Source organism: Hyalangium versicolor, from assembly GCF_020103695.1.
Taxonomy (GTDB): Bacteria; Myxococcota; Myxococcia; order Myxococcales; family Myxococcaceae; genus Hyalangium; species Hyalangium versicolor.
Genome location: NZ_JAHXBF010000049.1, coordinates 1 through 55,700, shown reverse-complemented (window position 1 = coordinate 55,700; position 55,700 = coordinate 1). Strand labels below are relative to the sequence as shown.

General features: G+C 66.8%; 39 protein-coding genes. 14 read left to right on the top strand and 25 right to left on the bottom strand.

Features of this window, described 5'->3' with window-relative positions; translation table 11 throughout:
* Window positions 1-96: 96 nt before the first annotated feature.
* The 7 genes from KY501_RS50620 to KY501_RS50590 all read right to left on the bottom strand — a co-directional run bounded on the left by KY501_RS50620 (window position 97) and on the right by KY501_RS50590 (window position 8,977).
* Window positions 97-1,650, bottom strand: coding sequence for a hypothetical protein (locus KY501_RS50620; protein ID WP_224372783.1), 1,554 nt, complete (start codon window positions 1,648-1,650; stop codon window positions 97-99).
* A gap of 731 nt (window positions 1,651-2,381) precedes the next feature.
* Window positions 2,382-2,924, bottom strand: coding sequence for a hypothetical protein (locus KY501_RS50615; protein ID WP_224372782.1), 543 nt, complete (start codon window positions 2,922-2,924; stop codon window positions 2,382-2,384).
* 21 nt (window positions 2,925-2,945) lie between these two features.
* Window positions 2,946-4,304 carry a c-type cytochrome domain-containing protein gene (locus tag KY501_RS50610; protein ID WP_224372781.1) on the bottom strand — a complete coding sequence of 453 codons (1,359 nt, stop codon included), beginning with the start codon at window positions 4,302-4,304 and terminating at the stop codon, window positions 2,946-2,948.
* Window positions 4,305-4,312: 8 nt separating this feature from the next.
* Complete coding sequence (locus KY501_RS50605) at window positions 4,313-5,722, bottom strand: DUF1501 domain-containing protein (protein WP_224372780.1); 1,410 nt, start codon at window positions 5,720-5,722, stop codon at window positions 4,313-4,315.
* 18 nt (window positions 5,723-5,740) lie between these two features.
* A complete protein-coding gene (locus tag KY501_RS50600; RefSeq protein WP_224372779.1) occupies window positions 5,741-7,540 on the bottom strand; it encodes a hypothetical protein in 1,800 nt (599 codons plus the stop codon).
* Window positions 7,541-7,570: 30 nt separating this feature from the next.
* Window positions 7,571-8,269, bottom strand: a complete 699-nt coding sequence (locus KY501_RS50595; protein ID WP_224372778.1) for a hypothetical protein — start codon at window positions 8,267-8,269, stop codon at window positions 7,571-7,573.
* 162 nt (window positions 8,270-8,431) lie between these two features.
* Entirely contained in the window at window positions 8,432-8,977 is a 546-nt protein-coding gene (locus KY501_RS50590; protein WP_224372777.1) for a hypothetical protein, read from the bottom strand.
* A gap of 212 nt (window positions 8,978-9,189) precedes the next feature.
* On the opposite strand from KY501_RS50590, the gene KY501_RS50585 reads away from it, so the two are divergent.
* The 3 genes from KY501_RS50585 to KY501_RS50575 are packed head-to-tail and all read left to right on the top strand — an operon-like array spanning window position 9,190 to window position 15,761.
* Window positions 9,190-13,521 (top strand): pilus assembly protein, encoded by a 4,332-nt coding sequence (locus tag KY501_RS50585; RefSeq protein ID WP_224372776.1) that lies wholly within the window; start codon window positions 9,190-9,192, stop codon window positions 13,519-13,521.
* Between the two features lie 39 nt (window positions 13,522-13,560).
* Window positions 13,561-14,520 carry a hypothetical protein gene (locus KY501_RS50580; protein ID WP_224372775.1) on the top strand — a complete coding sequence of 320 codons (960 nt, stop codon included), beginning with the start codon at window positions 13,561-13,563 and terminating at the stop codon, window positions 14,518-14,520.
* 38 nt (window positions 14,521-14,558) lie between these two features.
* A complete protein-coding gene (locus KY501_RS50575) occupies window positions 14,559-15,761 on the top strand; it encodes an SDR family oxidoreductase (RefSeq protein WP_224372774.1) in 1,203 nt (400 codons plus the stop codon).
* Window positions 15,762-15,774: 13 nt separating this feature from the next.
* Here the strand turns inward: KY501_RS50575 and KY501_RS50570 are convergent, their stop codons facing one another.
* The 6 genes from KY501_RS50570 to KY501_RS50545 all read right to left on the bottom strand — a co-directional run bounded on the left by KY501_RS50570 (window position 15,775) and on the right by KY501_RS50545 (window position 22,910).
* A complete protein-coding gene (locus KY501_RS50570; protein ID WP_224372773.1) occupies window positions 15,775-16,266 on the bottom strand; it encodes a hypothetical protein in 492 nt (163 codons plus the stop codon).
* Window positions 16,267-16,334: 68 nt separating this feature from the next.
* Window positions 16,335-17,675, bottom strand: coding sequence for a DsbA family protein (locus KY501_RS50565; RefSeq protein WP_224372772.1), 1,341 nt, complete (start codon window positions 17,673-17,675; stop codon window positions 16,335-16,337).
* Window positions 17,676-17,854: 179 nt separating this feature from the next.
* Window positions 17,855-19,771, bottom strand: a complete 1,917-nt coding sequence (locus tag KY501_RS50560; RefSeq protein ID WP_224372771.1) for a carboxypeptidase regulatory-like domain-containing protein — start codon at window positions 19,769-19,771, stop codon at window positions 17,855-17,857.
* Window positions 19,772-19,877: 106 nt separating this feature from the next.
* The gene (locus tag KY501_RS50555) at window positions 19,878-20,474 is read right to left on the bottom strand and encodes a pentapeptide repeat-containing protein (RefSeq protein WP_224372770.1); all 597 of its coding nucleotides are present in this window, start codon (window positions 20,472-20,474) and stop codon (window positions 19,878-19,880) included.
* A gap of 22 nt (window positions 20,475-20,496) precedes the next feature.
* Window positions 20,497-21,984: a SitA5 family polymorphic toxin gene (gene sitA5, locus KY501_RS50550; protein ID WP_224372786.1), complete on the bottom strand. Its 1,488-nt coding sequence runs from the start codon at window positions 21,982-21,984 to the stop codon at window positions 20,497-20,499.
* A 209-nt stretch (window positions 21,985-22,193) separates the two neighbouring features.
* Window positions 22,194-22,910, bottom strand: a complete 717-nt coding sequence (locus KY501_RS50545) for an SDR family oxidoreductase (protein ID WP_224372769.1) — start codon at window positions 22,908-22,910, stop codon at window positions 22,194-22,196.
* 120 nt (window positions 22,911-23,030) lie between these two features.
* On the opposite strand from KY501_RS50545, the gene KY501_RS50540 reads away from it, so the two are divergent.
* The 3 genes from KY501_RS50540 (at window position 23,031) to KY501_RS50530 (ending at window position 26,771) form a co-directional block, all read left to right on the top strand.
* Entirely contained in the window at window positions 23,031-23,615 is a 585-nt protein-coding gene (locus KY501_RS50540) for a TetR/AcrR family transcriptional regulator (protein WP_224372768.1), read from the top strand.
* Between the two features lie 134 nt (window positions 23,616-23,749).
* Window positions 23,750-25,159 carry a tetratricopeptide repeat protein gene (locus KY501_RS50535; RefSeq protein ID WP_224372767.1) on the top strand — a complete coding sequence of 470 codons (1,410 nt, stop codon included), beginning with the start codon at window positions 23,750-23,752 and terminating at the stop codon, window positions 25,157-25,159.
* A gap of 325 nt (window positions 25,160-25,484) precedes the next feature.
* Complete coding sequence (locus KY501_RS50530; protein ID WP_224372785.1) at window positions 25,485-26,771, top strand: BamA/TamA family outer membrane protein; 1,287 nt, start codon at window positions 25,485-25,487, stop codon at window positions 26,769-26,771.
* Between the two features lie 10 nt (window positions 26,772-26,781).
* Here the strand turns inward: KY501_RS50530 and epsZ are convergent, their stop codons facing one another.
* From epsZ to KY501_RS50495, 7 genes are all read right to left on the bottom strand, one after another.
* Window positions 26,782-28,287, bottom strand: a complete 1,506-nt coding sequence (gene epsZ / locus KY501_RS50525; RefSeq protein WP_224372766.1) for an exopolysaccharide biosynthesis polyisoprenyl-phosphate hexose-1-phosphate transferase EpsZ — start codon at window positions 28,285-28,287, stop codon at window positions 26,782-26,784.
* Window positions 28,288-28,478: 191 nt separating this feature from the next.
* The gene (locus KY501_RS50520) at window positions 28,479-28,772 is read right to left on the bottom strand and encodes a hypothetical protein (protein ID WP_224372784.1); all 294 of its coding nucleotides are present in this window, start codon (window positions 28,770-28,772) and stop codon (window positions 28,479-28,481) included.
* Window positions 28,773-28,774: 2 nt separating this feature from the next.
* Window positions 28,775-30,880 (bottom strand): FUSC family protein, encoded by a 2,106-nt coding sequence (locus tag KY501_RS50515; protein WP_224372765.1) that lies wholly within the window; start codon window positions 30,878-30,880, stop codon window positions 28,775-28,777.
* A gap of 166 nt (window positions 30,881-31,046) precedes the next feature.
* On the bottom strand, window positions 31,047-32,033 hold the full coding sequence (locus KY501_RS50510) for an MBL fold metallo-hydrolase (RefSeq protein ID WP_224372764.1): 987 nt from the start codon (window positions 32,031-32,033) through the stop codon (window positions 31,047-31,049).
* 203 nt (window positions 32,034-32,236) lie between these two features.
* Window positions 32,237-33,295 (bottom strand): C39 family peptidase, encoded by a 1,059-nt coding sequence (locus KY501_RS50505; RefSeq protein ID WP_224372763.1) that lies wholly within the window; start codon window positions 33,293-33,295, stop codon window positions 32,237-32,239.
* 121 nt (window positions 33,296-33,416) lie between these two features.
* Complete coding sequence (locus KY501_RS50500) at window positions 33,417-34,733, bottom strand: sigma 54-interacting transcriptional regulator (protein ID WP_224372762.1); 1,317 nt, start codon at window positions 34,731-34,733, stop codon at window positions 33,417-33,419.
* 112 nt (window positions 34,734-34,845) lie between these two features.
* Complete coding sequence (locus KY501_RS50495; RefSeq protein WP_224372761.1) at window positions 34,846-37,605, bottom strand: serine/threonine-protein kinase; 2,760 nt, start codon at window positions 37,603-37,605, stop codon at window positions 34,846-34,848.
* Between the two features lie 266 nt (window positions 37,606-37,871).
* On the opposite strand from KY501_RS50495, the gene KY501_RS50490 reads away from it, so the two are divergent.
* From KY501_RS50490 to KY501_RS50465, 5 genes are all read left to right on the top strand, one after another.
* Window positions 37,872-38,906: a lytic transglycosylase domain-containing protein gene (locus KY501_RS50490; RefSeq protein ID WP_224372760.1), complete on the top strand. Its 1,035-nt coding sequence runs from the start codon at window positions 37,872-37,874 to the stop codon at window positions 38,904-38,906.
* Between the two features lie 201 nt (window positions 38,907-39,107).
* Window positions 39,108-39,563 carry an Imm26 family immunity protein gene (locus KY501_RS50485; protein ID WP_224372758.1) on the top strand — a complete coding sequence of 152 codons (456 nt, stop codon included), beginning with the start codon at window positions 39,108-39,110 and terminating at the stop codon, window positions 39,561-39,563.
* Window positions 39,564-40,083: 520 nt separating this feature from the next.
* A complete protein-coding gene (locus KY501_RS50480; RefSeq protein ID WP_373691738.1) occupies window positions 40,084-40,275 on the top strand; it encodes a LuxR C-terminal-related transcriptional regulator in 192 nt (63 codons plus the stop codon).
* Between the two features lie 384 nt (window positions 40,276-40,659).
* Entirely contained in the window at window positions 40,660-44,484 is a 3,825-nt protein-coding gene (locus KY501_RS50475; protein WP_224372754.1) for an NACHT domain-containing protein, read from the top strand.
* A gap of 208 nt (window positions 44,485-44,692) precedes the next feature.
* A complete protein-coding gene (locus KY501_RS50465) occupies window positions 44,693-45,544 on the top strand; it encodes an SH3 domain-containing protein (protein WP_224372752.1) in 852 nt (283 codons plus the stop codon).
* A gap of 20 nt (window positions 45,545-45,564) precedes the next feature.
* On the opposite strand, the gene KY501_RS50460 is transcribed toward KY501_RS50465, so the two are convergent.
* On the bottom strand, window positions 45,565-46,686 hold the full coding sequence (locus tag KY501_RS50460; RefSeq protein WP_224372751.1) for an NHL repeat-containing protein: 1,122 nt from the start codon (window positions 46,684-46,686) through the stop codon (window positions 45,565-45,567).
* A 149-nt stretch (window positions 46,687-46,835) separates the two neighbouring features.
* Here KY501_RS50460 and KY501_RS50455 point away from each other — a divergent pair, with 149 nt between their 5' ends.
* Window positions 46,836-48,029, top strand: coding sequence for a polysaccharide deacetylase family protein (locus tag KY501_RS50455; RefSeq protein ID WP_224372749.1), 1,194 nt, complete (start codon window positions 46,836-46,838; stop codon window positions 48,027-48,029).
* 16 nt (window positions 48,030-48,045) lie between these two features.
* On the opposite strand, the gene KY501_RS50450 is transcribed toward KY501_RS50455, so the two are convergent.
* Together KY501_RS50450 and KY501_RS50445 are read right to left on the bottom strand one after the other, a co-directional pair.
* The gene (locus tag KY501_RS50450) at window positions 48,046-49,020 is read right to left on the bottom strand and encodes an NADP-dependent oxidoreductase (RefSeq protein ID WP_224372747.1); all 975 of its coding nucleotides are present in this window, start codon (window positions 49,018-49,020) and stop codon (window positions 48,046-48,048) included.
* 187 nt (window positions 49,021-49,207) lie between these two features.
* The gene (locus KY501_RS50445; protein ID WP_224372745.1) at window positions 49,208-49,633 is read right to left on the bottom strand and encodes a hypothetical protein; all 426 of its coding nucleotides are present in this window, start codon (window positions 49,631-49,633) and stop codon (window positions 49,208-49,210) included.
* Window positions 49,634-50,195: 562 nt separating this feature from the next.
* On the opposite strand from KY501_RS50445, the gene KY501_RS50440 reads away from it, so the two are divergent.
* Complete coding sequence (locus KY501_RS50440; protein WP_224372743.1) at window positions 50,196-51,293, top strand: ferritin-like domain-containing protein; 1,098 nt, start codon at window positions 50,196-50,198, stop codon at window positions 51,291-51,293.
* A gap of 69 nt (window positions 51,294-51,362) precedes the next feature.
* Here the strand turns inward: KY501_RS50440 and KY501_RS50435 are convergent, their stop codons facing one another.
* Window positions 51,363-52,421 (bottom strand): MBL fold metallo-hydrolase, encoded by a 1,059-nt coding sequence (locus KY501_RS50435; protein ID WP_224372741.1) that lies wholly within the window; start codon window positions 52,419-52,421, stop codon window positions 51,363-51,365.
* A 68-nt stretch (window positions 52,422-52,489) separates the two neighbouring features.
* Entirely contained in the window at window positions 52,490-55,297 is a 2,808-nt protein-coding gene (locus tag KY501_RS50430; RefSeq protein ID WP_224372739.1) for a M4 family metallopeptidase, read from the bottom strand.
* Here KY501_RS50430 and KY501_RS54150 point away from each other — a divergent pair.
* A complete protein-coding gene (locus KY501_RS54150; RefSeq protein WP_309243063.1) occupies window positions 55,178-55,552 on the top strand; it encodes a transposase in 375 nt (124 codons plus the stop codon). The two genes, KY501_RS50430 and KY501_RS54150, sit on opposite strands and share 120 nt — an antisense overlap.
* The last annotated feature ends 148 nt before the right edge of the window (window positions 55,553-55,700 follow it).

The following is a 55,700-nucleotide window of genomic DNA, read 5'->3' as shown; positions in this document are numbered from 1 at the left end:
TCTCAACTCCTTCGTTCCTTCAATCGTCCGTCCCATGCATCCTCCCGCCAGCCATTCGACTGGGCAGGGCACGGTACGGACCTTCTCCAGGTCAGATCACGCACGCTTGCCGAAGGGACACCCTTCATACGTCCCCACGGACAGGCGCAAGCTGTACAGTTTGCGGTGCGCTGCCACTTCGAGGAGGGTGCGCAGACTTCCTCCCGCGAACGACAAGGGGCTATCAGCTGCCTCAGCGAGCCCGTCTTCCAGGGAGTTCTCCCCAGCAACATCCGCAGTTGGCTCGAAAGTCTCTCCGTCCGAGGGCAGGCGTTCCTCCTGGGTCTCGCCTTCCTCAAACGGGTACTCCTCTTCCGCGCGATCCTCAGTTACCCGTGCCAAGAAGACCGACTCTGCGCCCCCTACTAAAAGTCCCTCCGAAAGCACCCGGGGTACCCACTTTAGCCAGACACCATCAATTAGAAGACGGCCCGCCGCATCCACCTCCGGTACGGCTGCAGCGACGGACAACGGCAGAACTGAGCCATCCTCGCAAACGAGTTCGAGGACCAACGTCAAATGCCTCACCCAGCTAGTACCCTGCTCAAAGGCAACGCGAGGACAGTTCGCATCTCCAAGGGTATATCCTCGGTAGCGGAGAAGCCCCTGCTTACACGCCATGCCGAAAGGGAAGGACTCGCGTAACGCCCGCTCCAGGCCCCATGCGAACCGTCTATGCCCCGGCTGGATCTCCTCCTGGAGGAAGGCGCGCCGCTCATGAGCAGGAAGCTCATTCCACGTCACCCCAGGTGGAGCCTCCATCGGATTCAGGGGCAGTGAGGCCCACTGGCGCGATAATTCCACTGGGGACGTCGCGAGCGCCTCCTCGGACCGTCTCAACATCGCTGCGCCGTCCTCTCCTCCGGTGGGCCGCAACAACTCCAGGCGCCGTACCCACAGTGCGAGGTTGTCCTGTCCCTCGTCCCCCCAAAGGAACCCTAATAACGAGCGCGTACGCTGCACGAGGTTGCTGGCGTCCTTCGTAGCACGGTAGACAAATCGGCAGGAATTCCATCCCGGAGCAATAGCCACGACAAGCCCATAGGGATGCCGCCGAAAGATGGGCTGGAAAATATTGGGCCAATGATAGGGAAAGGGAAGTTCGACCAGGGAGATCACGAAATCGCCATGACGCGCAAGGGTCCGAAGGCGCCGTAGGGTCGCGGTGGAATCCAGCCGCAGCGTCTCGTCCACCGCGTAGGCCTCATAACGCAGATGCTCGACGAACAGCTGGGTCAGGATCGCAGCCGCCGAGTTCCCATCGCCACACTGCGAGAGTTCTTCTAAGAGCGCCAGCATCTGCCGCCCCCGAGGAACAGCGTCCACCCAGGCCGCAAGATTCTCAAGAGGACTCCATGAGCGAACCTCCACGGGTTCAATCTGCCTCGGAGCTGTGACAGGCACTGAAGGGGCGGGAGCGCTTGGGATCCGGTTCACCAAGGCCGCAACCTGCGCAACGTCTGTGGGCCCCAAACCCTTCCAGTTCCGCGCCTCGAACCGCAGCCTGAGGGCACGAGCATCCTCGCGCAGGGATGACTCTTCCAGAATCGCGAGCAACTGCTGCACGAGGACCACATTGGGGTCGCTCAACTCGATCATCTTCGAGAGCATAGATGGGGTGACGCGCCTGAGCACTACCCGTATGGCCATGCCCACCCTTTTTCAGTTCCCTCTTGCCTTCACTCCCATTGAGCTAGATTTTGACTGGACATCGCAAAGCTGAACACCCGTCCTTTGAATGGCTCTAATCTCGCAGAGACTCATCTCGGATGTCGCCGAAGACGCTGAAGCCATCCGCATCTACGAGCACCAGTACACCGAACAGCTCGCCTCGCTGTTCTATACAGAGTGCTCTCCGTCATGAATTCCACACCCCAATCTGTACCAGCGTTAGATTGGTTCCTGTGATCGCAGGGCTGAAGGCCCAGGATTTTGATGCCGAAAGGGAGATGCTCACCTCCTCCTTTGGCACGTGACTGGCCGCAGTCATGATGCGCAAAACGGACGGCAACTGGGTGCCTCGACTCAACCCCGACGCGCTCTGCCATCATCGGCAAGAGATAGGGAGTGGCTGCCCTTCCGCAGTCCCCACACACTCTCAGCAGGCCGCTCTCGATTTCTGTTCTTCTTATAGGCTGCGCACCGCAATCTCAGTGGCTAAGCGCGCGGACACCCCTTTCGTCATCTCAAGGGGCTGATGTTCCGTGGATTGTGTTGGACAGGCCTCCGTTCCGGTTGCCCTCGGCGTCAACTGGTATTCTGGTCATACCAGTTCGGTCCGAACCCGCCGACGGCGGGCCACTGCTTCAAGTTGCGTTGCGCCTTGAACGCGGCCTGCTCACTCAAGTGGGCTCCGCTTCGGGCCCGGAGCGGAGTGAGAAGCGGGATGAGCTCCCCATGACGTCGAGGTGGACGAGCCCCTCCTTCACATGGAACGACCAGGGAGGCTCCACGAAGGTGTCCCAGAGCTTCCGTCCCGTGGTGTCCCAGGCCGCCAGGGAAAGCTCCGCGGACATGAGCACGACGTCGCCGTGCCTGCTCCACCCCCAGAAGCCGACGTCCACGCGCTCCTCCCACAGCTTCATGGGCGGACTCACCGTGTAGGCCCCAGCCCAGTCCCCCGCGCCAACAAAGAGGACGCCCGTCTCTTCAACGAATGCCACTCCCGGCTGGAATCCAGACTCTGGCCCCGGGCTGTAGGAGCGTCCCACCTCGAGAACGCGTCGGCCATCATCCGCGCGCTCCACAACGAGGCGCATCCGAGAGGCATCGATGTGCTCCTCTCCTCCCGAGTCGAGCAACAGCGCCCCCGCATTGACTCGATGAGCAGCCGCTCTGGCGGGATCCCAGTGAAGGACATACCCGCTGACCGCGAACGAGAACATGCATCTCTCCCGCGCGCGCCCTCAGTCGTTGAGCGCGCCCGCGAGGATCCACGTCTGGATGCTGTCGAGCTGATCCTGCGGCAGCGAGCGGCTCCCGCTGCCCAGCGGATCCAACGGCATCCGGCTGCCCGAGATGCTCCCGTCTCCCGCCAGCTTCAGCCACAGGTAGCTCTTCTCCGGACGACCCGGATCGATGAGCTTCAACTGCGGGTTCCCAAACGCGAAGCCCTGCAGCCGTGTCCACGCCCCGTCCGAGAGCAGATCCAACCCCGCCTGCGGACTGGAGCCTCCATGGCACCCTCCGCAGCTCGACTGGAGGATCGGCCACACGCGGTCCGCCCAGTGCACTCCCGCTCCCACCAGGCTCAGCGCCTCCGGGTTCGCGATGTACGAGCACCCCGCGTAGTTGATCGACGAGGAGAGGTTCCACTCCTTCGCGTTCGGATCCAAACCCTCGATGAAGCACATCAGCGCCAGCATGTCCGTTACCGACGGCGGCTGGTTCGCCAACGGCATGCGCGTGCCCGGAATCGGGTCGCCCTGCATGTGCCCTCGCAGCCGAGCCACCAGGTAGCTCTCCTCCGGCTTGCCCGGGTTGAGCAGCGGCACCGACTTGCCATCCCGCGCCCCAAAGTTGCCGTTGCGGTTCTGGTCGCCCTGCACGATGCCGACCTTCTGCAGCGCCTCCATGTCCTCGGCCTGGTAGTCGTGCACCTCGCCGTAGAGGTGACGCCCGTCGTCCAGCACCCACCAGCGCGTGTTGTACGTGAAGATGGAGAGCTGCTCCACCGCGCCCTGCGCGTTGATGAAGTTGCGCAGGAACGTCCCCGTCCCCCAGTACGCACGGCCGTGCTCCAGCGGCACTACGTCCCTCACGTGCAGGTGGAAGCCCGCCGCGTCCGACGGCGGCGTCTCGTTGTCCCCGTACTCCACGTACGCGCCAACGACCACCTCGTACCAGCCGATCTCGATCTCCTTGAACTTCTGCTCGGTCATCATGAAGCGATCGCCCAGCCGCTCGCACCGGTCGAACACCGAGCCGAACGTCCCGGGCTGCAGGTTGCACGGCGCGTTGATGGCGCTCGCGAACGTGCCCGTCGTATGCAGGTCCGGGTATTCCTTCTGGTTGTGGCACACCCCGTTCGTCGGGCCACACGTGCGCAGGATGACCTTGCGCTGCAGGTCCACGCCCGTGGGCATGCGCATCTGCGCATCCAGCACGAACGGATCCGAGCCCGTGTAAGTCGTCGACGGGTTCGGCGTACCCACGTCGGGCCGCTCGGGCTCGAAGGGGATGCTGCCCGAGGGCGGCTTGTACGTCTCGGCATCGCCACAGCCCAGCACGAGCGCGGCGAGCACCATGGCTATCGTCGATCGCATCGAGCGCCTCACGAGAAGATGTCCTGAATGGGGTTGTCCGCCGGGAAGACGGTGGTGTGGTCCGCGCCCAGCACGTCCATCATCGTCTTGAGCACCGAGCGGTAGGTGTACACGGCGCCCATCGCCTTCAGGTCCGACGCGCGCGTCTCACCCAGCCGCTTCCCGCCCTTGCCCGCCTGGTCGATGATTCCACCCATCATCGGCATGGACATCCACCGCGTGGCCAGATCGCTCGAGTGGTCGCTGCCACCGGCCGAGTTGAACTTGCCGCCGTTCGTCGTCCGGCCGAACTCGCTGCCCATCACCACCAGCGTCTTGCTCCAGTAGTCCCCGCCCTTGGGGTGCTGCATGCGCTTGAGCGCCGTGCGCAGGCCGCTGATCAGCCGGTTGGCCTTCTCGATTTCATCCGGGAGGCTGTCGTCCTCGTTGGAGTGGTAGTCGTAGAAGCCCTGGTTGAGGAACACCGCCGGGCAGCCGAAGTGGAACAGCCGCAGCCCCAGCACCACCTGACGGCCGGTGGTGTCATCCCCCAGCATCGTCACCAGGTCCTTGTTGCTGATGCCGTCCACCGCATCCGTGGAGTTCGCGTTCACCCGGAGGATGGGGTCCCGGAAGATGCGGCCGTAGGCCCGCGTGGCCTCGCGAGTACCCTGGTACGCCTCCACACCCGAGCGCACGCCCTGGTGCAGCCGCGCCCGGAAGCGCGTGTCCAGGTTGCCGGCGATCTTCGCCGCCCAGTCCGGCACGCTCGAGTCCGGATCGAACGCGAACCGCTCGAAGCCACTGCCGTCCAGCACCGGAGGCCGGTAGCCCGCGTAGACGTCCGCGCCCAGCGCCATGCCCGCCTCGCCCAGGCTGAAGGCCGGCAGCAGCGTCTGCCCCTGCGCCGCCGCCTGCGCCACCTTCTCGCGCAACCCGTAGTTCAGGTACGTGAGGAAGCTGGTGGTGCCTCCCACGTAGCCCGTGAGGAAGCGCTCCAGCCCCGTGCCGTGGTTGCCGTCCGCGCGCGCGGAGAACGGCTCGTGGTCCACGCACGGCAGCACGCAGATCTCATTGGAGAAGGCGGACACCTTCTGCATCCCCAGGTCCACCAGGGGCTCGCCCGCCGTGCCCTCCAGCCAGCTGGCGCGGTCCATCAGCGCGCTCACGCCCCAGTCGGTGCCCGGGGCCCTCGAGCTGGAGCGGCCAAAGGGGTTGAACTCGTCCGCCACATCCGCGTTGAAGGCGGTGGTGAAGCGGAAGCCGCCGCCGAGGCGGATATAGATGAGGTGCTCCACCGTGCCGAACGCGGTCGTCGCGGCGTGAGCCGTGCGCGGCAACCACAGGGTCGGCAAGGCCGAGGCCGAGGCAGCTGCCCCCAGGCCCTTGAGCAGCCCGCGGCGGCCGAACGTGAATGGCTTCTTCGTGTCGTCGGACATGGGCAATGGCTCCGTGACTCAGTAGAAGAGACGCTCCGCGCTGGACAGCAGCGCGAAGCACAGCGGACGGGCGAACTGCTCCACGTTGCACCCCGTCGAAGCGCACTGCGTACCCGCCTCGCGCGCCTCCGCGATTTCCTCGCTCGTGGGAGAGCGGCCCAGCAGCGTGCGGTACTGCTGCGTGGCGATCTGCTCGGCCAGGTCCCCCGTCAGCGCGCGGCCTCCCTCCATCCCCCCCGGCACCAGCTTGCTCAGGGGCGCGCCGTTGAGCTTCGCGTCCATCGACGGGTTGCACAGGTCTCCCACGAAGGCCAGCTGCGTTCCCGTGGTGAGGATGCTCACCACGTGGAAGCGCCCGCCAACGATGTTCTCCGGGCACCCGCCCAGCGTGCGCGCCAGGTTCGCGTAGGTCTCGTTGATCTGACCCTTGTCGTCGATCTGCCACCGCGAGGTCTGCAGCACCCGGTACGAGGCGATGTTGCCGTTGCGCAGCAGGTTCTCCGGCTGGCTGATGCGGTGATCACACGCGCTGGTGGCATAGCCCGTGTTGCGCGCCATGGAGTCGATCCACACCTCCGCGTCCATCTGCTTGAGCGGCCCGTACGTCCACCGGTACGAGGTGGGCGTGGGACCGACCGAGGACTGGAGGTACGCGGCCGACGTCAGCACCGCGTAGTGCACGGAGCGGATGTCACCCTGGTGGTCCAGCAGGTAGCGCACCAGCTCGGCGCGGACCTCCGGAACCTTGGGAGACAGCTCGTAGCCCAGGTACTGCTGGAGCACCTCGTCCACCGCGTGCTCCCAGAAGGGAATCTCCTGCGACAGCACCCGCCCCGGCGTCTCCAGCTGCGCCCACTCGTCCACGCTGAGCAGGCCGTTCCACATCGTCAGCTGGTTGATGGTGCGATCCATCGCGGCGCGCACATCCGGGATGAAGACCAGCTCGTGGTAGCCCCACAGCACGCTGGTGCACTCGCCCTTCTTCACCGGATCCACTTCCTTGTTGTCCTTCGTCAGGCAGCGGAAGCGCAGGTACGCGTCCGGCATGCGGCCCAACTGAGGGTGGTCGTAGTAGCCCGAGTGCCACAGCCCATAGAGCCGGGACATGTCCGCCCGCTCGTACTCGAAGGGCGGCCGGCCCAGGAAGAGCTCGAACAGCGCATCCACCTTGTCTCCCGCGTCCGCGTGGCGGCGCGTGAGCACCGGGTGCGCGCTCACCACCGCGGCGAACTGGTCGTACGCCACCTTGCCTCGGTAGAGCTTCTCCACCAGCCGATCCATGTCGTAGATGGCCTGGATGTTCACCACTTCGTTGCTGTAGAGGAACTTGTCGGCCGCGCGGCGCTGCTGGATGAGGATGAACTCCGGCGAGTCCATCAGCCGCTTCACCGTGTCGCCCCAGTCCGTGCTGCACGTGGACTCGGCCTCCTCCGCGGTGGGCACCCGGCCAATCAAATCCACGAAGAGCCGGCGGCACGCCTCGGCGAACTCGATGGGCTTGTGGTTGAGCCCCACGCCCCACAGGCTGCGGCACAGCCCGCGGTTGACGGGGTTCTGCAGGTTCGCCGCGTTGCAGTAGGCCACACACTCGCCATCGCAGTCCGGCGGGCGCGTGTCGTCCGGCGGCGTGGAGACCTGGCGCGCCGCAGGCAGCGTGTCACGTCCGCCCTCGAAGTCTCCCGAGGTGAGCGGATCGCCGTTGCCCACCAGGCCACCCGGGCCCACGGCGAGGTTCTCGGGATCAAAGGCGGGCTCGCCAGTGCAGGCGGCGCCCAGCACGAGCAAGCTGCTGAAAACCAGGGTGAGGAGACGGTTCATCCGCGACTCCCGTGGGGGGTGAGGCCCTCGTCAGAGGGCGAATTCAATACCGAGCGTCAGGCCGATGCGCAGCCCCAACGTGTTCCACGTCTTGTTGAAGGCGTTGCCCTTGATGTCCTGGTTCGTGGCGAAGAGGAACAGCCGCTCCAACTGGCCGGACACATCTCCGCGCAGCAGGATGTGGTCGCTCATCTTCCGCCGCGCGCCCACCGAGATGGCGGCCAGCCAGCCCACGCGCGGCACGCTCCACGCGGACACGCCTTGATCCTGGAGCCGGTCGATCTCCGCCTGGAACTCCTTGCCCGGCAGCAGCAGCGCCAGGCCGCCCCGCGCGCCGAACATGGCCTCCATCCTGTTCGCGATGGGCAGGCCGTACTCGCCGCTCACGAAGCCCTCGCTCAGCGTGCCGAAGCTGAAGACCCGATCTCCGCCCACACCGTAGTTGCCGTAGACGCGGATGCCGGCGCCCATGCGCGCGTGCTCGGAGACGGGCGCGGGGATCGTCAGGTACAGCGTGCCCGTCAACAGGTCGTGACTCTTGTAGTCGAAGGACTCGTCCTGGCGCGCACCGTTGATGGTCTGGTGGCCCGCCATCCGCGAGCTCTCGGTGGACAGATCCAACCCCAGACCGATACGGACGTCCGCCGCCCGAGCGGGCATGGCCAGCAGCACCAACAGGCCAACGAGGGACGCCTTCCAGGTTTCGTGAAGAGCGAGCAGGGAGCGCATGCGATTCAGGCCCGCAGCCTAAACCAGAACGCCCACGGCTCGGTGCCTGCTCGCCAGCATGTGCGAGCAGGCTAGAAAACTGCCGCCACGCCGCACCCGCATCATTAGAGAGCCCTCTCGCGGCTCAGCGAGTGGGCGCAGGTGGGCGAAGTGCGCCGCGGACTAGAAGTAGCCGCCGACGACGGTGGTGACGCTGAGGGTGGCGATGGTGTCATCGCCCAGCTGGGTGACGAGCCCCGGCCCACCGCCCACGAAGAAGTGGGGCGCCAGGTGCACGAGGAAGGGCGCGGTGAGGGAGATCTCCAGATAGGTGCGGTCCCCGAAGTAGTCGGTGTGCGCCACCGCCAGGCCCAGCTTGGGCCACACGGAGACATTGCTGTTCAGGGGGATGTTGTAGCCACCGCGCACGCCCAGGCCGACGGTGAGCGGATCGTCCCCGTCCTGGAATTGAGTGGCCAGCGTCACGAAGCCGCCCAGCGACAGGTTCTCCTTGAGGAAGTAGTCCGCCGCGGGGTTCAGGGTGATGAAGAAGTAGTCTCCCGCGCCGCTGGTGTAGCCGATGCTCCCGTACATGTCGTCGGAGATGACGACCTGGCCGGTCGAGCCGAAGCTCCCCGAATTCACGTTCACCTCTTGCGCGAGCGCCTCCACCGAGAGGAGGAGCCCAGCTGCCAGGGCGAGGACCTGCCACTTCATGTTGCGCTTCATCTCAGGCACTTCCTTTCGAATCAGATGTCCGGACTTCCCAGGACGCGGTGCGTTGTAGCGGAAGTCCCCCGGCAGAGGCACTCGCTACGTGCCTCTGTTCACCTGCGGTCAACTGGCTCCACGCACAGCCCGAACAACAAACGCTAATAGCAAATCGAGAATTCCATGTTAGAGGGCGGGGGCCTTCGAGCATCCGCATGGGGAGGGAGCGCATGATGAAGCGTCTATGTATGGGTTTGTTGCTGCTCGCCGGGGCGGGAACCGCCTTCGCGCAACTGGGAAGCAGCAGCAACAGTGCTGCATGTTGCCAGTTGACGACGTCCCTGGTGCAGGACGTGGTGAATGGCCAGGACGCTTCCGCCGAGGAGCGGATGCTGACGCCGCAGGGCATGCCCGCCAACGTCCACTTCCTCATCGACACGTCGAGCTCGATGCGGGAGCTGCCGCAGATCAGCAACGGCGGGCACATCGAGTTCTTCAACCTCACCACCAACGGCTGCACCAACCCGCGCCTGGATGCCATGCAGGCCAGCCGCGGCTGGGACGCGAACTTCCAGTACCCTCCCGCGGATCTCGGCACCGGCCTGGGCGGGGACGTGGGCTTCCCCAACCTGTTCCGGGACAACAAGTTCTACGCGTACATGTACTGGAACGACCTGACGGATCCTCCGTACCAATGGGATACGAAGGAGCAGGCCTGCCAGTCCCAGGTGCCCAACTGGAACACCACGAGAACCGCGGACTACAACCTGTGCCTCACGTGCCTGAGCACCAAGGGCTACTGGAAGCTGCCCGAGGCCTCCGCGCGTGACAACGCGCCGCTGACCAACCTGAACTTCATCCTCTGGGGCCGCTTCCTCAACTTCAACCCGCCCAAGTACGTGAGCGTCCGGGCCGCGCTCAAGCAGGTCCTCAAGAACGTGCACGGCATGCGCGTGGGAATGAGCGAGTTCGCGCCCAACTCCAACCCCTACCTCAGCACGATGCTCGCGCCGCAGAGCCCTTCGTGCGCGCAGATCCTCGCGGACCCGAACTCCTTCGACAACAACCGCGCCAGCTACATCAACACGATCAACGGCCTCACCTTCACCACGGGCACGCCGTTGGCGAAGTCGCTGCTCAACATCGGCTATTACTTCACCTCGGACGACAGCATCTACCGCACCGTCTTCAACTTCGGCACGTACTACAACTATCCCAACGAGTACCGGAACACGTCGCTCAACTCCCAGGGCCGCAGCGTGTGCTGGGGCTGCCAGAGCTCCGCGGTCATCATCCTGACAGACGGAGATCCCACCGGGGACACCATCAGCAGCACCATGGCCACCCGGCTGCGCACGATGAATGGCGGCCCCGTGTACTGCCCGGACTCCATGCCGTGCAACTCGGGGACTTCGCTCAGCACCCGCGACAAGGGTACCAACCCCACCAACGTCTCGGACGACAACCCCAACTACTACCTGGATGACGTGGCGAAGCTGCTCTACGAGCAGGACCTTCAGCACTCCACGCCGCCCGTCGTTGGAGACTTCAACACCGCCGGCAAGCAGAGTCTGGCCACCTACACCATTGGCTTCGGCATCAACAGCAACCTGCTTCGGAACACGGCGGAGGTGGGCGGCGGCCTCTACTTCACCGCCTATGACACGGAGAGCCTCCAGCAGGCGCTGCAGCAGATCCTCAGCACGTCGTCCGCCCCGCGACCGCGTGCCAGATCCATGGCCGCGGCCTCGGTGGAGAACCAGCCCCGCAATGGGAATCCCGCCTCGGTGCTCATTCCTCGCCTGAAGGCGGCCACGAACGGCACGGCGCCGTGGCAGGGCTTCCTCTACCGCTTCCAGCTCGTGCAGGAGCGGCTCGCCGGGTGCGATCCGCTCGCGCCCTACGTGGGCGACTACAACGGGGATGGGGACTGCGATGACACCGTGCTCCTGGATGCCTTGGGGGATCCGGTCACCGAGGACGCCGATGGGCAGTTCGTGAAGGCCTACTCGCCCACCACGCCCGCTGTGCCCTTCTGGGAGGCGAGCAGCGTGCTCAAGCCTTCTTCGGCCCCGACGACCCGGTGGATGTCTCGACGCATCTTCACCCTCGTCGACACGAACGGGGATGGGAGGATGGACCGCCGGGACACGCCCGTGGAGTTCACGGAGGCCAATGCCTCCCTCCTCCGCGAGTACCTGGGCATCAGCCAGAACCCCAACGGCTGCGCGGACCTGGCGGCGCGGCTGGGCCTCGTCTCGTTGAGCCCGGACGATTGCGCGAAGCTCGTCATCCGCTGGTACCGCGGCGCGGACGCCCTCAACGTGGATCCCACCCAGCGAGGGTATGACCGGCCCTTCCTGCTCCAGGACATCCTCCACTCCACGCCCATCAGCGTGGAACCTCCGGAGCCCAAGACCTCGTGCGCTGGCTCGCCGCAGTGCCTGCCGGGGCTCTTCAGCGGAGCCACGCAGTTGCAGAGCGACTACTCGGTGCCGAACCTGCCGGGGCCCGCGGATGCCTATGACAAGTACGTCCGCGAGGCCGGGGACCGGGACAAGCTCGTCCTGGTGGGCTCCAACGGTGGCATGCTCCACGCCTTCCACAACGGCCGCAGCGTGGGCACGGATGCCTCCGGGCGGCCCTATCATGACGCCGGCTCGGGCCAGGAGGTGTGGGCCTTCATCCCGCCGGACCTGCTGCCCAAGCTGCGCCCCAACCTGGACAAGCACGCCTACTTCGTGGACGGCACGCCCATGGTGCGCGACGTGTGGCTCGACGGCGCGGGCGGCCAGCCGCTGGACGGCGTGAAGCAGTGGCAGGAGTACCGCACGGTGGCGGTGGTGGGCACCGGCCGGGGCGGCGTGCACCGCTTCGCCCTGGACCTGACGCGCCTGCTGGGCACGGTACCGGGAGATACAGCCAACCTGGCGCCCAGCGCCTCGGGAGACTTCCTGTGGATGTGGCCACAGCCGTGCGATCCGCTGGCGCTCCAGGTGGGCGAGAGCTTCAGCAACTTCGCACCCCAGCCTCCACCCATCGGCCCGGTGGCCCTCACCCCGGATGCCGACGACTCCCTGCGGGCGATGTACGACTCCTATGGAGGAAGCCCCAGCACTCCGTGGATGATCAACAACACCCCCGCACGCGAGCGATGGGTGGTGGCGCTCAACGGCGGGTATGATCAGTACCAGGCGCGCGGCCGGGGCCTGGCGATGGTGGACGTCGCGAGTGGCCACACGGTGTGGAGCTTCTTCCACCAGGACGGCAAGAGCCGCTCGCAGAACCTGCGCTACTCGTTCTCCGCGGGCGTGGCGCTGGCGGACGTGGGCAGCTCATACACCTCGGGGGCGGACACGGATCAGCTCTTCGACACCGCCACGGTGGGAGACTTTGGCGGACAGCTCTGGACCGTGCGCTTCTGGCAGCCCGGCGAGTGGGACTTCGTCACCCAGCAGGTGAGCAACTGGCACGCGGCCCGCTCGTTCCGCGTGGAGAACCTGGCGGGCCGGACGGCCCACCCCGAGGCGCTGCGTGGGCCGTTCAGCACCACCGCCGCCAACGTGCTGCAGCCGGACACGGGCTTCCTGCGCACCTTCATCGGCACGGGAGATACCCAGAACCTGACGGACAAGGGCAGCACCTGCCGGCTGGGCAACCTGCGCGCCTGCGCGGAGCAGGGGTGTTCCTCGCAAGCCACCCTGGAGGTCCGTCGCGGAGGGAACCTGGTCGCGGCCTCGTCCACCGCGTACTCGAACTTCGCCCTGAGCAATGCCAGCACCTACCAGAGCTGGCCAGGCCCGTCGTGCGCCAGCGCGAACGTGCGGCTCACGTGGAACGCCTCCCCCCAGAATGGCTGCGCGATGAGCCACACGGGCGCCATCGAGTACACGTGTGACGGCAACTCGACGACGTGGAGCTGCCGCACGGTGATGAACACCTGGCAGCAGTTCAACTACACGGCACCGGGGAGCCCGGCTCCCGAGCGCTTCTATGGCCTGTGGAGCTATGGCGGCACCCCCTCGCGCTCGTTCAACACCGACGCCGAGGCGAACGCGTTCGATGCGTCGATGCTCACGGACTTCAGCCTGGTGGAAGTGGGGAACTTCCTCTCCGACGGAACGGTGGCCCAGCCCGAGCCGACCGCTTCTCCCACCGACCCGGGCTGGTACCTCACCTACGCCACCGCCAGCGAGCTGACGAGCACGGCTCCCACGGTCGTGGACGGGTGCGTGCTCTGGAACTCGTTCGAGGTGACGAACGCCGCCATCCCGTGCGCCAGCGCGGGGCCCAACACCTCGCGGCTCTACCAGGCGGACTCGGTGAGCGGGAAGGCGAGCTGCGCGCTCGGGCTCTACACACCCTCCAGTGACATGTGGTCGCGCTATCGCGCGTTCGGCACCACCCTGAACCTGCCCGCGCCCACTCCGCAGCGGCTGCAGTACGGCGGGGCGGTGCACAAGCACGCCACGCTGAGCACACTGGATGGCGCGGCACCGTTCACGGGCAGCGCCAGCGGCGGCGCCTTCGTGTCCCTGCCCGTGACGGAGGGCCCCCCGTAGGCGACGGGGTTCGAGCGGGGACGGTGTAGACTGTCGAGGATGGAGCGCACCTTCTCCTCGAGCTGTCCCCGCTGCGGGGCTCCGCGCGCACCGGCGCCGGAGTGCCCCCAGTGCGGCGTCTACTACAGCAGGGCGGAGGCTCGGGCCGCGCGGGCGGCGCAGGCAACGCTCGCGGCGGAGCCTCCCGTCGACTTCGCCGCTCCCAATCCCGAGCGCCCTCCCCACCTGCCTGCCGAGACGCTGCGGTGGGATGGCAACGCGGAGGACGCGCGGATGGAGCTGAAGATCCGCCTGTTCGCCGTGCCCGCGGCGCTGCTGCTCATGTGGATGCTCCACTCCACGGGCATGGGCCACAGGCTGCTGCGCACCTTCCTCTCCATGTGGATCCACGAGTCGGGGCACGCCGTCACCGCCTGGCTCTGTGGCTTTCTGTCCTTCCCGGGCCCCTGGGCCACGCCCGTGGCGGAGATGCGCTCCCCGTTCTTCTCGCTGTTGCTCGCCGGGGGGCTCGGGTACCTCACGTGGCGCGGGTGGAAGCGGCGCGAGCGGCTCCTCCTCATCTCGGGCCCCGTGCTGCTGGCACTCCAGTTCGTGGGCACCGTGCTCATCGGGCGCGCCAAGGCCCAGTCGTTCGTCACCTTCGGGGGCGACGGCGGCTGCATGGTGCTGGGCACGCTCCTGATGACCACCCTCTACGCGAGCCCGGAGAGCCAACTGCGCAAGGGCTGGCTGAGGTGGGGCTTCCTCGTCATCGGCGCGGCGGCCTTCACGGATGCGTTCAAGGTCTGGTGGAATTCGCGGAGCGACCTGGGCGCCATCCCCTTCGGCATCAGCGAGAGCGCCGGCCTCAGCGACCCGTCCCGGCTCACGGACTGGTACGGCTGGAGCGTCAACACGTTGATCTCCCGCTACGTGACGCTGGGCGTGCTCTGCCTCGTGGTGCTTGGAATGGTCTACGGGGTCGGCGTGTTCCGCGCCCGCGCGGCCGTCCGCGCATGAACTCGGGTCCACCAGGACCCACCTACCGTGAGCGCCCCATGAGCACTTCCCGCAGGCAGTTCCTGCAGTACTCGATGACCGCGGCCTCGATGCTGGCGGTGAGCTCCGAGGCCCTGGGCGGCCCGGACAAGAAGCCGCAGGCGTCGGCGAAGAAGAAGCTGAAGATCCTCGTGCTGGGAGGCACCGGCTTCCTCGGCCCGGCCTTTGTCAATGCGGCGCAGGCGCGAGGCCACACCTTGACGCTCTTCAACCGTGGCAAGACACGTCCGCAGTTGTTCCCGGGCGTGGAGAAACTGCACGGAGACCGGGACCCCAACAAGGGCGAGGGCCTCAAGGCGCTCCAGGGCCGCAAGTGGGACGCCGTGCTGGATACGTCGGGCTACTACCCGCGCATCGTGGAAGCATCCGCGGCGCTGCTGGCCCCCAACGTCCAGCACTACGTGTACATCTCGAGCATCTCGGCCTACGCGAACAACGACGTGCCCAACGAGGACGAGAGCGGCCCCACGGCGGTGCTGGCGGACCCCACGGTGGAGACCATGGGGAAGAACTTCGAGAACTTCGGCGGGCTGAAGCGGCTGTGCGAGGAGGCCGCGGAGAAGGCCCTGCCAGGCCGCGTGGCCAACGTGCGCCCCGGGTACATCGTCGGTCCGGAGGACGGGTCGGATCGCTTCACCTGGTGGCCGGTGCGCTTCGATCGAGGCGGCGAGATGCTGGCGCCTGGGAGCCCGGAGGATCCGATCCAGATCATCGACGTGAGGGACCTGGCCGAGTGGCTCGTGGTGGTGATGGAGAACAAGCTCACGGGCATCTACAACGCCACGGGCCCGGAGAAGCCGTGGACGATGGGCGGGGTGCTCGCGGCGTGCAAGGAGGCCACGGGCAAGGACACGAAGCTGACGTGGGTGCCCTCGGAGTTCCTGGTGAAGAACAAGGAGGACGGTGAGGGAGACATCCCCATCTGGGCGCCGCCCATCGGGAAGACGAAGGGCTTCCACCTGCGCTCCATCGACAAGGCGGTGAAGGCCGGGCTCAAGTTCCGGCCGGGCTCCGTCACGGTGAAGGACACGCTGGCGTACTTCCAGGGGCTGCCCGAGGAGCGCCGCAACAAGATGCGCGCCGGGCTGAGTCCGGAGCGGGAGAAGGAATTGCTCTCGCTCTGGGCAAAGGAGCAACAGGGCGCGGAGAGCCAGCCCGCGGCACCGGGCAAGCCAGCGACACCAGAGAAGAAAGCTCCGTAAGGCGCGGAGAGTTTTACGCCGCGGGCGACGTGCGCTTGCGGGACGGACGAGCCAAAGCCACCTCGGAGGACGGCTGCGCCGGACGCACCGGCTCGGCCTCCACCACCACCGCCGCGTCCGGCGTCACCGGCGGCCCCAACGTCACCAGCAGGTGCCGGTACGCCTCCTCCAGCCTCCGGTGCAGCGCAGTGAACGTCTGCTGCACCGTGCTCGGCATGTCCTCGGTGTACGTGAAGTACCAGCGCATCTCGTCCAGCCGCTCGTAGAACCCGTGCACCACCGCCTGCTCCTTCTCCGGCAGGTGCACCAGGTCATGGAACGTCGCGCTCGTGAATCGCGTGGCGATCGTCGTCAGCATGGGCTCGCGGCTGCGCAACCGCGAGAACAACGTGAACATCTCGTCCCGCCGCGCCTCCAGACGCCGCATGATCAACGCGGCGTCCAGGGCTATCAGATTCGTCACTCGAGCGGGCGTCTCATCCTGCTGCTTCTTGCGGCGAGCCATGCCCCTCGAAGCCTACTACAAACCCGAGGGCCGATCGGCTCGGCCCCCAGGTTCCCGTCTCACTCCGGCTACTGCGCGGCAGCCACGCTCGACTTCTTCAGCTCCTCGTCGATCACCCGGCGGAACACCTCGATGGGCTTGGCGCCCACGATCTGCCGGCCGTTGATGAAGAACGTCGGCGTGCCGCTGGCACCCACCTTCGTGCCCTGCTCCGCGTCCTTGGAGATGTAGTCCTCGAACTTGTTCGCGTCGAGCGACGCCTTGAACTTCGCCACGTCCAGGCCCAGCTCCTGCGCGTACTTCTCCAGCGACGCCCGGTCCAGCGACGTCTGGTTCGCGAACAGCTTGTCGTGCATCTCCCAGAACTTGCCCTGCTCGTTGGCCGCCATGGACGCCGCGGCCGCCAGCTTCGCGTTCGGGTGACGCGGCAGCGGCTGGTGCTTGAACGCCACCTTCAGCTTGCCCTGGTACTCGTCCTCCAGCTGCTTCACCGTGTTGGCCGCGCGCGAGCAGAACGGGCACTCGAAGTCCGAGAACGCCACCAGCGTCACCGGCGCATCCGCCGCGCCCTTCACCGGCGCGCTGCCCAGGTCCACCTTCTGCACCGGCGGCTCGGGCGGAGCCGGAGGCGCCGTCACGCCGTGCGACAGCACCGAGGCGTACACCTCCGACGGCTTCATCCCCTCATTCACCATCATCTGCGCCTTGCCCAGCTCCTCCTCGATGGCCGCCCGGAACACCTCGATGGGCTGCGCGCCCGAGAAGAACCGGCCGTTCACGAAGAAGGCCGGCGTGCCACCGGCGCCCAGCGACTTGGCCAGCGCCTCGTCCCGGTCCACGATGGCCGCGATCTTCGGATCAGCCATGTCCTTCTTCCAGCGCTTCACATCCAGCCCCACCTCCTTGGCGAAGGTCTCGAGGCTGGCGTCATCCAGCGACTTCTGATTGGCGAACAGCTTGTCGTGGTACTCGAAGAACTTGCCCTGCTGCTGGGCCGCCACGGCCGCCAGCGCCGCGGGACGAGCGCGCGGGTGGATGGGCAGCGGGTGCTGCTTGACGATCAGGCGCAGCCTGTCGCCGTAGTCCTCCTGCACCTGCTTGATGGTGGCGTTGGCCCGGCCGCAGAACGGGCACTGGAAGTCGGTGAACTCCACCATCGTCACCAGCGCGTCCGCCTTGCCCACCGTCGGCGAGTCCTCCAGCGGAACCTTGAAGACGGTGGGCGAGAGGATGGGCCGCTGCTGCGGCGGAGGCGGAGCCTCGGGGGCCGGAGCCGCCGCGGGAGCCGCCGCCACCTGGGCGCCCGCCTTCGCCGGCTCCGTCGTTCCGGAGCTGGTCGTCCAGATCATCCGTCCGACGCCCACTCCCAACATCAGGCCCAGAACGAGGCCCAACACACCTGTCTTCATCTCTTCACTCCGTCGATATCGATTGAAAGGCCCGGGCGTACCGAGGCCACGAGCCCCGGAACTCTACGCGAGAGTGACGCGAACCGCTCCCGGGTTTCAGGTATTTCCTTGAAAGGTCCCCGGCCAGGGGGGCGAGGGCTACCCAGGTAGGAGCCCGGCCTTCACCCCCTCACTGGGCTTCAGACGCCGATCTTCTTTCGAGGGACGGAGATGTCCTTCACAGGGTCCTTGCCGGCCTTGCGCACCCCGACCACCACCTGGGTGCCCTCGGGGCCACGGATCCGCTGAATTGAACCCGCGAAGCCGAGCTCCGTCACAGGGGTTCCGTCGATGCGGACCAATTCATCCCCGGGGGTGAGCCCTACGGCATGGGCGCCTCCGCCGGGCACGACTTCGCCGATCACGAGGGCATCGCCTCGAGGCTTCAGCACGGCGCCGATGCCGACGAGTTCCACCTTGGAGCCGGCATCAGGGGCCGTGGCCGTCAGTTCGACCTCCAACGGAGCAGAGGGCCGCACGCCCGAAAGGAGCCGGCCGTTGTACCCCGGAGCCGAGATGATCAGCGACACACCCGTGCCGGGGACTCCTTCCAGCACAAAGACTCCGTCGGCGCCGCTGACCGCGTCGAACAGCGGTGCGAGCGCATCCCCCGCCATCCCGCTCTCCATGGCCACGCGGGCTCCAGAAATGGGGAGCCGCGAGCCCGCGGCCAGCACCCGGCCCTCGAGCCGGACTCCCCGCGCCAGCATCACATCCGCGCGCACCTCGCGAGCGCCCTCCGTGACTTCGACCTCGCGCTCTGAGGGCATGAAGCCCGCGGCCGTCACCTGGACCACGTAGCGCCCCGGCGTCAGCCCGTGGAATTCGAACTGGCCCCCGGCGTCGATGAACCGGCCCTGGGCGAAGGAGAGCCGCTCGAGCGGCCCGTACCGCAAGAGCACGTTCACGACGAAGGCCGGCACGGGATTGCCCCCGTCCTCCATCACGAGCCCCGCCAGCGTCACGCCCCCGGCCAGCCTGAGCTCGACGCCACTCGCCGGCACGCGCACATCGAAGGCCCGAGCCGGCGCGAAGCCCGGCGCCATCCCCGACACGTCATACACACCCGGCTCGAGTCCCTCGACCGCAAAGCTCCCATCTGCCTCGGCGACGGTCTGGTAGCCATCTCGCGAGCCGTACTCCTTGGGATAGACACTGGCGGCGGACATGACGGAGATCAGCGCTCCCGAGGCCGGAGTTCCATCGGGAGTGAGGACCCGCCCCTCGACTCGGGCGTCGGCGCGAGTTCCCTCCTGCGCCGCCGCATACATGCGCAGTTCGACGCGGCGGTTCGCGATGTCCTCTTCATAGATGCGGACACGCGCCACGCCATGCGCCGGGTGCCGAGCCTCCACCCGTGCGCCCTCGGGAGCAGTGAAGTGGAACTCGCCGCGCTCATCCGTGGTGAAGCGATCCTTCACCGGGAACAGCACGCTCTCACCCGCGCGGTACGTAAGCACTCGCACCGCGGCGCCCGCGACAGGCGCTCCCTCCGCGCTCAGCACCCGCCCCACGAGCTCCGGGGCCGGAGTCAGCGCGATGACGACCTCACGCACCTGGACGCCCGGCACGGCGGACAGAGAGATGGGGCTGCGTCCCCACTCGGGCCCGAACGGTTGGAACCCCTCGGCGCGGATGGCGGCCACCTGGTACACGCCCGGCGCCGAGGGCCGCAGTTCGAAGCGCCCCTCCGCCTCCGTCACCAGCGAGCTTGCGCCACCGGGGCCTGCGACCGTCACCTCGGCGCCACGAATGCCCTCACCCGTCGTCGCGGAGACGACGCGCCCCGAGAACGCCCCCGCCGAAGCAGCGGTGCTTCGCTCGATCGTGACGCGCGGCAACTGGCGCACCGGCTCGGTGGGCGCGGGAGAGGCCACGTACGGCATTGCAGCCCCCACCACGGCCACTTCGGGACTGGAGTCCGACGAGTCCGCGGCAGGTCGGACTTCCCCCAACCGCGGCCGGGAGGGCTCGGCGCGAAGAAAGAACCAGGCGAGCACTCCGCCCACGATGACGAGCGCTCCCACCCCAAGCAGCATGCGACGGCGTCCGGACATGCCATGACTCTACGCCGTGCCCACTCCTCGGGGAATACGTTACAGGTCGGACGGGAGTCCCCCTCCTCGTGAAGTAGGCTGGTGACGCCTCGGGAGGGAGACAGCGTCAGTAGTACACGCCGTCGAGTTGCTCGAGCACGGCCTTGATGGCTTCCGGCGTGGTGCCGTTGCGCTTGGCAAGGTCCGGCACGAAATACGTCACAGCGGCTGTGGAAGCAGGGCGTTCCTCCCCATACCACTGGAAGAAATCGCGGAGCTCACCGGGCCAGGGCAGAGCGACCAGCTCGGCGGCTCGGCCCACTGGGTCCAGAATGGTCAATCCGGGCCACGGAGGGAAACTCATCGTCCGGGCATCGCAATTGAGGAAGCGGGTCTCATCCAGGAGGGCGTCGGTGAAGTCACAATCCACAATGCTTCCTTCGGCCGTCCCTTCCAAATTCCCGAAGCCGTTGCCGAGGTAGCGCCCCTTGAAACGACACCCTGAAAAATGGGCGCGGTCCCAACTGAAATTCTTCAGCACCCGGGCCACCTCAATGGAGCAGTCGATCAAGCGCGTCCGGCTCACAACCAACGCTTTCGCAGGGACCTTCACAATGAGGGTGCAGTTCCTCAGCGTCAGCGTGGGCCCCAGGTAATGGAGCTCGGTTCGACTATCCAGGACGAGTTGCTCGTTCGCTATCTCACGGTCGCGGAACTGAATCATGAGGGCTCTGGGTATTGCGTGCTCAGAACGTGATCATCCGGAAGAACTCCTCGACCATCCTCCGCCCATGCAGTTCCATGTTCCAGTTCGTTCCTGTGAGGATCTCGTATTTGAGCCCTGTCGCTGGGTCCACTGCGTCGACACCTTTCGGGTTCCACTTCAATTCCGGGAACTCAAGGCGCAGTTGCTGCTCGACCCATTTCCCCCGAAACATGCGTTCCATCAGGCGAGCCCTGATGTAATCGCCCTGACGGATGGCCTCACGGATCGCGCGAACCTCGCGGTCCTCTAGTTTGCCACGGTCCCAAGCGTCCCTGACGCGCAAGGCCGCTGCCTGGAGCACATCCCCCACTGGGTCCTTGGCCGGGATGTCCCGGATGGACCTATTCGCTGGCACATGCCAGCGCTGGTTGTGGATGCGCACCTGCCGATTGCCGCCTCGGTGACGGATGATGAGGGTGGCTCCCGCCCTCCCCTCCGCAGCCTCTTCCGCCACCGCCGCCGCACGACTCCCAGGTCGGCGCACCATGAACGTGACGGTCTGCTCCTCGGCAATGGCGGCCGCCTCCACCTCCCTTGCTTCCGCCAGGCTCATACCCTGAGCCCCAGCCCGGGCCTCCGCCAGCGCGAAGCCCGGCAGCTTCGGCAACTGCGCGCTGAACCTCGCCGCGCCTCCCGTGATTGCCGCCGTCACCACCAGCACCAATACGTGCGCCGTGTTCTCCCCCATCAGCTTGCTGAACTTCGCGCTGGCTTCCTCCACCTGCTCAAAGGAGGTGGCCCGATCCACCTCGTGCACCAGCCGACCCCACCCTTCCATCAGGCTCCACAGCGTGCTCACCGGCAGCCACGCCAGCAGTGCCACCGTCAAGCTCGCGGCCAGCACCTTGCTCACCGGCTCGGGTAGCAGCCAGAGCGTCAAGTACACGCAGCACGTCCACACCAGCATTCCCACCAGCGCCTGCGGGGACACCATCCCCTTGAGCGCCACGCCCGTCTCCTTGAGTACCTCCTTCAACGCCAGCGCCAGCCCCAGGGTGCGCAGGTCCTCTCGCGTGAGGACAGGTCCATCCGCCAGCAGCCCCAGGCAGTCACCTCCGCCATGGTCCCGCTGGCACAGGCCCAGGTATTTGCGCCTCGCCTCCGCCGCCGAGGCCACGTCCAGCGGGCTGTCGTCCTCCAGCGGCATCAGCCGCACCACTCGCTCGCGCTCCACCTCCGCCAGCAGGGTGCCTTGCAGCGCGCCCTCCATCAGCCAGTGCGCCGACTCCGCCGGCTGCGCTCCTGGGCGGTACCCCCGCGCCAACACCCTCATCGCTCGCTGGAAGTCCTCGCGAGCCACCTCCACCGGCTCGGAGGGCCCACTTCCCGCAGTAAGCACATGCAGCTCGTAGCGCGCTGCTGCCAACTCCGCTTCCGCCGGGTCGCTCTCCGCGTACAGTGCGCGGGGTGTGCCCGCGCACGCCGTCAGGTACGTCATCAGCACCGCTCCGACTTGCCTCAGCCCCATGGCTCACCTCCCGTGCACGGTGGCGCCCAGGCTACGCAAGCCTCCTCCTCTCAGCGACGACGCCTCAGGTTCTCCTCTCCTCCTCCACTCGCACGGTTCGTTCCTTCCCCCTCAAGGACTCTGCACAGGGACTCCTTGCAACTGCACGCCACGCACCTCCAACTCATGGCGACGACTCACTGGAGGCCATTTCCCAAGTGGCGCTGCTCTCAGACCAGCCGGGCTCCGCCATCGCACTCCACCACGGAGCCCGTCATGAAGCCGTTACCCACGACGAAGCCAATGGCGTCCGCGATGTCCTCCGGCGCTCCCACGCGCCGCACCGGCAACGTCGAGGCGAACTGCGCGAAGAGGGCCTTGCGCTGCTCCTCCGGCATGTTCTCCCACCACGGCGTATCCACCACCCCCGGAGACACGGCATTCACCCGCACCGGCGCCAACTCCAACGCGAGGATGGGGACCATGATCTCCAACGAGCCGTTGATGGCCGCCAGCCCCGACGTGCCCGCCAGCACGGCCCGCGCCGAGGCCGCCGTCACGAAGGTGATGGACCCGTTGGCCTTGAGCGTGGGCAGCGCGGCCTGAGCCACCGTGAGCTGCGCCCAGAACTTGGCCTCGAACGCACCCCGAAGCTTCGTGAGATCCAACTCGCGGAACGGGCCCATGCCCTCGCCACCGCTGAGGCTCAGCACCAGGTGATCAAACGCCCCCAACTTGCCGAAGAACCCTCGCACCGCCGCGGCGTCCGTTCCATCCACCACCGCCGTGCCCACCCTGCCGATCTCCGCCTTCGCCCCCTCCAGCTTCTTCGCGTCCCGGCCGGTGATGAGCACCTCGGCCCCCCGCTGCACGAACAGCCGGGCCGCCGCTGCTCCGATTCCCGAACTGCCTCCCATGACCACGATGCGCGCCTGCTTCCAGTCCATGGCTGCCTCCCACGCGCCGGCTCCTGCCGAGCGCCCGTGAATTTCGAGACGATACGTCTCACAATTAATTCAAGACGCACCGTCTCGTCAAGCTCATGGGGCGGTGTTAGAGGTCAGGGCATGGACGAGGGAGACAGGCCGAGGGCGGGCCGCAAGCGGAGCGAGCACTCGAGGACGGCGGTGCTGGAGGCTGCGCTGCGGCTGCTGCGCGAGCAGGGCTACGCGGCGCTCTCCATCGAGGCCATCGCCCGCGAGGCAGGGGTGGGCAAGCAGACCATCTACCGGTGGTGGACCACCAAGGGCTCGGTGGTCCTGGAGGCGCTCGCCGAGCAAGCCGAGGAGGACATCCCCATCGAGGACCACGGCTCGCTGCAGCGGGACGTGGAGTCCTTCATGGCGGTGACGTTCGAGCGCGCCACGCCCGAGACGTCCGCCGTGCTCAAGGCGCTGATGGCGGAGGCGCAGCTCGACCCGGACTTCGGCATGGAGCTGCGTACGAGCCTCATCGATCGGCGGCGGGCATCGTTCCGCAGCGTGCTGCTCCGGGCACGAGAGCGGGGAGATCTCCCGGCCGACGCCAACGTCGATCTGCTCACCGACGTGGTCTACGGAGTGATGTGGTACCGCCTTCTGATTGGTCACGCCCCGCTCGACCGAAAGCTCGCGAGCGAGCTGGCCGGCCTGATCAAAGCGGCCTCGAGCTGAGGCGACTGCGCGGGCGCCGCAACTCCTGGGACGGACGGCCAGACAACTCGTATCGCACGAGCGCTCGGTCCGCTCTATGCTCCCTGCGGCCAGGGGGAAGCAGGTCCAGCGGAGTCGAATCGGATGAGGAGCCCATGGCGGTCGAGAACGCAGAGAGCCCACGTTCAGGCGGAGTGAGCGGAACCGAGCCGCCCGAGCAGGCAGCCAGGGCCCTCGCCGACCAAGCCCATGGGCTGCTGGATCAAGGGAAGTTCGCGGAGCTGGTGGCCCTGGCCGACGACGTCCTCCACCGGTTTGGCGGAGCCAGCGAGCCGGCAGTGCAGGTGCAGGTAGCGCGGGTGTTCGTGGGCAAGGCGCTCGCCCTGGGGCAGCAGGAGCGCTTCACGGAGTCCCTGGCCGTCTGCGAGGAGGGGCTCCGGCGCCATGAGGGTGCCAGCCACGCGAAGCTGCGGGAGCTCGTGGCGAAGCTGCTCATCCACAAGACGCACGCGCTGATGGGGCTGGGGCGGCCCGAGGCGGCCCTGTCCATCAGCAACGAACTGCTCCAGCGGCACTGCGGGGCCACCGAGGAGGGGCTGCAGGTGGTGACGGCCGCGGCCCTGCTCAACAAGGCCGATGCCCTGGGAGAGCTGGGCCGCATGGACGAGGCCCTGCCCGTTCAAGACGAGGTATTCCAGCGGTATGGCGGCTCGGGCGCCGCGGTGCTGCGGCACACCGCGGGACTTGCGTTCCTGGCCAAGGCCCTCTTGCTGAGGCTCTCGAACCGGCCTCGGGAGGCGATCGCCACGTACGACGTTCTGTTCGAGCGCTTCGGCCGGGAGGAGGAACCCCAGCTGCGCGATCTCGCGACCACGGCGCAGGAGGGCAAGGCGCGGACCCAGGAGATGCTGGAGCGCGCGGAGGAGGCACTGCGCACCCAGGACACGGTGGTCCAGCGCCACGGCGCCGCGACCGAGTCTCCGCAGCGGGAGCAGGTAGCGAAGGCCCTTCTGATGAAGGCCGAACTCCTGCGGCAGCAGCACCGCTCCGAGGAGATGCTGTCCACCTTCGACGAGGTGCTCCGCCGGTTCGACGGAGCCAGCGAGCCACCGCTGCGCGAGGCGGCGGCCGAAGCCCTCCTCTACAAGGGAGCCGTCCTGGGGAACCTGAAACGGATTCCGGAGGCAGTGTCCATCTACGACGCGATGCTCTCGCGGTACGGCGGCGGCAGTGAGCCGTTGGCGGTGCGCCTCCGGTGCGCCAAGGCGCTCTCGTACAAGGCTATCTTCCTGGGGCGACTGGAGCGGCGCGAGGAGCAGGTGGCGGCCTTCGACGAGCTGGATCACCGCTACGGCACGGAGAGAGAGGAAGAAGTGCGGGCGGAGGTAGTGCGAGGGCTGCTGTGCAAGGCCGAACTCCTGTGGAAGCTGAAGCGGACCGATGAGGCCGAGGCAGCCTACTCCGCGCTGGCGCACCGGTTCGGCACGGCGCCGGAGGCCTCGGTGCGAGAGCGAATCACCCAGGCGCTCGACAAGGAGATCCGGGCCCGGGTCCTCGCGCTGTGAGGAGTGTGTCTTGCCCCGTGCGGTACGCCCCAAGAGGGGCCACCCGCGCGAGCGCTTTGCGCTATGACTCAGAGAGAACAGCGGGCCGGCGATTCTCGAGAGAACAGTGCGCGTACAACGAGTGATGAGCAGACGCTGGGCAGCGTGGTACCTGGCATGGGCCCTGGGGCCTCTGGCCTCCGTGGCCGGAGCCCAGGAAGCGACACCCTCCCCTCCCCCGGAGACACCTCCGCCCGAGCAGACCGCACCGCCCCCGGAGCCCGCCCCGGAAGTTCCCGCCTCCCCTCCCGAGCCCCAGGCGACCGCTGCCGAGCTGCAACGCCGCATGGAAGTGACGGAAGTCGTGGTGCTGGGCACGGAGAAGACGCGGCCCGAAACGGTGCAGGCGTACTCGCGGCTGGACGCGGGAGACACCATCACCGTGGACGAGCTCACCCGGGCTGAGCGGCGGCTCATCGCCACGGGGCTCTTCCAGGACGTGAAGGTGAGCACCCAATCCACCGGCGAGGATCAGGTCCGGGTGGTGCTCCAGGTGCAGGACAAGGCCTCGTGGGTGGTGGCGCCCACCTTCTCGGTGTCCAACTCGAACATCGGCGGCGGCGTGCTGTACGCCGAGAGCAACCTGTGGGGCCGCAGCAAGAAGTTCGCGACGGCGCTGCAGATCAGCACGGCCGAGAGCGGCCTGTTCGTGGGCTTCCTGGATCCGAACCTGTTCGGCTTCCCTCCGCTGCGACTGAGCTTCGAGGGCCAGCTTCGCAGCGACCGGGTGGAGGAGTACCAGCCCGGCGCGAGCCAGAAGAAGCCCGAGGTGGCTCGCCGCACGCGGCTCAACTCCGGCTCCATCGCCAGCGAACTGTCGGTGATGATCGCCGAGCGGGTGCGGGTGGGCGCCAAGTACCGGCTGATGCTCATCGACGCGCTGGACCCGAGCGATGACACGCCGGTGACGACGCCCGCCTTCGAGCCGGGCCCCATCCAGCGAGACGCCTCGCTGCGGCTGATGGTGGGAGTCGACACGCGGCAGAACCTGCACGCCATCATGGAGGGGCTGAACATCGAGGGCTCGATGGAGATATCGAACCCGGGGGTGTGGAGCGACTTCCGCTACAAGCGCTTCGGGCTGCTGTACCGGCACGGCCTGCGCTTCTTCGAGGAGCACAACCTGGTGCTGCGCGGCGAAGCGGTGGCGGGGACGGATCTCCCATTCCACCAGGAGTTGGTGGCGGGCGCCGGCTCGCTGCGAGGCTTCATCTACCGGCAGTTCCGAGGCGACACCCGGCTGTCCTTCACCGCCGAGTACCACTTCCCGCTCTTCACCGTCCGCTCGCTGTCCTTCCGGGGTGTGGCCTTCTCGGACACGGGGCTGATGATGTGGCGCAGCCTGCCGGAGGACCTGCTGCTGCGGGACGTGAACGGGCGGGTGGTGCGTGGCTACCTGCCCGACTCCAAGTCCGGCCTGTCCAACGCCACGGTCGCGCAAGGCGTCGGCGCGGGCCTGCGGCTGTTCCTGCGCAGCGTGGTGCTGCCCCTGGTGGGCGTGGACGTGGCGTACGGCGTGAACTCGGGCGAGCTGCGCTTCTACCTGGTGGCGGGCGTGAACCCCTCCTCCTGAGGCTCCGAGCTCAGCTCGCGCCGCTGCCGGTGATGACGACTGGGACCGTCTTCAGGATGAGTCCCAGGTCCGTCAGCAGGGTCCAGTTATCGATGTACTGCATGTCCAGGTACATCCACTCCTCGAAGGAGATCTGGTTGCGGCCGGAGACCTGCCAGATGCAGGTGAGGCCCGGACGTACCGAGAGCCGGCGGCGCTGCCAGGCCGCGTACTTCTCCACTTCCTTCGGCAGCGGCGGGCGCGGGCCCACCACGCTCATCTCGCCGCGCAGCACGTTGAGCAGCTGCGGCAACTCGTCGATGGAGTACTTGCGGATGAAGCGGCCAATCCCGGTGATGCGCGGGTCGTTCTTGATCTTGAACACCGGGCCGGTCTGCTCGTTCTGGGCCTCCAGCTTGGTGCGCAGCTCCTCGGCGTTGACCACCATGGAGCGGAACTTGAGCATGCTGAACGGCTTGCCGTGCAGCCCCACCCGCTTCTGCTGGAAGAAGACGGGGCCGCGCGAGGAGAGCTTGATGAGGAACGCCACCGTCAGCAGCAGCGGCGAGAGCACCAGCAGCGCCCCCGCGGACGCGATGATGTCGAACAGGCGCTTGACGGCCATCTGGTGAGGCCGAGGCGCGTGCGTGACGAAGTGCAGGTAGCCATCCGCCACCGCATGGCCGTCCTGGGCGCGCGCCCGGTCCATGCGGAACGGGTGCGCGGGGAGCGCGAACGGAATGCCGAAGCGCTCGCACAGCTTGATGGCCGCCTGCATCTCCTGGGCGTGCTTCTGCGCGTTCCCCGAGATGTAAACGATGTCCACCGGCACCTGGCACAGCACCTCTTCCAAACGATCCAACTTGCCCAGCACCGGCCCGGGCACGGCGGACAGGAGCTGCTCGTTGCTGAAGGCCAGATAGCCGAGCACGTGTCGGCGCCCCCGAGCGATGAGGTCCTCACCGGTGAGCCGGCCCATCGCGCCCACGCCGAGGATGAGCGCCTCGTCGAGAGGCTCCTCGCGCACCGCCAGCCGACGGAACACCAGCTGCCTCAGGCCCACCACGCCCAGCCACAAGAGCAGCGGGAAGAAGCTCAGCGCCACCACGGGCATGCCACCGGCGATCAGCAGGCGCTCCAGGTAGAGCATCCCGGTGACGGACACCACGTTGATGGACACGAGCGCCAGCTCATCCAGCGGCGCCCGGTCCGAGAAGCGCGAGTCATAGAGGCACAGCGCGGTGCCCAGCAGCAGCCAGCCCAGCCCCGCCACGCCCAGCAGCAGCCACAGATCCAGGTTGCCCAACTGCAGCGAGTGCCCCATCAGCACCGTGGAGCCCAGCAACGAGCCCATCACCCACATCAGATCCACCAGCAGGTTCAGCTTCGCCGCGAAGCCCGCCGCCAGCCGCCCGCGCGTCACCCGGGGCGCCGGAGCCGGCAGAAGCAGCTCTCGGCCTTCCGCGATACCACCCGAGGAGGATGCAGCCACCGATGAGGAGCTGGTGGCCGGCTCAGCGAGTTGAGGGGACTGCATGGTGACCTCCCGGTGCCCGACGAACGAGCCTGGGAGCTCGGATCCACTTCAATACCCCCAGCCACACCGGACTATACTGGGTTTGAAGTTTATTACCCGCAACAAAACTGTATTTTGGCGGTATTGCTGCATACCTAGGTAGGACTGTTCACTACCTGTCTGCAGAGATGAGGCCAGGAGTGGCCTGGAGATCAGTTGTCGATCTTCCGGTTGGCCCGCTCTGGGCTCTGGAGCGACTTCTGGGCCTGCTCCTTCTCCTGCTTGATCTGGCGCCGCGTGCGGCAGATGCGCCGAGGGATGTGACTACCCGTCACGGGGACTTCCTCACACACCAGGGCGTTGTCGGAGTCCTTGCTGGCATCGGCGACCGCAGCCTGGTCCTTCTGGGCACCCTGGGTGGTGGCCGCGGGAGTCTGAGTGGGCGGAGCAGCGGTCGCGCATCCCACGAGCAGTCCGAGCATCGCCAGTCCGCCCCATGTCGTCATCTTCACGTTGGAGTCTCCTGTTTTCGGGAGATCTTCGCCCAGGTCTCCCTGCGCCGCGAGCGGAACCCGCCGAGACTCTCGTAGACTTCCAGGAGCGCGTCGTCGATGCGCTCCAGCCAGTGCAGCGCCCGAGGGGGGTGGGACGTGGCCCCGTCCTGTTCGCGGGACAGGGCCTCGCGTGCGGACTGGATCGCACCACCGGAAGCCTGGGGCTGCTCGATGCCCTCCTGGCCTTCGAGGGACGACGCGATGGCGCGGGTCTTCTTCGCGAGCTGGGCCTCCAGCGCGCGGACGGTCTCCGAATTTCCGGGCAACCGCACACACGCGGACGCGAGCTGCCTCACGAAGAAGATGAGCCCGGAGAGCGCATGCACGAGCCGGAGCGTGTTGCGATCCGCGAGGAACTTCCGAGCCGTGCGTGGCCGGGCCGCATCGCGAAGCTCCTTCAGCTTCGCGTCGATCTCCCGCACCCGCTCGACGGCGAGGCTACCCGGAAGCACGGCGGAGGCTTCGAGGAAGGAGGCGACGCTGTGGAGCGTCTCGACGGCGGCGCGCTGGACCCGAGGGCCCGTGCGCGACGGAAGGAGTACGACGGCAACCACCACGCCGATGCTGGCGCCGATGAGGGTCTCCTCCACCCGGAGGAAGAGCAGCCCCGGGGAGTAGCGCCCGAGCAGGCTGTAGAGCACGGACAGCAGCGCGGTGAACCAGAAGACCATCCACGCGTAGGAGACGCGGATCAAATAGAAGCCCAGGAAGACGCAGACGAAGATGAGTGCGAATTCCAGGTCCCGGAGGCCGCTCACCGTGGTGGCGAGGAGGATCCCGGCCACCACGCCGATCACCGTGCCGAGGATGCGGTGCCAGGCGCGCAGCAGGATGTCGCCCTGAGTGGAGGCGCGGTTGAAGATCACGAACGAGGTGATCACCGCCCAGTACCAACGGGTGCTCGAGACGCGGTGACCCGCGAAGAGCGCGAGCCCACATGCCACCGTGGCCTGGATGGCCTGCCGCGTCGTGGGGTGCAGCCGCAAGGGCGCGGGCTCGGAGCCAGGGGTCGCCAGATCCTGCGCCGGAATCTCCTCCTGAACGAACAGCTCTTCTGAGCGCGGCTGGGGAGCGTGGGAGAACAGCTCGCGAAGCTGGCTCAGCGCGGTGTCAATCGCGGTGGCATGGGCTGAGGAGGCAACAGCGCTGTCGAGAGACTTCCCACCGTCTCGAAGCTCACGCCGGAGCGCCACCAGCCTTTCCCCGAGGGCCCTGCGCTCCTCCGGGCTGAGGGCTTCCAGATCGAGGCACCGATGGATCTCGAACGCGAGCCGCTCTGCGGTGAGCTCCAGGTCGAGCATGTACTCGCGAAGTTCGGCCGGCCGGAGCCCATGAGCGCGGAGTTCCGAGCTGGCGTTCTCGAGCTGCTGCTCCACCGCCAGAGCATTCTCGTTCACGCGCCAGACGGCGCGCCGGAACAGCTTGTCCCGCCGGCGCTCACTCGACAGGGCGAGTCCGTCCGAAAAGTCCGCCAGCAGCAGGGTGATGGACCTGCGAAACGCCGAGAACGTCCGGCGGACGGAGGTATCGAACCGGTCCGGCACCAGCCAGAGCCGGACTCCATAAGAGGTGACACTCGCCACGACGACGCTGGCCACGACCCAGGGGAGCTGCGCCACGGGAGCGTGGAAGAACAGCGAGAGGAACAGCGTCATGAAGGCGATCATTCCCAGCGCCAGCCCCCGAGGCCCGAAGCGCCGAGCGGACACCGCCAGGAAGGCCACCAGCAGGAACACGATGGTGCTGACGGTCAGGCTCGCTGCGGCCAGGGTGCCGAGGCACACCGCGGCCACGGCGACCGGGAGCGCGCTAAGCAGGGTGATCCGCTGCTCACGGTGCAGCACATCCTGGACATTGATGGGCACGGTCATCCCGGTCATCACGCCCGCCATCGCGAGGGCCACGGGCTGGTGGAAAATCCCTCCCAGCACCACGATGGCCACGAGGCTGAGGCCCATCCCGAGCAGCGCGCGCAGCCCCATCTTCAGCCGTGCGAGGTCCGGGTCCGAAGTGATGAGCCGGTCCCACAGATAGGAAGGCTGAAAGGCGTGTGCCCGCATCCGCTCCGCTCCCGCGCCGGAGCGAAGCCTGCATGGCCTGTCCGGGGCGCTCCTCCCGGACAATGTGAGGATGCTTCCCGAGCAGTGCGCGTCTTCCCCGCAGGCCGGAGGGCGGTGCGACAGCTCGGCGCCCGTCGCTCCGCCTGCTGTCCGGGCGATCAGGACTTCAGCGAGCGAGTTCCAGCGGATCCAAGCCCTTGCCCAGCTCGAAGGAAGCGCCGACGGCCCCCACGACGCAGGTGCTGCGCTGCAGCCCGGCCAGCTCGCGCAGGCGGAACACGGCCTCGATGCCCGTGCAGTGGGCGCCCATGAGCTGTCCCACCTTCATCTCGCGCATCTTCCGTCCCGTCCACGCGAGCGTCTGCTCATCCGCGCGGAACAGGTGGAGTCCTCCGATGATGGCGTGGACGGGAGCGGTCCGCACCTGCTTCCGAGCATCCTCAAGGATGTTGATGATGCCCGCGTGCCCACAGCCCGTCACGATCACCAGCCCCTGATCCGTGTCGATGACGAGCGATTGATCCTCGGGGATGGTGTCCTCGACCAGCCCCTGAGGCGCCTTCACCTGGCCCTTGCCGCTCCAGTTGCGCTCCGGGTGGATGCGGGGAACAGGGCCCGTGAGCCACACCCCGGGCGCCAGCTCCACCGGCCCGGTGTGCTCAATGAAGGTGCCACCCGTGGCCTCATATTCGGGGCGGAAGGCCACCATGGGGTTGCCCTCGACGCCGGCCTTTCCGACACGGCTCCAGAAGATGCCCTGGCCGACGTGGGCGCGGGAGAGCGCGGCCGGGTTCTGGCGGGAGAACTCTCGACGCAGGGTGACGAGCCCACCCGTGTGGTCATCATGGTTGTGGCTGAGGATCACGTCGGTGACGTTGGAGAGATCGACCCCCAGCGCCTTGGCGTTCTGCAGCACCGTGTTCGGGAAGTAGCCCGTGTCGAAGAGGATCCGGCGCCCATCCGCCTCCACGAGCGCGGCGAAGCCCCACTCGCCCAGGACCTTGTCGTCCGCGAGCATGGTGGAGAGCACGGTGATCTTCAGGTTCTTCACGCGCGCACGAGGAGCCGCCGGAGCGGGCTTGGGCGACTCGGCGCGAGCGGAAGGGACGATCAGCAGCGTCAGGACGGCGCACAGCAGACGGAGCGTCTTCATGCGCGCAGGATGCGCGATACCCGGAATGCGCTCCAGCCCCATCCCCTGGGGATCACACCCAACCCCAGGTCAGCGTCCCATGCAGGGAGCCCCCGCCGGGCGCGACCAGGACGAACCTGTCTGCTTGTTGGACAGGTTCGCGCCACGCGCCGCCGACAGGGCGGGCACACCCAACCACTGGGGTGCGCCCGGGTACGGCTTTCTCAGGTGGACTCGCGGCCGTAGCTGTTCTTCGCGTTGGAGCCGCCGCCCGGGTTGTTGCCCAGCATCAGGCCCAACTGCGCGTTGGCCTCGGCCACGGTGCCCTCGTTGGCGCCCTCCTGGGCCTTCTCGACGACCATCATGCCGCCGCTGTTGTGCGCACCCCAACCGGAGTTCACGGCGTCCGTGAGCTTGTCGAGCGACACCGAGTACTTGGTGCCCGTGCCCGGATCCTTCACCGAGAAATTCCCCTGAGCATCCTTGCCATCCAGGATCACCCAGTGGGCCTGACCCGTCCCCTCACCGGCCGTCTGGCCCGGGGGGAGGATCTTGTTGGAGTCCACCATGGCCACCACCTTCTTGCCCTGGTCCAGCGCCTCATTCAGCGTGTACGGATCCACGATGGAGGAGCCCTTGGTCACCGTCATGCCCTCGTGCGCGAGCATGTCCGTGAGCTGCCGGGGCGTGGTGCCATCGGCGGTGGCGAAGCGCTGATCGAGCTCCTTGATGGTCTCCTCGGACGAGCCCGTCGAGGGCTTGCCCGTGGTCTCCGAGAGCATGGCCGCGGTCGTCGCGCCGCAGTCCTTGTCGTTCGTCTGCTTGATGACGCCATCGCCCTCGGGATCAACGGCCTTGGCGGTGGCGGGGTCAGTCGAGGCGGTCTGGGTCGCCGGAGTCTGCGTCGCCAGGGTCTCGGCGCCAGCGGCCGGGAGGGCGGCCTCGTCGACGAAGTCATCCACCTGTCCCGGCAGCACGTCGGTGGCCGCCGCGAGGTTCACGTCCGGGAGGTTCACGTCCGACAGCCCCGCCTCGGCGAGGTCCGGGACTTCAGGAGCCGTGGCGGTCTCGGCCGGACCGTTGGCCGCGTACTTCGAGGCCCACTGCTGCTGCAGCGCGGACACCTGCTCGAAGGCATCGACCAACGTGCTGAGCGCAGCGGCCTTCTCAGGCAGGGGTGCAGCCGGAGTGGTTGCCGCGTTCGTTCCCTGAACACCCTGTGCCGCAGGGGTCGGGGAGGAGGTGGGGATTCGGGAGAGGCTGGGAGGGAGGGTGACAGCCATGGAATTTTCTCCTGACGGGAAAGGAGACCGACAGACCACTTACATTGTCTGGCGATCGCTTACAGAAGTTTCCTGGAAATCTTCCGCTACCCGCAGATTATGGAGAAAACCAAAAATTCCTTCAATCCTCGGGATTCAAGTCGTCCCCGGAACCACCAGACCCACCTGCACGGGTGTCCAGGCCGTGCTTGCGCAGCAGCTTCCGGAGGTAGACGCGATCGATGTCGGCCTCGCGGGAGGCGCGGGAGATGTTGCCCTCGCAGCGCTCGAGCAGGTTCTTGAGGTAGTCGCGCTCGAAGCCTTCGATGAGCTGCTCCTTGGCTTCCTTGAAGGGCAGATCGAGCGTCTTCTCCGCCGCGGACATCCCCTCGGGAGCGGGCTCGAGGTCCGGGAGCGAGTCCTCGCCCAGGTTGACGACCTGATCCACCACGTTGCGCAATTCGCGGATGTTGCCCGGCCAGGGGTACTGGGACAGCAGGGCGCGCGTCTGGTCCGACAGGGCGCTGGGCGGCCGGCCCATGCGCTCCAGGAGCGTGTCGATCAGAAGAGGGATGTCCTCGGGGCGCTCGCGCAGGGGCGGCAGGGTGACGCGCAGCACCGCGAGCCGGTGGAACAAGTCCCTGCGGAACTTGCCCGCGTTCACCGCGTCCTCCAGGTTGACGTGCGTGGCCGCGATCACCCGCACGTTCACGGTGCGGTAGTCGTTGGCGCCCACCCGCTTCACCTGGCGGCGCTCCAGCACGCGCAGCAGGCGGGGCTGGAGCTCCAGCGAGAGCTCGCCCACCTCGTCCAGGAAGACGGTGCCGCCGTTGGCCCGCTCGAAGGCTCCGGCGCGATCAGCCTGGGCACCGGTGAAGGCGCCCTTCACGTGGCCGAACAGCTCGGACTCCACGAGCGAGGGGGCGATACCGGCCAGGTCCACGATGATGAAGGGCTCGTTCTTGCGCGGGCTCTCCTGGTGGATGGCCTCGGAGCACAGGTCCTTGCCGGTGCCCGTCTCGCCCTGGATCAGGATGTCCGAGGAACCGACGGACATGCGCTCCAGCAGGGTGAAGGCCTCGCGCATCTTGCGGCTCGTGCCCACCAGGCCGCCGAAGTGATCGCGCTCCGAGAGTATCACCGAGCGCTGCCGGGTGTCCGCGGGCACCAGTTTGATCTGCGTGGAGCCCAGGGTGATGACGCTGCCCAGCCGGACTTCCAGCTCGGAGAAGCGCAGCCCCTCGCAGAACGAGCCGTTGCGCGAGCCCAGGTCCGTGGCACGCACCAGGCCCTCGCGCACCTCCAGCTTCAGGTGCTGCCGCGAAACGGCCTTGTCGTTCACGATGATGTCGCAGGGCGGAGCCTTGCCCAGCGTGTACTCGGGATTGGTGAGCGGATAGCTGCGTCCGGCATCCGGACCCGAGATCACCAGCAGCTTCAACTGGACCTGGCCTGGCATGGCCCGGCTCAAGGTCGCAGTGGGATCCTCAAACACCTCATCTTGATCAGGTGCCGACACAGCCCCACCCTATCACGCCCCGGGCTTTCGGGTATTTGCTGGAAGCAATACCTCAACGGTGGGTGGCGGAGGCTGTAGCACGCGCGGAGGGAGTCCTCTCCTTCGGGAGGGAGGCGAGCCAGGTGTCCACGTCGGCCGAGCGAGCGGGCAGCTCCGCCTGGGTGAAGCGCTCGCGTGCTTGTGCAGCTTCCTGCCGGGCCTCCTCCTGGTGGCCCGAGAGCCAGAGCGCCTTGGCCAGGGCGAAGCCGGACTCGGCCAGCACGTCCGGAGAAACCGTGGTGAAGGTGAGCGCCTGACGCAGCGGCTCGACGGCCTCCTGGGGCCGCCCCAGCGCCAGCAGCGCTTGTCCTACTCCGTCATACGAGAACTGCAGTTCCTGATGGTCGGCCGGGAGGACCTGCTTCTTGACGGCCAGCGCCTCCTGATAGGTCTGCAGCGCCTCGTCGTAGCGCTTCAGGTCCAACAGACACATGCCGATCTCGTCCAGGGAGATGCCGTACTCCTTGCTCACGCCGAAAGTGGCCTTGCGGATGGCGGCGGCCTCGCGGGCATGCTCCAGCGCCCGTTCCGGCTGCTTCAGCTCGCGCAGGGCCACGCCCAGCAACCCGTGGCGCTGCGCCATGTCCGGGTGCATCGGGCCCACGGAGGCCTCCGTCTGCTTGAGCGCCTCCTCCATCAGCTCGATGGCACGGTCCTTCTCGCCGAGATCCATCAGCACGCGGCTCAGCAGGAAGGTGGTGCGCGCGCGCTTCGGGTGCCCGGCGGGCAGCGCCTGATCCTGGAGCGCCCGGGCCTGCTCGAGCAGCGTGCGCGCCTGGGGCAACTGTCCCTGGGAGATGGCCATGTTGGCCTGGTTCCCCCTCACGTCGGCCTCCAGTACTGGAGAGCCACCGATGCGCCGGATCGACGCCTCCGCCATTCCGCCCCAGCCCTCGGCCTGCCCGAAGTGCTTCTGCCCGTCCTCCACGAAGAGCAGCTTGTTGAGGATGGCGATCTTCAACCGGTCCGCCCGGCTCGACTCCGCGTCATACGCGGCCTGGGAGAGCAACCGCGCCGCCTCGGGAGACTCGCCGACCTGCTCCTCGAGCCAGCCCATGTGGAAGCGCAGCTCCGCTGTGAGCGGCAGGTAGCCCGTGGCGAGCACCGGCTCCTCCAATTGCTTCGCCGCCTCCAGCGCCGGCTTGTAGCGCCCGGCATCCACCATGGCGCGCACCAGCGTCAGCCGCCCCTCCAGCTTCTCGATCTCCGCGCGCTTCGACGGATCCGACGGCAGCCCCTGCTGCTCGGTGAGCGTCTCCACGTCCGCGCACTCCTGCAGCGTGGGCAGCGCGTACGCCACGTCCAGCGCCTTGGTCACCATCGCCGCGTCCGCCTGCCCGAGCAGATCCACGGTGGCCCGCAGGTCCTTGCGCCGGCGCTCCAGACACACCACGCGCCGCGCCAGCAGCTCCTCGGGCTGCACGCCCTGGACGCGGGTGGCCTCGCACGCCTGGGTGCTCTGGTGCTTCCAGTCCGTCGCGTAGCCCTCCAGCACCGCGCCCACGCGCGAGGCCAGCTCCTGGGCAAAGGGTTTGCCCGTGGCCCCGAAAGCCGCCTCCAGCTTCTGCCGCGACGCAGCGTTCCACACCTCGTCCACGGGATCGCCCGCCCCCGCGCACAGCTGCGAGTGCCGGTACACGCCGCCGCCCACCGCCAGCGACACCACGCCCGCCGCCGCCGCCGCCATGCCCCAGCGCTGCCGCCGGACGCGCCGCTCCTCTTGCGAGAGCGCCCGCAGCAGCTCCTGCATGGAGGGGAAGCGCGCGGAGGGTTCGAGCGACAACCCGCGCATCACCGCCTGCTTCACCCACGCGGGCACCTTCGCGTCTCTCGGCGGCTCCTGGATCAGGGCGCTCGGCCCCGAGTTGGCCTTGCCCGTCCGAGAGCGCTTCGGCGTCATCGGCTGGGTGTGCTGTCCCCCCTTCGAGTTCTCGGCCAGCGGCATCGAGGAGGAGGCGAACGACTCCATCTTGCCCGGCTCGAAGGGCCGCTGGCGGTAGAGCCCCAGGTACAGCGCCGCGCAGAAGCTGAACTGATCCGAGCGCTCATCCAGCTCGTCATTCCGGAACTGCTCCGGAGACATATAGGTGGGCGTGCCCATGACCATGCCGGCCTGGGTGAGCGGGGTATCCAGCATGCGGTGATCGGCCGCGAGCTGCTGGGCCTGCACGGGCAACGGCTCCGTTGGCCCGCTCTTGCCCATCTGCCGGGCCAGACCGAAGTCCGTGACGTAGACGCGGCGGCCGGAGCGGTTCACCAGCACGTTGGCCGGCTTGAAGTCGCGGTGCACCAGCCCCGCCTCGTGCGCGGCCATCAGCCCCCGGCCGGCGGCCAGGAAGCGCTCCAGCACCTCGCGCCAGGGACGGGGGCCCTCCTTCAGCCACGAGGCCAGGGTGCCTCCCTCCACCAGCTCCATGGCGAGAAACACCTGATCGCCAAACATGCCCACGTCGAAGATGGGAATGACGTTGGGGTGGGAGACGCGCGCCATGGCCTGCGCCTCGCGCAGCAGCCGGGCCCGCGCATCCTCCGAGTCCGTCACGCCGTCCGGCCGCAGCAGCTTGAGCGCCACCTTGCGATCCAGATCCGGATCATAGGCCGCGTACACCACGCCCATGCCGCCCTCGCCCAACCGCTTCAGCAGCAGGTAGCGCCCGACCTGGGTCGGAGGCGGCGCCGGATGGATCCGGTCGCCCGAATCGTTGCGCGCGGTGTTCTGGTGGACCGGGGTAACGGTGACCCCGGGTCCGCTCTGGGTGACTTCATCACTCATGACGATGCCTCGGGTGAATGCAATCCGCTCGCCGGATGGGCACGCACTCTACCGGATGGTGACATGGAGCATCACCGCAGGACAGTTGTCACCAGTCTGGAGACCTCTCCCGGTGGGCTCAAGAAAGGGCCTGTGCCTCTGCCTCCTTGGTATGGAGAGGGCCGCGCGAAGGCTTTCGGGTCTCGGCACAACTCCTGCTTTGGGTAGGCACGTCATCTACAGGTGGCAGCCCCGCTCACCTGCCCGAAACCTTGGGAGACCCCGTCATGTCCGTCTCGTCCGTGCGCCCCAACGCCGCCTCCGCCTTCGCCCCCGTCCAGCCGCTCGCCCCCCCTCCTCCCAAGGAGGCCACCGAGGCGGTGCGCCAGAAGCTGGGCCAGTCCGAGGGCCTGAGCCAGTTCCAGGACGGCTTCGACGCGGGTCCGAACCGCGCCGCACAGATGGATCAACTGCTACAGAGCACCGTGTCGGCGCTGGTGCAGACGGTCCAGTCGCTGACGCAGCTGCTGTCGGCGCAGATCGCCGATCTGGGCGGCGCGGGCGCGGACGCGAGTGCGGGAGCGGGCGGGCTCGACGGGTTCGACGGCGCGGCCTCCGGCGAGCCGGTCCGGTGCGGCGCCGAAGCCCCGGCCTCCGACGAGCCGGTCCGGTGCGGCACCGAGGCCCCGGCCTCTGGCGCGGAGGGTGAGGGCGCGCTATGTGACAAGCCGGCCCAGGCGCCCACGGAGTCGGCCTCCGGCGACACGGCCACGGCGGCCCCGACCGAGGCTCCCGCGGGTGAGTCGACGGCGGGCGTCAGCTCTGGCGCGACGCCTTCGGGTGACGCGAAGCTGGGCGCCGGGTTCCCCTCGGCCCTGGGCCAGTTCAAGGGCGCCATCGAGTCCGCGGCGGCCACGGCGGGCGTGCCGGCCTCCATGCTGGCCGGGCAGATCTGGCAGGAGTCGCGCGGCAACATCGCCGCCGTCACCACCAACGGTGGCAACGGCCTGACGGACACCGGCCTGATGCAGGTCAACCCCAACACCTTCGGTGAGCTGCAGGCCAAGCACCCGGAGCTCCAGGGCAAGAACCTGGCGGATCCGGAGACCAACATCCTGGCCGGCGCCTTCTACATGAAGGACATGAAGGAGCAGTTCGGCAGCTGGGATCTGGCCCTGCGCGCCTACAACTCCGGCCCGAACGGCGTGGACAAGAGCAACCCGAACGCCATCCCCGCGGGCACCGGTGACGCCACCTACGTGACCAAGGTGAAGGCGTTCTGGGACACCATCTCCACCGGCAACGGCACGCTGCCCGCGTAGTCCCCCCTCACAACCTTCTCCCCGTCCTCAGGGCGCGTGGGGCTCGACCAACGAATCGAGCCGCACGCGCCCTGCGACGTTTCCGGGCCCTGGAGCCCGCAGGCCTCGGGGGGGTGACTGCTGCCATCACCGTGGTGACTCCAGTCCTCGGGGGACAGTGGAGTTGTGGGGCCAACTTCACCCTGACAAGGGATACTGGGGATGCCGCGAAGCTACAAACCCGGCTCGTTCTTGAGAATCCCCCTTGCCGACGGCTCTTTCGGTTACGGCAGGGTCCTCAAGCTACCGCATGATGCCTATTACGATTACAGGACCGACACTCCAGATTCTGCTCTGGATAGGATTGCCTCCAAACCCATCCTTTTCAAGATCATGGTTCGCCATATGGAGGAGAGGCCATGGGAACTCATTGGATGGAGAGCACTGGAGGAGCAGTTTTCTCAACCCATCGTCCAGTTCATGCAGGACATTGGGAACTTCCGCGACTGCACGATCTTCGACACCGTTGGCGCTTCAAGGCGTGCGGATCCCCAGGAGTGTGTCGGGCTTGAGCGCTCGGCTGTCTGGGAAGAGGTGGGAGTCGAGGAACGCCTGCTCGACGCCTTCATGGGGCGGCCTAACGATGACGTGGAGCGTTTGAAGGTGCGCCTGAAATAGGCATACCCAATGGCGCAAATCTACAGGCCGGGCTCATTGTTGAGAATCCCTCCCGCTTAAAGCGGCGCGTCGTTCTGGGTGGAGGCAGCGGGAATCGAACCCGTCACAAGGCGGAAGCAAAACCCTAAGCAGGTCGCGCTGTTACCGGCTAACGCCTTGATCTCACACCGAATCATTCCCCCACTCCGTCTCGTCCCGTCTCGTCCCGTTCCCCGCTGGAGGGTCACACTGGGGGTAGAGTCGACGGGAGGCGCGGTGCTGCGTGCTCCGGACCATGTCGATCACCCGTTCCGGGCCAAGCCGATCACTGATTCCGAAGCAAGCCGATCACCTGTTCCGGACCAAGCCGATCACCGATTCCGGGCAAGCCGGTCACCCCTGAATGGGGGTGAAACCGGCAGGGACCGGGCTGTAACAGGGCCGGGATGAAGGTCGAGCCGAAGCGTTGACGACGCTGGACAGAGAGCCGAGCACGCCGCCTCCCAAACAAGGAGGGGCTGTGGCGGCAGAGAGGCTGTCCATGCGGATGCAGAGAGAGATACTGAGGCTGCACCTGGAACCAGGGATGAGCGCGCGTGCTATTGCTCGCAGTTGTTCGCTGTCGCCGAGCACGGTGAGCGGATACCTGGGCCGGGTGAAGGTAGCGAAGCTGAGCACGGCGAGCGCGCACCTGGCCCCCGCGCGAGGGCCGCCCCAGAGCGCGGGGTATTGAAGCTCAATCCGCCCCAGCCAGCCAAGAGAACCAAGCACCTGCCGCGCCCAGCCTGGGAAGGCGGCGGGCGGGGCTGGCGTATGTCTGCTGGAGATGAATGGCTTCTGCGACGGCCCGGAGTGCGGCTCATCGGCTACCCGTCAGCCTCCCTCACCTCCCCTCTGCTCCCGCCCTCTACGCCCAATAAGGCTCCTGCCCTTCCTATGCTCACTGGAGCGTTCCGCAGGAATTCCCTGGGCCACCCTCCACGGAATCGGGGTAACTCCACTGGCCAGGTTGCGCTGACGCAGTGTTGCGTTAGGAGGAGAACACGCGTTCCTCCACTCGAACGGCTTGCCGGCACAGACGGTCGCCACCACCATTCTCCGATATGGCGGAGTCCACATGGTTCGGAGGGATGCAAGGACCACAGGCTACAAGCCGTCGCTCGGGGCTCGGGTCACTCTGGCAATCACGTGCTGTCTCATCGCGTGTAGCCAACGGCCAGAACTGAAGCCAGAGGTGAGCGGCAGCGCCTTCTGGCCAGCTCTCGTGGCAGGCAGCAAAGCGTTCATCACCCCCTTTGGCGATGGCCTACATGCCTGGGTTGTTGACCATGACGCGGTCTCCATTGTCGATGCCAAAGGCCAGAGGCTTTTCCGAGGCAGCACCCGACCCTCCCTAGGGAGCTACGTCTCGCCGGTGCTCCAGACGAACTTCCCCGGCCGAGCGTGGGCCGTCGGAATCAAGCCCGCGCAGAACGGAGCGCCGCCCACGAGCAGGGTATTCCTACTCGACGGTCGCGGAGAGTCCCTGAGTCTGCGGACCGTGCTCGAAGCCGAGCAACTCACGTTCGTACACGAGCCCTCCGAATCTTTTCCCTACTTCGGCGTGAACCCATTTTCGACTGCTACTCCTCCCGATGATTTGAGGCCTCGTTCACACATCTGGATCGTCTTCAGCAGGGAGGGCCAGGAATGGCTCGTGGCAATCGATGCGTACGGCAACCTGTCATCCCCGATTCCGCGCAGCACCTTGGGGCATCCAGGCAACTTCTCCCTGCGTGAGTGGCGGATCATCCCAGTGAAGGCCGGCTCTGCGGCTTGGCTCAACACAGGGGGACAGCTCTTCTTCATCGATGATACCCGGGCCGCCGTCCTCACTCGGAAGCCGCTACTGCAAGCGGAAAGCATTCGCTGGGTGGTTCCTAGCCTCGATGGCATGAGCGCATGGGTGGTAGCAGACAATCGTCGCCAGGACGGTGGTGGCGTTTTCAGGCAACTCTATTCTGTCCAGGCGAGGCCTTCCCCTCGTGCTCCCTCTTCCTTGCTATTGCAGGGGAAGGAGGTCCGACAGGCCATCCGCAGCGTGGATGGAACACATGTATGGGTCGCCGAAGCGATGCACTCCGGGCCAGGAGTCCCAGGGGGAGTCCACCTCGTGGACATCGAAGGGCATTCACCAGTCACGCACGGGCCTCTGCTCCGAGGAGAAGAAGTGATGGTGGTCGTCACACCGTCGGGCCACGTCTGGCTCCTGACCCGATCGGGCAGCGCTGTTCTGGTAGACGAGAACGGAAGGACTCTCGCCAGCAAGCCACAGGCGCTTCCCTGGGCTGGCGGGGCCCGGCCAGACGCTTTTGACAAGTTCTCGCCGATCCTCTCTGGCCCGGAGGATATCGTCCTCTGGACGTGGGACACCATGGAGGCGGCTCATGTGAGGCTGACTCACGGCTCCATCCAGGTGAACCAGGTCCTTGAGGGCAGGCAGGTGACTGCTCTGGATGTAGATCCTGCGGGGGAAGGGCTCTGGGCCCAGTCCAACGAGGACGGCAATCTCTACTTCGTCTCTTTGGGAGCGGAACGTTACCTGGAGCAGCGCTTCGTGATGAAGGCATCCAGTGAAACCTACGTCTACCCAGCAGGGGACGGGTTGCATGGCTGGATCGAGGCCCCACCTGCCAGTTTTGCCTATGTCTCCCTCTCTGATGCGAGGGCTGCTCTGAAGCTCAAGAGCGGCTCCCTCGAGATCAATAATGGGCGGGATATCACCATCCAGGGGAGGCTCGAGCTCCAAGCGTCGCTTCGAGCGAATGAGGCCTCCAGCATCGAGTTGCAATGGTCGGGCAGTAGCCCAGCCACCGGGGTCCTGGAGTTCTCTCTGTGGGACGAGGGACATCCCAGCAGGCTCGTCGCATCGGGCACTCGGCAATATGGCCCTGGGGCGCCGCCGCCCCATCTTCAATGGCACCTGGACGAATTGTTCACCCGGGGAGGCTACTACAGGGTCGTTTTCAGCTATCACGACCAGACAGGGATCGATACGAGCCTAGTGGTTCGTCATCTCCACTTCAGCGCCCCACTTTGGGAGCAGGTCTGGTTTCGGACGAGCATCGCCTGCCTAGTGGCTACGCTGCTCTTCGGTCTTCCTTTGGTACTGATGCCTCGCTCCCGGTCTGCCCGGAGCTGGCTTCCCTTCATTGGCTGGAGTCTCCAGCTCCTTGCCGGCAGTGGACTGTCGCTCACCCACATGGCCCGTAGCCTGAAGATCGACTTTCCTGTTTTCGCAGGAGTGCTCCTCGCGGAGGCGATCCTGGCCCTGCTCCTGGGGGTACTCTCACCTCCAGTCTTCCGCCTACTGGCAGAGATCAAGCCTTTCCAATGGATCAGCCCACTGGCACTGGCGCTGCCGAGAATGCGGCGGCGGCTCTTCGCCGACTACGTCACGCTCACCTGGCGCAAGGTGGAGTCCCAGCGTCTCCAGGCGAATCATGAGCGGTATGTCTCGCTCCCCGCAGACTTGCAGGAAGGGGGGGCTTGCCTTGGTCCCTCGAAACCCTTTGCGCTGCTCTCTTCCTCCAATCCCGTCGCGCTCCCCGAAACACACCTCTGTCACACTCTCTCCATCTCCGATCCAGATCTGCGAGGGAACGTCCTCATCGAATCTCCCGGTGGAAGGGGCAAGAGCGCCCTGCTGCGGGAGACTGTCCAGAGGATGATCCTTCTCTTCGAGAAGGATCCCTTGGGACCGCTCCCCGTGCTGTGTGACACCAGCAATGGCACCCTGCTCGAAGCAGCCCGCCGTGCCCTGGAGGTTGATCCTCTCATGGAGGCGCTCCGGGAGGCCATGCTGCTACGGGGGGACTATGTCCTCGTCGTAGATGGGCTCACCGAGTCCTCGCTGAGCCCCGATGAAGTCCGCGGCTTCATCGAGGGGAAGCATGGACGGGCCGTGAAGCTGCTATGCACCAGCCGACCGCATGATGGATTTCGCCAAGCCATCGAGGGCTCCTCGTGCTGGTTGCACGTCCAGCCCAGGCGCCTCGATGAACAAACGCTGGATTGGTTCGTAAGCGCGTACTGTGCCGAAGGAGAATCTGGACTGGGCGACGATCTCCGCGAGGCATGCAGGGGACCGGATGGAACCTATCTGCCCATTCTCGTCCGGCTAGCGATCCTGTTCGGCAACTTCTCCGAGCACGGTCGCGCACGCAGTATCTCCGCACTCTATGATGCAGCCTTCCGGAGCTTGCTCCGGAAGCAGGGGACGAGCACTAGCGAAGCCGAGGATCGGGAGATACTCGCCTGGACCAGCGCGTTCTGCTGCCGGACGTATTGGGCCGACGGGGTCCGGGCCCTCCGATACCGCAATTCTCCAGAGAGGGAACAGCTCGAGAGGCTTCTGCGCGCTGGGGTGCTGATTCCGGATGAGCCGCACATGGAGCAGACTCATGCTCCTCGGCAGGTGCGATTCTTCCATGACTCGATGCAGAGTTATCTCACGGCCTGCGGCCTCTTCGCCCAGGCGCATGGACAACCCACGTGGGAGGTTCTCTGGCGAGCCGCCGGAGACCCCCTCTTTACGAGCGCTCAGTCCGAGCTTGCCTCGGGGGGCGGGTCCGAGCTGTTCCAGATGTGCCTTCAGGTCTTCGGCCCCGAAGAGCGCTTGCGCAAGGAACTCCAGCGGCAGATCCTGGAGTGGGCTCGTGTCTATGACGACACGCTCACAAAGCGGGACATCATCGATCAAGTCCCAAGCGAGTTGCGGAGCCGACTCCATCAAGCCCTGCAAGACAGCTCGGTACGCTCACCTGGGGAGGTCTTGAGCATTGCGGCCAGGGTCTGTGTCGAGGCGGAGGCTCCCCTGCTCGGCGCCTTCTACATGCGTATCGCCAGTCGGGTCTGGCCGCTGGCCCATCCAGACCTCGCGAGGCAGAAGCTCTACCGCTGACAGCCCGGTGGATCTGGTGCGCACGAGCAGCTATGTGGGCCGGGCGCAGCTCACCTTTGCGGCCGTGGGCGAGCGGGTGAAGCTGGGCTTCGGCAGCGAGGACGCCAAGATCGCCGGGCTTTGAACGGGTCAACATCCCCATCATTCCACTAACGTCTCGCGTGGAATCCAGTGTAAGCCCGAATCACCTGGCTTGATGGAGACACGCATGAGCACCCCCCTGAGAAGCTCATCCCTGAAGTGGCTGTTCCTCGTGACGTTGGCGGTGGGCTGTGGCGGCTCGGAGTCCGTGGAGAGCGTCGAGCTCCAGGGGGTGGATGAGCAGCTCGCCAGCAGCAGCAGCGCGCTCACCGGCTGTCTCACCTACAAGTCCACGCTCAGCACCACCGCCAGCAGCCTGAACCTGCGCACCGGCCCCAGCACCAGCTACAGCATCATCGCCGTCATGCCCCAGGGCTCCACCGTCACCACCTGGGACAACCCCAGCTGCGATAGTGGCGGCTGGTACAAGGTGTACTGGGGCGGCGTCGTGGGCTGGGCCTCGGGCACCTACCTCAGCGTCGTCACCCAGACGGCCTCCGTCCGCAACGAGGCCATCACCCGCGCCGAGGGAGGCACCCTGGGCGCCTCCGGCGGCGGCGTGGGGTTCTCCTACTGGTGGGGCCACGGCGCCTGGAACCCCAACGGCGCTCCCGGCTCGTGCTCCGGCAACTGCGGCGACTGCACCCATAGCGGCAGCTACGGCGCCGACTGCTCGGGCTTCCTCGCCAAGGTGTGGCAGGTGCCCAGCAGCAACACCAACGTCGCCTCCGACTCGCACCCCTACGGCACCATCCACTTCAACGTGGACTCCAGCCAGTGGCACACCGTCGACCGGGGCACCCTGCTGAAGGGAGACGCGCTCGTCTACAACATCGACGGCGCCGGCCACACCTTCGTCTACGAGTCCGGCGATGGCTGGGGCAACATGGTCGCCCACGAGTGCAAGGGCTGCGCGTATGGCTGCGTGAAGAACAGCCGCACGGCGACCACCTCCTTCCACGGCATCCGTCACTACTGAGCCCACCCCGCGCCGCGGCTTCAGCGGCAGCGGGCCCGCATCAGCGTGACACCCGACTCGGTGATGTGCCGGTAGAGCACGCCGCCCTCATCGAGCACCGCGAAGTCACGAAACGTCTCCTCGGGCAGGGTGTTGAGGGGCAGGTCCGTCTGCCCCAGCACCTTGCCCTCGAGGGAGTCGATGCAAAAGACGCGCACCCCCAGCTGCGCCGTGGCCGAGGCGGAGCGCGCGGTCAGCTCGCCCGCCACTCCCAGGTAGAGCGTTCCGGACAGATCCGAGTCCAACAGGGTGATGGACATCACCGGGAACTCGAGCCGGTACTCGCGGGTGTAGCGGTGCTGGCCCGTGGAGCGATCCACCGCGTTCACGAGCACCCTGCCGCTCTTGCGATCCGTGATGCTGGCCAGCACATAGGAGCGCCCATCGCGCGTGGGACGGCCGGGGATCTCCGGACGCTCGGGGTCCGCAGTGCCAGAGGTGTCGCCAATGCGGACCAGGGCGCCGTGCTCGCGCTCGACGTAGACCGAGTCCCCATCCACGAAGGTGCCGGTGACGAGCCCTCCTTCCGGAATGCCCTTTCCCTCCACGGGCAGCTCTCCGCGCAGCGCTCCGGTGTCCGGATTGAGGATGGCCACGGTCTTGTCCCGCAGCCGGTCGAGCACCAGCAGCGAGCCATCCTTCGCCATGGCGACGTCCTGCGGCGTTTGCTGGGTGAGGGGGAGGCTGCCCACGGGCTTTCCTTCAGGGTCCAACCGGAGCAAACGGCCGTTCGTCTGGTCCAGCACCACCATGTTGCCCAGGATGTCCACGGCCATCGACATGGGCGCCTCGGGGTTGGCCTCTTGAGGCCGGTGCCGCCCCAGCTCCGAGGGCCCACTGCCCCAGTGCAGCTCGGCGAGTACCTCCTTCTTGGGAGCACTCCCGGGAGCGGGGGCCTGAGTCCCGCTCGCCGGTGCGCCCGAGGCGGAACGAGTCCCCGTCCCGGCTCCACCGCCCGGGGCCGCCGGAGCCTCGCTGGAGGTACTCCCGCTGGCAGGAGCCGCCGGACTCGCCTTGCGCCCCGAGCGCAGCAGGAAGAGCGCGACGACGATCGCCACCAGCGCTCCGAGTGCCAGAAGAGGGCTTCGCTTACGGACCGCCATTGCCTTGCCTCCGCTCCGCCAAGATGGCTTGGACCCTGGAGAGGTCGAGCAGAGAGGCATCATATACACTCGATGCATCGATGACGGCTCACCTGCCGCTGCGCCCGCGAACAGCGTGGGCCCGCCGCCTACCCCAAGGACCGTGTCCCATGCCCCCCATCCCTGGAGCGCCGTACACGCTTGCCCTGTCCCTCCTGGTTCCCGCCCTGCTCCTGGCCTGCAGCAGCGGCTCCCCGTGCGAGAACACGCTCGCCCCTCCCACCTCGGGCTATGCCTTCACCGACAACGTGGCACCTTCCGCCAACCCGCCACGAGGGCTCCTGCCCAGCCAGGTGCCGCAGTTCGTGGGCATCAGCTGGGACGACAACAGCCGCGTGGATGGCATGGAGTGGGCGCTCGCGATGGCCGCGGCGCGGAAGAACGCGGATGGGACTCCCATCAACATGACGTTCTTCATGACCACGAAGTTCATCGCCGGGGCCGCCATCACCGATCCGAGGGCGCTCAAGACGGTCTGGCGCAAGGCCCTCACCGCGGGCCACGAGGTGGCGCTCCACAGCGTGACCCACGAGACGAACAAGAGCTCGGATACGAGCCGCTGGACCGAAGAGCTCACCGGCACCATTGACGCGCTCACGAAGGACTACGACGCGAACGAGCAGCCTTGGGACACGTCGCTGAAGAGCGGCCCGGGGCTGCCGAGAGAGCAGCTGATCGGCTGGCGCACGCCGTCGCTCGCGACGAACGATCTGCTCATGCCCGTCCTGAAGGCCCACGGGGTTTGGTACGACGCCAGCCTGGAGGAAGGCTTCCAGGACGACCAGGATGGGACCGACTTCAACTGGCCCTACACGCTGGATAACGGCTCTCCGGGGGACGCGTTCCTGGCGGAGCGGGGCTCCCAGGACACGAAGTCCCCCATCACCCGGCATGCGGGCCTCTGGGAACTGCCGGTCTACACCGTCATCACCCCGCCGGAGATCCGGGCGGCGCTCAAGTACCGCGTGAACTGGTTCGACGAAGCGAGCGGAAAGATCACGGGCTTCGACTTCAACCTGCTCACCCACACCCTGTTCCAGATGAACAAGGCGGAGTTCCTGTCGACGCTCAAATACACGCTGGATCAAAGGCTCCGGGGCAACCGCGCGCCCTTCCTCATCACCTTGCACTCGGACTACTACTCGCCCGAGTTCACGTATGCGCCCAGAATCACCAACGCCGAGCGCCGAGCCGCAGTCGAGGAGTTCCTCGACTACGCGCTCAGCAAGCCGGAGGTCCGGGTTCGCTCCTACAAGGAGCTCCTCGACTGGATGCGCAGCCCCACTGCGATGGAGTGCCCCTAGGATGGCATGACAGGGGTCAGTTGATGCGCAGCACGAACTTGCCCAGGTGGTGCTTGAGCACCTCCTGCTGCGCCCTTGCCGCCTCTTCCAGTGCGTAGCTGCGGCCAATCTCCATGTGGAATTCACCGGATTCGATCAATTCGTTGATGCGCTTCAACGCCTTTGCGTCCGGGAGACCGTCGTAGGCCTTCGTCTGGACTCCTTCAGGGCCCTTCGGCGCGGGCTCCACTCCGTTCGGGTACGCGATGCGTCCTCCCTTGCGGACGTTCTTGAGCAGGGGCTCGGCGGCATCACCATTCGCCAGCACCAGCGCAGCGTCGAAGCCCTCCGGCGCGAAGTCTCGGCAGGCCTTCTCCACGTCCCCCTGTTTGCCGTCCAAAGCCGCGTCCGCCCCCAGCCGCTTCACCAGTTCCACTCCGTCCGCTCCGGAGGCGACCGCCAGCACCTTCGCCCCAATCCGTTTGGCCAGCTGCAGCGCCAGGTGCCCAAGGCCTCCGCTCGCGCCGAAGAGCAGCAACTTCTGCCCGGGCTTGAGCTGAAGGTGGTCCTCCAGCCCCTGGATGGCCGTGACCCCATCCGCCGCGAGCGCAGCCGCCTCCTCTACCTTCATCCCCTTGGGCACCTTCACCGCCTGCTCCGCCTTCACAGCGACAAACTCCGCGTAGAAGCCTCCCTTGGGGCTCATGAACGCTGTGCCATAGACGGCGTCGCCCACCTTATGGTCCTTCACGTTCTTGCCCACCGCGACGACTTCACCCGCCCCATCGGCGCCAGGCACATAGGGGAAGCGCGGCCCGCCGGGGATCATCTCCTGCATCGCGCCTTCGCGCTCCATGTGGTCCCAGACTCCGATTCCCGCTGCCTTGACGTGAATGAGGATTTCGTCGTCGCCACATGTGGGAACGGACACGGTCTTGACGCCTAGCACCTCTGGGCCACCAAAGCGGTCGAGCGCCGCGGCCTTCATCTTGTCGGGAATAGACGATGCCATGCTGTGACTCCTCCTCGGATTCGAGCGGTACCGCTCCGGCACGATGCGCACGCTCCATCCGAAAGCCAGCGATAGGGCAGGCGGCGGAGGAAGCCTCCGCTGTGCCTCGCCGCGCCAGGAATAAGGCCTCAATCCATCGGCTGCATCAGGTCCCCAATACTCCCCCCAAGCAGTGGCAGGGCCGGATTCATCCGCCCTGCGGGAGGCTGGCGCTGGCGGAGAGGCTCCATGGCACGGGAAAACACCGCGCTTTCGCCGCCACGTCATTTTGCTGGGAATCCCCTCCCAGATACCAGTCCACCCCGGCGGGGTAGATCTGGACGCTCTCGCCGCCACCCTTGAAGTTCCCTTGCATGAAGGTGAACCCACAGGAGAGTCCGACGAACGAACCCAAGAGGATTGGCTGACCGTCGTTCTGGTTCCAGGAATACTCGGTGGTCATGAAGGAGAGGTTATTGATGCAACGAGCTCTGACTTCGAGCTGCTTGTTTGCCCTTGAGCCCTCGAGCCACCAGCGGCCGGAAGCCACATACGCCCGCACCCAAGCGTCAGCGCCATCGAAGTTCCCGCTGATGAACGTCAAGACGCACGCGCTTCCGGAGGAGAAGGCCATGGGGGTCGGGGTGCTCTTGGTCTCATCCCAAACGTACTCGTCTGAATATTGGCTGTCAGCCACGCGCGAGCACCTGGCCGAAGCGCCCACCCCCTCCTGCAAAGAACCGCCACCAAGGAACCAGGACCCTTTAGAGATGGATGCGTGGATGTACTCACCTCCTCCTTGAAAACGTCCCGTCATGCGGTTCAAGGCACAGAACTGATTCGCGGAGGCTCCCATATACGTTGGGATATTGTTTTGGGACCAGGTGAACTCATAGAGAGGCAGAGGCGTCTCCACCTCGGCTCGTACGGGCTCGCCAGCCAGTTCAGGCGCCTGTGCTTCCAACCCGCAGCCCGAAAACATGAGCACCAGCAAAAGAACTGCGGGTCCATGGACTCTTCGCAACAAGTGGGCCTCCTGGAGTGAACGCGGGGCGTGAGTTTGGAAAACGCCCTCACACCACGGTAAAGCGCGGCACCCGTACGCACCGGAGAGATTCCGTGAGTGGATCCACCGGTGCAGTGAACAGGCCTTTCGTGCCTGTGAACCGATCGTGGATTCGTCCAGAATGGGTGGCATGTCCGTTCCTTCCCAGCCATCACCGACGCCTGACAGCACACCTCCCACCCGCCACTCCTTCCTGGCCAGCTTCGCGCTCGTCCTCACGACCCTTCCCCTCGCGAGCTGGGGCCTCTGTGTCTCGGGCACTCTCGATCCGGACTCGAGAGCAGCCGGGTCCATCTGGATCGGGGCCTGCGTCTTCTCGCTCCTGGGGGCGCTGCTGGGACTCATCAACGCCATCCGCTTGCGCCCCAGGAACGGGGAGCGTATCGAGGGCCGCGGAATGTCGTGGTGGGCGTTGGCCCTGGGGCTCCTGTCCCCTGTCGTGTCATTCTTCCTGGGGATTGCGACGGTCAATTTCCACATGGCTCACGGGAGGGCTCTGCGTCGAGGGGGCCGGGCCCAGCTCCCTCCTCCTGGAAGTGACATGGGCTGGGTGGAGGATCTCCGCACCCGCCTCGACGTCCCGCCCGGCGTCGCCGCCGCGTGGCGCGCTCAAGCGGGGATGGAGGCGGCCTCGGTGGCGGCCTTCGCGCACCTCTCCAACGAGCTGCTCGCCCTGGGCGCGCCTGCCCATCTGATCGAGAAGGCCCATTGGGATGCGCTGGATGAGATCCGGCATGCACGGCTGTGCTACGGGCTCGCCACCGCCATGGATGGCCAGGCCCAGGGGCCGGCCCCATTCCCTGCCGCGGTGCTGACGCGGGACAGGCGGCTCGACGTTGCATCGCTGGCAGCGGAGTGCATGGTCGAGTCCTGTCTGCTGGAGGCCGCCTCGGCTCGCGTCGCCGGTGTCCTCTCCTCGCGAAGCGAGGGGCCTGCGGAGATCCGTGCCGTGCTGGACATCATCGCGGTGGACGAGGCACGACATGCGGCCCATGGCTGGGAAATCATCTCCTGGTGCCGTGAGGTCGCCGGGACAGCCATCGACGCGGAGCTGCGGCGCGCGCTCTCGCGGGTGGACGTGGCATCCGCCCAGGCTGCCGTCGAGCATGACGAGCTCGCAGCCTGGGGCATTGCGGGTCCTACACTCTGGCGGCAGTGCATCGCCGAGACGCTCGCGGACGCGCTCGCAAGGCTCGGTGAGGCGCCGGAGCACTCCCTGGCCGCCTGAGGATTCTACGCTGAGCCAGGAAACCGCTCATGCGCTGATCATCCCATCGACAAGGGAGGAGCGGCTCCGTCAGGGCGAGGGCCGTGAGGCCTCGGCATACGTCTTCGGGACGTTGACCTGGGTGTGGATCCAACCCCACAAGGCATAGCCCTGGAAGTCCTTCAGCGAGACATCTGAAACGGTCTGCTCCAAGGAGCGGTGGTGGTCCACGGCGACGCGGACCTGGCTCTGCAGGGCGTCCAGGTAGCGGATGGAGAAATCAAACAGCTGGGGATTGGAGGGGCGGCCGTGCCCCGGCACCACGATGGCGTCACTGGGAAGCGAAGCCTGGACAGCGGCGAGCGTCTGGCGGACCTCGTGGGCATGACCGTCCAACAGCCACGGGATGGCGGGCGGCTGGGCGATGAGCGGATTGCCCGTCCAGAGCACCTTGGCGCTTGGCACCCAGACGAAGAGGTCTCCCTCCGTCTGGCCGAAGCCCTGGTAGCGAGCCTCCACGGTGACGTTCCCCAGGTCCACCGACCAGCCGCTGTCCTTGACGAGGATGTCCGCTGCGACCGGCCGGATCTCATCGAACCCCTGGTCAGCACCGAAGGCCCCCGTCATGAAAGCGACGTCCTCCGCGAAATGATGGGCGATGAAGGCCGCCGTGCGCTCGTGCTGGACGACGTGAACGCCCTGCGGAAGGAAGAAGTTGCCGTAGCTGTGATCGCCATGGTGGCTGGTGTTGACGACGTACCGGATGGGCTTGTCGGTCTCCTGGCGGACCAGACGGATGAACTGGCAGAAGAGCTGCCGGTTGATCATGCTCTCGACGAGGAGGACACCCTCGTCACCGATGACGAAGCCGCCGCTGGTCGCGGCCGGGATCCCCGCGGCCTCGTGTGCCTCCGCCTCGGAGTCGTAGACGGCGAAGACCCCCGGAGCAAGCTTCTGGGAGGTGAGCCGGATGGCCTTGGGGGTCCAGGGGTACTTCGGGTTGGGCGCGGTGATTTCATGCTGCGTCTCACAGGCGGCGAAGACCTGGGTCGCGCCGGAACTGTTATCGGCCTGTCGAGGCGATGGCGTGGCGCAGCCAGCCAGGGTGAGCGCGGTGAACAGCAGGGCGTGCCAGGGAGAGCGGCTCATGCGGTGATCCTTCCTTATAACGAGATGGCAAGGCTCCGGAGGGAAATCGCTCCGTCGCAGCCAGGGGTTCAGGGCTTCTTCAGCGGCTCCGGAACGATCTGCCACGAGTACGTGGCGGGCGTCGCGTCGATGTTGTTCGCGGCGTCACGCGCTCGGACACGGAACGTGTGCGTGGCGACGCTCAGCGCCGTGTAGTTCACCGGTGACACGCAGGCCGTGAAGGCCGCGCTGTCGAGGCTGCACTCGAACGTGGCGCCGGCCTCGCTTGCGGAGAAGCCGAAGGTGGCGCTCGTGACGGTGGTGGGCGAGAACGGCCCGTAGAGCAGCGTGGTGTTGGGGACCAGCGTGTCCACCGTCCATGAATACGTGGCGGGGCTCGCATCCACGTTGCCTGCGGCATCCATTGCCCTCACCCGGAGCTGGTGGAGCCCATCCGAGACCGGCAGGAAGTAGGAATCCGGGGCGCACGGGCGGAAGCTGCCCGCCCCGTCGAGCTGGCACTGGAAGAGGAGCACCGTATCCGTCGAGGTGAACCCGAAGAAGGCATACGGCAGGTTGGTCACGGCCGCCGGAGTGCGAAGGAACCCCGTATCCGGCGCGAAGGTGTCCGCCACGTACGTGAAGGACGGCGTGAGCGCGGTACCCGAGTAGGCGGCATAGCCCTGGACCATCACATGCCAGGTGCCAGCGGTGGGCGTGGGGAACAGGCAGGACTCCGTGTTGCCAGCAACGCGCGGACGGCAGTTGTACGCGCTCGCTGTCGGCGCGAGGCCCTGCCGCACGAAGAGGTCGGCATCGCCGGTGCCTCCCGCCATGTTGAAGGCGAGGTTGGTGGCTCCCGCGGGCACCTGGATCGTGCATCGCCAGGTGGAGTTGAGGGCACCGGAGAGCCCGGACCGCGCCTCGCTCTTGACCAGGGTGCAGTCCTGCTCGTCGACGCAGAGCTCGAAGGTGACGTTCGAGAACGCCGCGTATCCGCGCAGCATCACGTACCACTGTCCCGCCGCCGGGTTGGCGAAGACACAGCCCTCCTCGTTGCCGGCCACGTAGGGCCGACAGTCGTACAGGGAGGTCGTCGGCGCGGAGCCCTGCTTCACGTAGAGGTCGGCATCACCGGTGCCGCCCTGAATGCGGACGGAGAGTCGGCTGGCACCCGCGGGGACCGCGAAGGCCGCCGTCACGGTGCTGCTGGCGGCGCCGGACAGCAGCGGCTGCGTCACACATGGCGTCGCGGGAAGGCCCACGCCCACCGCGCGCCACGCCTGATCCACCGCGGTGACCTGGACCGAGGTCCCACCATAGAGATCGGACGCGGCCAACCCGGTGGCCACCTTGGCCCCGGCGAAGTTGGTGCTCGCCGTGAAGTACACGGAGTTGGCGCGATAGAAGATCCGCGCCGCCGCCTCGACGCCCACGGGGGTGACTCGCACCAGGCTCTTGAGGCGCGGGTGGGTGCCTCCCGTTGAGAGCAGCTTGAAGGCCAGGCTCACGATGCCAGCGCCGCCATACAGCGACGTCGGCGGGTAGTAGTCATCCCCCGCGGCCACCGCCGGATCATCCATGTATCGCAGGGCATCTCCTGCGGTGGGTGGCGTCCAGCTCGTCTCGCCAATCCGCCAGACATTGGCGTTGATGACCCAGCTTTGCGACCAGCTATTGCAGACTGCCGCGAAGATGTCGGAGAGCCCCTCGTTCAGCGAACCCGACTCCCCCGTGTAGAGCAGGCCCGAGGTGTAGTCCGTCACCGCATGAGTGAGCTCGTGGACGACAACGTCCGGATCCTGCCCGAGCGGACCCCAGGAGACACCATCGCCGTCGCCAAACACGAGCTGCGTGCCATCCCAGTACGCATTGCAGTAGCTGATGGCGTAGTGAACCGTGGCGTTCAGCCTTGCGCCCGCGCCGTTATAGGAGTCACGACCGAAGAGCGTCTGGAAGCAACTGTGGAACAGGCCCAGGTTGTCGTAGGTGAGGTCCACATGGCTGTCGCCCGTGGCAGCTCCCCCCTCGGAGCGCTTGAGGGTGCCGGGCAGCGAGGTTCCACTATTGGCGGAGTAGACACGGCGGTCGAGCAGGTGCCTCACGTCCGAGAGTTGATCCAGCACCCCACCGTCGACAGCGTCCACGAAGACACGCTCGCGAGCGGGGGCGCCGTCCTGGTCCACCGACACTTCCACCTCATAGGCCAGCCGCAGTGCGCCCTCCCCTCGCGGGCGCAGGTAGACAAGACGCGATGACACGGCCGGGTTCATGAGCCGGGCGCCCTGGACGTGCTCCTGGGCAACTTGTGCCGCGCGCGACGCCGGGAGCTTCGCGGTGAGGGAGGGCTCACCATCCCAGGCGGAGCCGTTGGCCGCGAAGAGCTGCCCTCGCGCATCCACGTGCAGCAGCAACTCCTGCCCCAACACGGGCAGCCCGTCCTTGGTCTGCGCGTAGCGCAGGTGCGTTTGCCCGAGTTCGTCCTGTTGCACGCTCTGGAGCACCAGGTCGCTCGCGCGAAGGCGGAAAGCGGGAGCGATGAGCTCCAGGGCTCCGCGGGCGCCCTGCTTCGCGACTGCGATGGAAGCCCCCCGAAGCGTCCCCTCCACCTGCCCCAGGGCACCCTTCAGCCCCAGGGGGACGCCCTCCGCGTTTGCCGCCAGCACCTCCACGCCAGACAACCGACCCAGCGCGGCTTTCACGTCCTCCGCGACAACGGCTGAGGCCACCAGCGCGGCATCCGCTCCGGCGACCTGCTGGGTCACCGCGGCACGCTGATGTCGGATGCCCTCTTCGTTCGCATCCGGGGAGGGCTCGCCCTCGGGCAGCGCTGGCTGACAGGCGCCCAGCAACAGAGCGCCAGACACAACGAGTTGGAGTGGACGCGAAAGAGCCACGGTACCTTCTTTGTCACGTGTGGAATGGCGCACTATACAGCCGTCAGGCTTGGCAGGGAACGCTGTTCTGTCAGGCTTTTGTATTCGGCAAGCTGGGCCCACAGCCCTGAGCGCCGAAAGGAGGCGCGCATTCCGCCTGAAGTCACCTTCAAGACCAAGCCCCAACTGGCGCTGGAGATGATCCGACGGGCTCTGAAACAGCATGCCTTCGTCTACTTTGGGATGATCCAACTGATGCTGGGCCACCTTGCCTGAATGCCTTGCCTCAACACCCTCTAAGTCTAAGGGGCCGCGCAGGAATAAAGTTTCAGTTTGCGGGTGCCCGAGATCGTGCCCATCAATGTAGGCATGGACCTGGAGGAAGTCATCGCGGCGAAGTACCAAGCGCTTGAGAGCGGACTTA

Bases quoted from the DNA above. Each gene is read 5' to 3' on its own strand.
- KY501_RS50450 (WP_224372747.1), bottom strand. From the start codon at position 49,020: ATGGCATCGTCTATTCCCGACAAGATGAAGGCCGCGGCGCTCGACCGC.
- KY501_RS50515 (WP_224372765.1), bottom strand. From the start codon at position 30,880: ATGCGGGCACACGCCTTTCAGCCTTCCTATCTGTGGGACCGGCTCATC.
- KY501_RS50610 (WP_224372781.1), bottom strand. From the start codon at position 4,304: ATGCGATCGACGATAGCCATGGTGCTCGCCGCGCTCGTGCTGGGCTGT.
- KY501_RS50580 (WP_224372775.1), top strand. From the start codon at position 13,561: ATGGAGCGCACCTTCTCCTCGAGCTGTCCCCGCTGCGGGGCTCCGCGC.
- KY501_RS50445 (WP_224372745.1), bottom strand. From the start codon at position 49,633: ATGGCCTTCTCCTCCGGAAGCGCGTGCGTCTTGACGTTCATCAGCGGG.
- KY501_RS50585 (WP_224372776.1), top strand. From the start codon at position 9,190: ATGATGAAGCGTCTATGTATGGGTTTGTTGCTGCTCGCCGGGGCGGGA.
- KY501_RS50535 (WP_224372767.1), top strand. From the start codon at position 23,750: ATGGCGGTCGAGAACGCAGAGAGCCCACGTTCAGGCGGAGTGAGCGGA.
- KY501_RS50480 (WP_373691738.1), top strand. From the start codon at position 40,084: ATGCGGATGCAGAGAGAGATACTGAGGCTGCACCTGGAACCAGGGATG.
- KY501_RS50490 (WP_224372760.1), top strand. From the start codon at position 37,872: ATGTCCGTCTCGTCCGTGCGCCCCAACGCCGCCTCCGCCTTCGCCCCC.
- KY501_RS50595 (WP_224372778.1), bottom strand. From the start codon at position 8,269: ATGCGCTCCCTGCTCGCTCTTCACGAAACCTGGAAGGCGTCCCTCGTT.
- KY501_RS50495 (WP_224372761.1), bottom strand. From the start codon at position 37,605: ATGAGTGATGAAGTCACCCAGAGCGGACCCGGGGTCACCGTTACCCCG.
- KY501_RS50485 (WP_224372758.1), top strand. From the start codon at position 39,108: ATGCCGCGAAGCTACAAACCCGGCTCGTTCTTGAGAATCCCCCTTGCC.
- KY501_RS50455 (WP_224372749.1), top strand. From the start codon at position 46,836: ATGCCCCCCATCCCTGGAGCGCCGTACACGCTTGCCCTGTCCCTCCTG.
- KY501_RS50570 (WP_224372773.1), bottom strand. From the start codon at position 16,266: ATGGCTCGCCGCAAGAAGCAGCAGGATGAGACGCCCGCTCGAGTGACG.
- KY501_RS50605 (WP_224372780.1), bottom strand. From the start codon at position 5,722: ATGTCCGACGACACGAAGAAGCCATTCACGTTCGGCCGCCGCGGGCTG.
- sitA5 (WP_224372786.1), bottom strand. From the start codon at position 21,984: ATGGGGCTGAGGCAAGTCGGAGCGGTGCTGATGACGTACCTGACGGCG.
- KY501_RS50620 (WP_224372783.1), bottom strand. From the start codon at position 1,650: ATGCTCTCGAAGATGATCGAGTTGAGCGACCCCAATGTGGTCCTCGTG.
- epsZ (WP_224372766.1), bottom strand. From the start codon at position 28,287: ATGCAGTCCCCTCAACTCGCTGAGCCGGCCACCAGCTCCTCATCGGTG.
- KY501_RS50545 (WP_224372769.1), bottom strand. From the start codon at position 22,910: ATGGACTGGAAGCAGGCGCGCATCGTGGTCATGGGAGGCAGTTCGGGA.
- KY501_RS50590 (WP_224372777.1), bottom strand. From the start codon at position 8,977: ATGAAGCGCAACATGAAGTGGCAGGTCCTCGCCCTGGCAGCTGGGCTC.
- KY501_RS50505 (WP_224372763.1), bottom strand. From the start codon at position 33,295: ATGGCTGTCACCCTCCCTCCCAGCCTCTCCCGAATCCCCACCTCCTCC.
- KY501_RS50510 (WP_224372764.1), bottom strand. From the start codon at position 32,033: ATGAAGACGCTCCGTCTGCTGTGCGCCGTCCTGACGCTGCTGATCGTC.
- KY501_RS50500 (WP_224372762.1), bottom strand. From the start codon at position 34,733: ATGCCAGGCCAGGTCCAGTTGAAGCTGCTGGTGATCTCGGGTCCGGAT.
- KY501_RS50435 (WP_224372741.1), bottom strand. From the start codon at position 52,421: ATGAGCCGCTCTCCCTGGCACGCCCTGCTGTTCACCGCGCTCACCCTG.
- KY501_RS50565 (WP_224372772.1), bottom strand. From the start codon at position 17,675: ATGAAGACAGGTGTGTTGGGCCTCGTTCTGGGCCTGATGTTGGGAGTG.
- KY501_RS50615 (WP_224372782.1), bottom strand. From the start codon at position 2,924: ATGTTCTCGTTCGCGGTCAGCGGGTATGTCCTTCACTGGGATCCCGCC.
- KY501_RS50530 (WP_224372785.1), top strand. From the start codon at position 25,485: ATGGAAGTGACGGAAGTCGTGGTGCTGGGCACGGAGAAGACGCGGCCC.
- KY501_RS50600 (WP_224372779.1), bottom strand. From the start codon at position 7,540: ATGAACCGTCTCCTCACCCTGGTTTTCAGCAGCTTGCTCGTGCTGGGC.
- KY501_RS50465 (WP_224372752.1), top strand. From the start codon at position 44,693: ATGAGCACCCCCCTGAGAAGCTCATCCCTGAAGTGGCTGTTCCTCGTG.
- KY501_RS50475 (WP_224372754.1), top strand. From the start codon at position 40,660: ATGGTTCGGAGGGATGCAAGGACCACAGGCTACAAGCCGTCGCTCGGG.
- KY501_RS54150 (WP_309243063.1), top strand. From the start codon at position 55,178: ATGTCGGATGCCCTCTTCGTTCGCATCCGGGGAGGGCTCGCCCTCGGG.
- KY501_RS50460 (WP_224372751.1), bottom strand. From the start codon at position 46,686: ATGGCGGTCCGTAAGCGAAGCCCTCTTCTGGCACTCGGAGCGCTGGTG.
- KY501_RS50555 (WP_224372770.1), bottom strand. From the start codon at position 20,474: ATGATTCAGTTCCGCGACCGTGAGATAGCGAACGAGCAACTCGTCCTG.
- KY501_RS50520 (WP_224372784.1), bottom strand. From the start codon at position 28,772: ATGACGACATGGGGCGGACTGGCGATGCTCGGACTGCTCGTGGGATGC.
- KY501_RS50560 (WP_224372771.1), bottom strand. From the start codon at position 19,771: ATGTCCGGACGCCGTCGCATGCTGCTTGGGGTGGGAGCGCTCGTCATC.
- KY501_RS50540 (WP_224372768.1), top strand. From the start codon at position 23,031: ATGGACGAGGGAGACAGGCCGAGGGCGGGCCGCAAGCGGAGCGAGCAC.
- KY501_RS50575 (WP_224372774.1), top strand. From the start codon at position 14,559: ATGAGCACTTCCCGCAGGCAGTTCCTGCAGTACTCGATGACCGCGGCC.
- KY501_RS50440 (WP_224372743.1), top strand. From the start codon at position 50,196: ATGTCCGTTCCTTCCCAGCCATCACCGACGCCTGACAGCACACCTCCC.